At 50.7% G+C, this 40,869-nt stretch carries 38 protein-coding genes and 5 pseudogenes (1 of these 43 cut by a window edge); 32 read left to right on the top strand and 11 right to left on the bottom strand.

Annotation, left to right across the window (positions count from 1 at the left end; all coding sequences use genetic code 11):
• A protein-coding gene (locus tag ACOTYB_RS13845; RefSeq protein ID WP_126525204.1) for a sugar transporter crosses the window boundary here: on the bottom strand, positions 1–1,041 show its 5' portion. It extends 156 nt beyond the left edge of the window; only the first 1,041 of its 1,197 coding nucleotides appear in the window; it begins with the start codon at positions 1,039–1,041; the stop codon falls past the left edge of the window.
• Positions 1,042–1,217: 176 nt separating this feature from the next.
• Here ACOTYB_RS13845 and ACOTYB_RS13850 point away from each other — a divergent pair, with 176 nt between their 5' ends.
• Together ACOTYB_RS13850 and ACOTYB_RS13855 are read left to right on the top strand one after the other, a co-directional pair.
• Positions 1,218–2,006, top strand: coding sequence for a PhzF family phenazine biosynthesis protein (locus ACOTYB_RS13850; RefSeq protein WP_126525205.1), 789 nt, complete (start codon positions 1,218–1,220; stop codon positions 2,004–2,006).
• A gap of 22 nt (positions 2,007–2,028) precedes the next feature.
• Positions 2,029–2,841: a PhzF family phenazine biosynthesis protein gene (locus tag ACOTYB_RS13855; protein WP_032628241.1), complete on the top strand. Its 813-nt coding sequence runs from the start codon at positions 2,029–2,031 to the stop codon at positions 2,839–2,841.
• Here the strand turns inward: ACOTYB_RS13855 and ptrR are convergent.
• A complete protein-coding gene (gene ptrR, locus ACOTYB_RS13860) occupies positions 2,838–3,716 on the bottom strand; it encodes a putrescine utilization regulator PtrR (RefSeq protein WP_017382364.1) in 879 nt (292 codons plus the stop codon). The two genes, ACOTYB_RS13855 and ptrR, sit on opposite strands and share 4 nt — an antisense overlap.
• A gap of 99 nt (positions 3,717–3,815) precedes the next feature.
• Between ptrR and sad the strand changes: the two genes are divergently transcribed.
• The 8 genes from sad (at position 3,816) to ACOTYB_RS13900 (ending at position 12,584) form a co-directional block, all read left to right on the top strand.
• A complete protein-coding gene (gene sad / locus ACOTYB_RS13865; RefSeq protein ID WP_409248904.1) occupies positions 3,816–5,198 on the top strand; it encodes a succinate-semialdehyde dehydrogenase in 1,383 nt (460 codons plus the stop codon).
• 127 nt (positions 5,199–5,325) lie between these two features.
• A complete protein-coding gene (locus ACOTYB_RS13870; RefSeq protein WP_063979200.1) occupies positions 5,326–6,915 on the top strand; it encodes a methyl-accepting chemotaxis protein in 1,590 nt (529 codons plus the stop codon).
• A gap of 62 nt (positions 6,916–6,977) precedes the next feature.
• Positions 6,978–7,904 (top strand): glutaminase B, encoded by a 927-nt coding sequence (gene glsB / locus ACOTYB_RS13875; protein ID WP_003857165.1) that lies wholly within the window; start codon positions 6,978–6,980, stop codon positions 7,902–7,904.
• Positions 7,904–8,266 carry a DUF4186 domain-containing protein gene (locus tag ACOTYB_RS13880; protein WP_003857163.1) on the top strand — a complete coding sequence of 121 codons (363 nt, stop codon included), beginning with the start codon at positions 7,904–7,906 and terminating at the stop codon, positions 8,264–8,266. Before glsB ends, ACOTYB_RS13880 begins: the two co-directional genes overlap by 1 nt.
• Before the next feature lie 58 nt (positions 8,267–8,324).
• A complete protein-coding gene (locus ACOTYB_RS13885) occupies positions 8,325–9,290 on the top strand; it encodes a sensor domain-containing diguanylate cyclase (protein ID WP_032609205.1) in 966 nt (321 codons plus the stop codon).
• Between the two features lie 82 nt (positions 9,291–9,372).
• Positions 9,373–9,900: a GNAT family N-acetyltransferase gene (locus ACOTYB_RS13890; protein ID WP_220153834.1), complete on the top strand. Its 528-nt coding sequence runs from the start codon at positions 9,373–9,375 to the stop codon at positions 9,898–9,900.
• Between the two features lie 116 nt (positions 9,901–10,016).
• Positions 10,017–11,468, top strand: coding sequence for a tagaturonate reductase (locus ACOTYB_RS13895; RefSeq protein WP_421765826.1), 1,452 nt, complete (start codon positions 10,017–10,019; stop codon positions 11,466–11,468).
• Between the two features lie 201 nt (positions 11,469–11,669).
• Positions 11,670–12,584: a bestrophin family protein gene (locus ACOTYB_RS13900; protein WP_409248902.1), complete on the top strand. Its 915-nt coding sequence runs from the start codon at positions 11,670–11,672 to the stop codon at positions 12,582–12,584.
• Here the strand turns inward: ACOTYB_RS13900 and ACOTYB_RS13905 are convergent.
• Positions 12,572–13,120, bottom strand: coding sequence for a GNAT family N-acetyltransferase (locus ACOTYB_RS13905; protein WP_022651192.1), 549 nt, complete (start codon positions 13,118–13,120; stop codon positions 12,572–12,574). The two genes, ACOTYB_RS13900 and ACOTYB_RS13905, sit on opposite strands and share 13 nt — an antisense overlap.
• A gap of 303 nt (positions 13,121–13,423) precedes the next feature.
• Here ACOTYB_RS13905 and ACOTYB_RS13910 point away from each other — a divergent pair, with 303 nt between their 5' ends.
• The 5 genes from ACOTYB_RS13910 (at position 13,424) to ACOTYB_RS13930 (ending at position 18,408) form a co-directional block, all read left to right on the top strand.
• Positions 13,424–13,864 (top strand): GNAT family N-acetyltransferase, encoded by a 441-nt coding sequence (locus tag ACOTYB_RS13910; protein ID WP_047055527.1) that lies wholly within the window; start codon positions 13,424–13,426, stop codon positions 13,862–13,864.
• Between the two features lie 145 nt (positions 13,865–14,009).
• Positions 14,010–15,005 carry an alpha/beta fold hydrolase gene (locus tag ACOTYB_RS13915; RefSeq protein ID WP_220153836.1) on the top strand — a complete coding sequence of 332 codons (996 nt, stop codon included), beginning with the start codon at positions 14,010–14,012 and terminating at the stop codon, positions 15,003–15,005.
• Between the two features lie 44 nt (positions 15,006–15,049).
• Positions 15,050–15,790: a response regulator gene (locus tag ACOTYB_RS13920; RefSeq protein WP_022651194.1), complete on the top strand. Its 741-nt coding sequence runs from the start codon at positions 15,050–15,052 to the stop codon at positions 15,788–15,790.
• Entirely contained in the window at positions 15,787–17,082 is a 1,296-nt protein-coding gene (locus tag ACOTYB_RS13925; protein WP_045894376.1) for an ATP-binding protein, read from the top strand. The genes ACOTYB_RS13920 and ACOTYB_RS13925 overlap by 4 nt, the downstream gene beginning before the upstream one ends.
• Before the next feature lie 135 nt (positions 17,083–17,217).
• Positions 17,218–18,408 carry a cytochrome c biogenesis protein/redoxin gene (locus ACOTYB_RS13930; protein WP_050870613.1) on the top strand — a complete coding sequence of 397 codons (1,191 nt, stop codon included), beginning with the start codon at positions 17,218–17,220 and terminating at the stop codon, positions 18,406–18,408.
• Between the two features lie 6 nt (positions 18,409–18,414).
• Here the strand turns inward: ACOTYB_RS13930 and tam are convergent, their stop codons facing one another.
• A complete protein-coding gene (gene tam / locus ACOTYB_RS13935) occupies positions 18,415–19,173 on the bottom strand; it encodes a trans-aconitate 2-methyltransferase (RefSeq protein WP_023314159.1) in 759 nt (252 codons plus the stop codon).
• A gap of 84 nt (positions 19,174–19,257) precedes the next feature.
• On the bottom strand, positions 19,258–19,842 hold the full coding sequence (locus ACOTYB_RS13940; RefSeq protein WP_045336272.1) for a GDP-mannose pyrophosphatase: 585 nt from the start codon (positions 19,840–19,842) through the stop codon (positions 19,258–19,260).
• A gap of 86 nt (positions 19,843–19,928) precedes the next feature.
• On the opposite strand from ACOTYB_RS13940, the gene ACOTYB_RS13945 reads away from it, so the two are divergent.
• Both ACOTYB_RS13945 and ACOTYB_RS13950 read left to right on the top strand, forming a co-directional pair.
• Positions 19,929–20,687: a DeoR/GlpR family DNA-binding transcription regulator gene (locus tag ACOTYB_RS13945; protein ID WP_003857136.1), complete on the top strand. Its 759-nt coding sequence runs from the start codon at positions 19,929–19,931 to the stop codon at positions 20,685–20,687.
• 104 nt (positions 20,688–20,791) lie between these two features.
• Positions 20,792–22,084 (top strand): glycoside hydrolase family 28 protein, encoded by a 1,293-nt coding sequence (locus ACOTYB_RS13950; RefSeq protein ID WP_045342950.1) that lies wholly within the window; start codon positions 20,792–20,794, stop codon positions 22,082–22,084.
• A 295-nt stretch (positions 22,085–22,379) separates the two neighbouring features.
• Here the strand turns inward: ACOTYB_RS13950 and ACOTYB_RS13955 are convergent, their stop codons facing one another.
• The 3 genes from ACOTYB_RS13955 to ACOTYB_RS13965 all read right to left on the bottom strand — a co-directional run bounded on the left by ACOTYB_RS13955 (position 22,380) and on the right by ACOTYB_RS13965 (position 25,458).
• Positions 22,380–22,832 carry a hypothetical protein gene (locus tag ACOTYB_RS13955; protein WP_250018378.1) on the bottom strand — a complete coding sequence of 151 codons (453 nt, stop codon included), beginning with the start codon at positions 22,830–22,832 and terminating at the stop codon, positions 22,380–22,382.
• A gap of 78 nt (positions 22,833–22,910) precedes the next feature.
• Entirely contained in the window at positions 22,911–23,327 is a 417-nt protein-coding gene (locus ACOTYB_RS13960; RefSeq protein ID WP_250018380.1) for a hypothetical protein, read from the bottom strand.
• Between the two features lie 1,192 nt (positions 23,328–24,519).
• Positions 24,520–25,458, bottom strand: coding sequence for a hypothetical protein (locus ACOTYB_RS13965; RefSeq protein ID WP_220153838.1), 939 nt, complete (start codon positions 25,456–25,458; stop codon positions 24,520–24,522).
• Positions 25,459–25,779: 321 nt separating this feature from the next.
• On the opposite strand from ACOTYB_RS13965, the gene ACOTYB_RS13970 reads away from it, so the two are divergent.
• Genes ACOTYB_RS13970 through ACOTYB_RS13985 form a run of 4 tightly spaced genes read left to right on the top strand, consistent with a single transcriptional unit; the run spans position 25,780 to position 31,951 of the window.
• A complete protein-coding gene (locus ACOTYB_RS13970) occupies positions 25,780–27,303 on the top strand; it encodes a site-specific integrase (RefSeq protein ID WP_073544243.1) in 1,524 nt (507 codons plus the stop codon).
• Positions 27,266–28,936 (top strand): site-specific integrase, encoded by a 1,671-nt coding sequence (locus ACOTYB_RS13975; RefSeq protein ID WP_421765827.1) that lies wholly within the window; start codon positions 27,266–27,268, stop codon positions 28,934–28,936. Before ACOTYB_RS13970 ends, ACOTYB_RS13975 begins: the two co-directional genes overlap by 38 nt.
• Positions 28,933–31,470 carry a hypothetical protein gene (locus ACOTYB_RS13980; RefSeq protein WP_421765828.1) on the top strand — a complete coding sequence of 846 codons (2,538 nt, stop codon included), beginning with the start codon at positions 28,933–28,935 and terminating at the stop codon, positions 31,468–31,470. Before ACOTYB_RS13975 ends, ACOTYB_RS13980 begins: the two co-directional genes overlap by 4 nt.
• Positions 31,463–31,951: a hypothetical protein gene (locus ACOTYB_RS13985; RefSeq protein ID WP_073544246.1), complete on the top strand. Its 489-nt coding sequence runs from the start codon at positions 31,463–31,465 to the stop codon at positions 31,949–31,951. Before ACOTYB_RS13980 ends, ACOTYB_RS13985 begins: the two co-directional genes overlap by 8 nt.
• A 205-nt stretch (positions 31,952–32,156) precedes the next feature.
• Here the strand turns inward: ACOTYB_RS13985 and ACOTYB_RS13990 are convergent, their stop codons facing one another.
• Complete coding sequence (locus ACOTYB_RS13990; RefSeq protein WP_073544247.1) at positions 32,157–32,489, bottom strand: helix-turn-helix domain-containing protein; 333 nt, start codon at positions 32,487–32,489, stop codon at positions 32,157–32,159.
• A gap of 97 nt (positions 32,490–32,586) precedes the next feature.
• Between ACOTYB_RS13990 and ACOTYB_RS13995 the strand changes: the two genes are divergently transcribed.
• The 6 genes and pseudogenes from ACOTYB_RS13995 (at position 32,587) to ACOTYB_RS14020 (ending at position 36,374) form a co-directional block, all read left to right on the top strand.
• Positions 32,587–33,216 (top strand): hypothetical protein, encoded by a 630-nt coding sequence (locus tag ACOTYB_RS13995; protein ID WP_232930064.1) that lies wholly within the window; start codon positions 32,587–32,589, stop codon positions 33,214–33,216.
• Between the two features lie 226 nt (positions 33,217–33,442).
• Positions 33,443–33,739, top strand: a complete 297-nt coding sequence (locus ACOTYB_RS14000; RefSeq protein WP_073544248.1) for a helix-turn-helix domain-containing protein — start codon at positions 33,443–33,445, stop codon at positions 33,737–33,739.
• A 516-nt stretch (positions 33,740–34,255) separates the two neighbouring features.
• Positions 34,256–34,564, top strand: a pseudogene (locus ACOTYB_RS14005) (helix-turn-helix domain-containing protein); the annotation flags it as partial.
• A gap of 186 nt (positions 34,565–34,750) precedes the next feature.
• Complete coding sequence (locus ACOTYB_RS14010) at positions 34,751–35,308, top strand: OsmC family protein (protein ID WP_000108589.1); 558 nt, start codon at positions 34,751–34,753, stop codon at positions 35,306–35,308.
• Between the two features lie 141 nt (positions 35,309–35,449).
• Positions 35,450–36,031 carry a TetR/AcrR family transcriptional regulator gene (locus tag ACOTYB_RS14015; RefSeq protein WP_000210409.1) on the top strand — a complete coding sequence of 194 codons (582 nt, stop codon included), beginning with the start codon at positions 35,450–35,452 and terminating at the stop codon, positions 36,029–36,031.
• Between the two features lie 4 nt (positions 36,032–36,035).
• Positions 36,036–36,374 carry a carboxymuconolactone decarboxylase family protein gene (locus ACOTYB_RS14020; protein ID WP_000888080.1) on the top strand — a complete coding sequence of 113 codons (339 nt, stop codon included), beginning with the start codon at positions 36,036–36,038 and terminating at the stop codon, positions 36,372–36,374.
• A gap of 29 nt (positions 36,375–36,403) precedes the next feature.
• On the opposite strand, the gene ACOTYB_RS14025 is transcribed toward ACOTYB_RS14020, so the two are convergent.
• Positions 36,404–36,733 carry a thioredoxin family protein gene (locus ACOTYB_RS14025; RefSeq protein ID WP_002431133.1) on the bottom strand — a complete coding sequence of 110 codons (330 nt, stop codon included), beginning with the start codon at positions 36,731–36,733 and terminating at the stop codon, positions 36,404–36,406.
• A 213-nt stretch (positions 36,734–36,946) separates the two neighbouring features.
• On the opposite strand from ACOTYB_RS14025, the gene ACOTYB_RS14030 reads away from it, so the two are divergent.
• From ACOTYB_RS14030 to ACOTYB_RS14040, 3 genes and pseudogenes are all read left to right on the top strand, one after another.
• Positions 36,947–38,053 carry an alkene reductase gene (locus ACOTYB_RS14030; RefSeq protein ID WP_409248899.1) on the top strand — a complete coding sequence of 369 codons (1,107 nt, stop codon included), beginning with the start codon at positions 36,947–36,949 and terminating at the stop codon, positions 38,051–38,053.
• 65 nt (positions 38,054–38,118) lie between these two features.
• On the top strand, positions 38,119–38,820 hold the full coding sequence (locus tag ACOTYB_RS14035; RefSeq protein ID WP_073544249.1) for a DsbA family oxidoreductase: 702 nt from the start codon (positions 38,119–38,121) through the stop codon (positions 38,818–38,820).
• Between the two features lie 65 nt (positions 38,821–38,885).
• Positions 38,886–39,254: pseudogene (locus ACOTYB_RS14040) on the top strand (SDR family NAD(P)-dependent oxidoreductase); the annotation flags it as partial.
• Between the two features lie 391 nt (positions 39,255–39,645).
• Here the strand turns inward: ACOTYB_RS14040 and ACOTYB_RS14045 are convergent.
• Positions 39,646–40,150, bottom strand: a pseudogene (locus tag ACOTYB_RS14045) (EamA family transporter); the annotation flags it as partial.
• Between ACOTYB_RS14045 and ACOTYB_RS14050 the strand changes: the two are divergent.
• Both ACOTYB_RS14050 and ACOTYB_RS14055 read left to right on the top strand, forming a co-directional pair.
• Positions 40,146–40,415: pseudogene (locus tag ACOTYB_RS14050) on the top strand (alpha/beta hydrolase); the annotation flags it as partial. The pseudogenes ACOTYB_RS14045 and ACOTYB_RS14050 overlap by 5 nt on opposite strands.
• Positions 40,416–40,441: 26 nt before the next feature.
• A pseudogene (locus tag ACOTYB_RS14055) lies at positions 40,442–40,755 on the top strand (Tn3 family transposase); the annotation flags it as partial.
• Between the last annotated feature and the right edge of the window lie 114 nt (positions 40,756–40,869).

A 40,869-nucleotide genomic window follows, 5' to 3' on the forward strand; every position in this document is an offset into this window, starting at 1 on the left:
GCCAATCCCCAGATTAAAAATCCCGGAGAAGAGCGACATCGCTACGTCCGTGGCGTCCGGGGCCAGCGCCAGCACTTTGACCTGCATTCCCAGACCAATAATCATGATCGCCACGCCCCAGAACAGACTGAGGATCGCCAGATGACTCTCGCTGCCTGCCGCAGGCATCAGTAACAGCAGACATGCCAGCAGCATGCCAATCGCACTGCTTACAAGCGCAGACGCATGCTGATTGCCCAGCTTCCCGAACAGGATGCTGCCGATAATCCCCGCGCCGCCCAGGATCAGCAGCAGAACGGTGGCAAAGTTAGCGCTAAAGCCCGCCACAACCTGAACAAACGGCTCAATATAGCTGTAGGCCGTGTAATGGGCGGTCACCACAATCACGGTCAGCAAATAGATGCTCATCAGCGCCGGTCGACGCATCAGCAGCGGAAGACTTTTCAGCGAGCCGGAGTGTTCGCTGGGCAGTTTTGGCAGCAGTTTGATCAGACACACCAGGGTGATCAGCGCCCCCATGCCGATGGCAAAGAAGGTGGTGCGCCAGCCGAAGTATTGACCCACAATGCGCCCGATCGGCAGGCCTAACACCATCGCCAGCGCCGTTCCGGTGGCAATCAGGCTCAGGGCCTGGGCGCGTTTCCCCGCCGGGGCCAGACGAATGGCGAGCGATGCGGTGATCGACCAGAAAACGGCATGGGCAAACGCGATGCCGACGCGGCTGATGACCAGCACGGTGAAGTTCCATGCCATAAATGACAGCACATGGCTGGCAATGAACACCACAAACAGCCCAATCAGCAGCTTACGACGTTCCATCTGGCTGGTCAGCAGCATAAACGGCAGCGACATCAGCGCTACCACCCATGCATAGATGGTCAGCATAATGCCAACCTGTGCCGTTTCCATATGGAAGCTGGCCGCAATGTCGGACAGCAGCCCAACCGGAACAAATTCCGTGGTGTTGAAAATAAACGCTGCGATGGCGAGCGTGACCACGCGTAGCCACGCGACCCTGCGGGAAACCGTGTGTGTTGTCATAGGGATATCTGGGATTCGTTGCCTGAAAGATGAGGAGACGATCTTAAAGCCTTAAACGGCGAAAACTCAACCGTTATGTGATATGAATCACAAAATTTACCTTCATGCAGCGGTAGCGAACGCGGTTGTTTTCATTGAAGATAAAGAACAACACAACAAAAACAGGCGGTAACACAATGCAGGAGATTGATTTTTATCTGGTAGATGCGTTCAGCGCGTCCTCTTTTGGCGGCAACCCGGCGGCGGTGTGCCCCCTCGACGCGTGGCTACCGGATGAGACGTTACTGCGGATGGCACAACAGCATAACCAGTCGGAAACCGCCTTTTTTGTGTGTACCAAAGGGGGGATCGAGTTGCGCTGGTTCACCACGCTAACCGAGGTTAATCTGTGTGGTCACGCGACGCTTGCCGCGGCGTATGTTCTGTTTAACGAACTGGATTATCCGGACTCACGCCTTCATTTTGACACTGCCTCTGGTCGCCTGACCGTCAGCCGTGAAAGTGACTGGATGACCCTGGACTTCCCGGCCTGCCCGACGCAGGCACAGACGCCGCCACCGGAGTTGCTCACCGCACTCGGTATCAGCCACTACGTCGAGGCGCGAAAAGGCCGCGCCTGGGTGCTGGTACTGGAGAGCCGCGAGCAGGTGGAAGCCATTAATCCGGATTTCTCCGCCATGACGCCGGGGGAGCATAAAGTGGCCGTCACCGCCCGGGACGAAGGAGAATACGACTTTATCAGTCGTTTCTTCTCGCCGGGCGTGGCCGTGCCGGAAGATCCTGTCACCGGCTCCGCGCACATCATGCTGATCCCTTACTGGAGTGAACGGCTTGGCAAAACACAGATGTTTGCCCGCCAGGTTTCCGCCCGTGGAGGAGACGTACGCTGCGAACTCAAGGGCGACCGCGTGCGGATGGGCGGGCAGGCGGCGCTGTATCTGAAGGGCACAGTATTTCTGCGCTGAATAAATCTAAGAGGAACAAATGATGCAGGAAATTGATTTTTATCTGGTAGATGCCTTCAGCGACAGGGCGTTCGGCGGCAATGCGGCGGCGGTGTGTCCGCTGGAAGCGTGGCTATCGGATGAGACGCTGCTGAAGATGGCGAAGCAGCATAATCAGTCAGAGACGGCGTTTTTTGTCCGAACGGATAACGGGTTTGAGCTGCGCTGGTTTACCACGCAGGATGAAATTAACCTCTGCGGCCACGCAACCCTCGCGGCTTCTCACGTTATTTTTGAATACCTGGATTATCCGCATACGGAAATCACCTTCACCACGCGCTTTGTCGGCGAACTGACGGTACAACGCAGCGGCGACTGGCTGACGCTTAATTTCCCGGCGTGGTCAACCGAGGTTGTCGATACTCCACCCCCAGTGCTGTTCAGCGCGCTGGGCATTAACGCGGCAAACGAGGTGCGTGTGGGGCGTGACTACATGGTGGTGCTCGACAGCCAGCGGCAGGTGGAGGCGCTGACGCCGGATATCACTGCCATGCTCCCGCTGGGGAAAATGGTCTGCGTTACAGCGCCGGGAGATGAGTATGATTTCGTCAGCCGCTTCTTCTGTCCGGGGGAAGGGGTGCCGGAGGATCCGGTGACGGGATCAGCGCACAGTATGCTGATCCCGTACTGGAGTGAAAAGCTCGGAAAAACGCAGATGTCGGCCCGCCAGGTCTCCTTGCGCGGCGGGGATCTGCGCTGCGAGCTGAAAGGCGACCGCGTGCTGATTGGAGGGCAGGCCACGCTGTATATGAAGGGAAAAATTTTCCTTCGACTCCAGGACTACGTTCAACTTTAACAACTGGGCGCAGGTGGCTGACGCTCGTTCAGCAGCGCGATAAATGCCTCCAGCTGGCGGGTCATCGCCCCGCGTCGCCACACCAGCCAGGTGGTGAGCCAGCGCCAGTTTTCCGCCAGCGGCCACGCCGCCACCTGATGATGCCCCGGCATGCTCTCCAGCATGGAGCGGGGCATCAGCGCAATGCCTGCCCCGGCAATCACACAGGCGAGCATCCCGTGGTAGGACTCCATCTCATGGATCCTTCCCGGCGTTACGCGGTCGGCATGGAACCAGCTCTCCAGATGACGCCGGTAAGAACAGTTGGCGCGAAAGGCATACACGTCGCTGCCGCTCACCTGCGTGGCTTTTGACACTTCCGCGTGGCCCGCAGGGGTGACCAGCATCATCTCTTCCCGGTAAACCGGCATTCCTTCAAGTTCCGGGTGCGAGAGCGGCCCGTCGACAAAGGCGGCGCTAAGCGTCCCTTCAAGCACGCCGTCAATCATCGTACCGGAAGGCCCGGTGGATAACGCAAACTGAATGCGCGGATAGCGCTGGTTAAACCGCGCCAGACTTTCCGGAATGCGTACGGCGGCGGTACTTTCCAGCGCGCCGAGCGAGAATAATCCCTGCGGTTCATCCCCGGCGACGACCATTCGCGCTTCGTCGACCAGCGCCAGGATCTGTTTGCTGTAGCGCAAAAAATTGTGCCCGGCGGGGGAAAGCCGCAGGCGCTGATTCTCGCGAATAAACAGCTCCACGCCGAGATCCGCTTCTAGCTGTCGGATGCGGGTGGTGAGGTTTGAGGGCACCCGGTGTACCTTCTGCGCCGCCTGGGTAATGCTGCCGGTCAGTGCGACGGCGTTAAACATCTCAAGCTGTGTTAAGTCCATGCTGTTCTCGATTCGTGAATAAGGTGGTGAGTATTATTCATTTTTAAGAAATAGCAGAGTAGGCCACAATCAATCAACTGTTATTACGTGGAGGACATCATGACGTATTCATCTGCTACCCATGCCCACTCTGTCAACCCGGCTACCAGCGAAACGCTGGCTGCTTACCCGTGGGCAACGTCCCGTGACGTTGAGCGTGCCATTGCACAGGCGGATACCGGTTTTCGTCAATGGCGACGCGAAAGCGTGGCGCACCGGGCGCAAAAACTTCGCGATCTGGGTGCGGCGCTGCGTAGTCGTGCGGAAGAGATGGCGCAGACTATCTCCCGGGAGATGGGCAAGCCCATTGTGCAGGCGCGTGCGGAGGTGGCTAAGTCCGCCAGCCTTTGCGACTGGTACGCTGAACACGGCCCGTCGATGCTGCACCCGGAATCAACCCAGGTCGAAAATGCGGTGATTGAGTACCGTCCGCTGGGACCTATTCTTGCGGTGATGCCGTGGAACTTCCCGCTCTGGCAGGTGCTGCGCGGTGCGGTGCCGATCCTGCTGGCAGGGAACAGCTATCTGCTTAAACATGCGCCTAATGTGCTCGGTTCGGCGGAGCTGATCGGGAAGGTATTCGCGGATGCCGGTTTCCCGGAGGGGGTCTTTGGCTGGGTGAACGCGACGAATGACGGCGTCAGCCAGGCGATTAACGATCGGCGTATCGCGGCGGTGACCGTAACCGGCAACGTTCGGGCTGGTGCGGCAATTGGCGCGCAGGCGGGCGCGGCGCTGAAGAAATGCGTGCTGGAGCTGGGCGGTTCCGATCCGTTTATCGTTCTGAACGATGCGGATCTTGATCTGGCCGTCAACGCGGCGGTGGCCGGACGTTATCAGAATACCGGACAGGTTTGTGCGGCGGCAAAACGCTTTATTGTGGAAGCGGGCGTAGCGGACGCCTTTACCCAACGCTTTGTTGACGCGGTCAAGGCGCTGAAGATGGGCGCACCGGAGGAGGAAGATAACTATATTGGCCCGATGGCGCGATTTGATCTTCGCGATGAACTGCATCAGCAGGTGCAGGCTACGCTGGCGGAAGGGGCGACCCTGCTGCTCGGCGGAGAGAAGCTTGCCGGGAGCGGTAACTATTATGCGCCAACCGTACTCGGCGGCGTCACCCCACAGATGACGGCCTTCCGTCAGGAGCTGTTTGGCCCGGTGGCCGCGATTACCGTCGCCAATGATGCGGCGCACGCGTTGCAGCTGGCTAACGACAGCGATTTTGGCTTATCGGCGACGGTCTTTACCGCGAACGATGAGCTGGCTGAAACCTTCTCTCGCGAGCTGGAGTGCGGCGGAGTCTTTATCAACGGCTATAGCGCAAGCGATGCGCGCGTTGCCTTTGGCGGAGTGAAGCAGAGCGGCTTCGGGCGAGAGCTGTCTCATTTCGGTCTGCATGAGTTCTGTAATGTGCAGACGGTGTGGAAGGACCGCATCTAATATTGTTGCCGGGTAAGGCCAGGCCGCTACCCGGCAATTCACGTTTCCTGTCATTTTTGCGTAATGGTTCTGTCATTTTCGTTTCGTAGACTCGCTCGCGCCTAACTTATTGTTACAGAAGAAAATTATGAACCTAACGCAAATTTTTCGCCGTCTTGCGCCGCGCTTTATTCCTCGTCAGTTTGGCCTGCTGACCGGCATCTTTTGTATTATTGGCCTTTTCTCCGCCCTGCAACTCTCTTCCTCCTTCCTGCTCACCGCCTCCCTGAATCAAGCCCAGCGTAACGAACAGCGCAATCAGCTGGCCTGGCAGCAACAGAGCAGGCTGGATCAGGCCCGTATTTCGCTGCTTGCGGCGAGCGATCTGCTCAACCGCTCCGGCGTGTACTTTATGCAGGATAAAGAGACCGGTTCGGAAGGGAGCTGGCATAGCCTGATGGACGAGGCGCAAAAATCCCTGGCGACGTCTCAACAGGCATGGCAAGCATGGCTCGCGCTTAATCCTCCGCAGGACGAGGGGCTTGTTAACAGCTATCAGCTATTCTTCGGTGCCATTAGCGAGCAGGCGGAAGGGCTGGTGAAAACCAACAGCATCGACCTCTTTTTTGCCGTACCCGCCCAGGCCTTTCAGACCGATTTTAATGACAACTTTGCACGCTATCAGCAACGGAGTGAGAAGCAGGCGATACAGGGGCGTCAGTCGCTCATGGAACAACTCTCAGGCCTGCAACGGCTGTTCCTGTTTGCGCCGCTGGTGCTGCTGGCCATTGCCATAGCCGTCTGGTTTGGAATGGCGAAGTGGGTGATATCCCCGCTACGCCGTCTGATTATCCATATTAACCAGCTTGCGGCAGGGGATTTGTCAGGCACGCCGCCTGACGTTGTGCGCTTTAACCGTGAAATCAGCCAGCTCTGCGGCAGTATTACCGCCATGCAGCTTGGGCTACAGCAGCTGGTGACTCAGGTCAGCGAGGCCACTACCGCCATGGTTGAAAATATTGGGTCACTTGCGCAGGGGAATCAGAAGCTTTATCAGCAGTCTACGCGACAAGCCAAAGAGCTGGAGGAGGTGACCGCGCATATCGCCGATCTCGAAACCCACGTTGAGGGGAACACAGGTTATGCAAAACTCGCCCGCTCGCGCGCGGATGAAGCCCGACAGGCTGCCGTAGGCGGGGAGCAAATGATGACGGCGGTGAATGGCTCGATGCAGACGATCGTCGACCGATCCTCAGAGATGCGCGGGATCGTCGCGATGATCGACAGCGTGGCGTTTCAGACCAACATTCTCGCCCTCAATGCTGCCATTGAAGCCGCCCATGCAGGAGAGCAGGGGCGCGGATTTGCGGTGGTCGCCCGGGAAGTGGGGTTGCTGGCCAGAAAAAGCAGTCACTCTACGCAAACCATCCAGGCGCTGATTAACCACTCGCTTCAGGGCATTGAGGAAGGATCTCAGGTGGTAAACCGTCTGGAAGAGAATTTGCAACAGGTCACCGGGCTGGTGGCGAATCTGAGCAGCTTGCTAAATGATATTTCCTTGGCCACCCTGAATCAGGGGGATAGCATTCATCAGATGACGCGCCAACTTCAGGCGCTGAATCAGGTATCGCGTCAGACTGATGTGCTGGTTAGCGAAGCGTCAAATGCCTCTGAGCGCCTGCATCAACAGTCCGATCTTTTGTTGCAGGCCGTCTCGCGTTTTCGTCTCCCTGCCTGACGTGACGTATAAGCCTCTGTTATACTCGCAGCCCGTTTTAGCCTGAGGGCAAGGAGCAAAGTGTGGCTGCGGTCATCCATAATGAGATGCTGGACGAGATTCTGGCGCAGGTTCGTCCGTTACTGGGGCAGGGTAAGGTTGCCGATTACATTCCCGCGCTGGCCTCGATCAGCGGTAATAAGCTCGGCATCGCCATTTGTACTGTCGACGGGCAGCGTTTTCAGGCGGGAGACGCGCTGGAGCGATTTTCCATTCAGTCGATCTCAAAAGTGCTTAGCCTCGTTGCCGCCATGCGCCAGTATGACGAGCAGGAGATCTGGCAGCGGGTGGGCAAAGATCCGTCCGGTCAGCCGTTTAACTCCCTTCTTCAGCTGGAAATCGAACAGGGTAAGCCGCGTAACCCATTTATTAACGCCGGGGCGCTGGTGGTGTGCGATATGCTGCAAAGCCGGCTGAGCGCGCCGCGCCAGCGGATGCTCCAGATTGTGCGGCAGCTTTCCGGCGTGCAGGACATCGCCTACGATCCGGTGGTAGCGCGCTCTGAGTTTGAACACTCTGCACGTAACGCCGCCATCGCCTGGCTGATGAAGTCCTTCGGCAACTTTCATAATGACGTTGCCACGGTGCTGCAAAACTATTTTCATTACTGCGCGCTGAAGATGAACTGCGTTGAACTGGCGCAGACTTTTCTGTTTCTGGCGCATCAGGGCCATGCCCCTCATCTGGGCGAGGACGTTGTCTCCCCGATGCAGGCCCGGCAGATCAACGCCTTAATGGCAACCAGCGGAATGTATCAGAATGCCGGGGAGTTTGCCTGGCGCGTGGGGCTGCCGGCTAAATCCGGCGTTGGCGGTGGGGTCGTGGCGATTGTCCCCCACGAGATGGCGATTGCCGTCTGGAGCCCGGAACTGGACGAGACCGGAAATTCACTGGCGGGCGTAGCGGCGCTGGAACAGCTGACCAAACGTCTTGGACGGTCCGTATACTGATGTCCACGTTAGATCCTCTGTTCGCGCGCCTGGCTCGCTCCACGTTTCGTTCACGATTTCATTTAGGGACGAAAGAGCGGCAATACTGCTGGGATAAGGGCGCAGAGACTATCGATAAGCATGCCGCCGATTTTGTCGCCGCGCGGCTGGCGCCTGCACACCCGGTGAATGACGGTAAGCAGACGCCGATGCGCGGCCATCCGGTTTTTATCGCCCAGCATGCCACGGCAACCTGCTGTCGGGGCTGTCTGGCTAAGTGGCACGCTATTCCGCAGGGCGTGCCGCTGAGTGCGCAGCAACAACAGTATATCGTCAACGTAATCCATCATTGGCTGGTCATAGAGGTAAATCGTGCCTCCTGAACTGACAATGTCTCTGTTTAAGCTACGCTTTTACTAATGCTCAGCGTCAGGAGACGTTATGAAGGCACCTCAAATTCCCGTTAATGAAGCGGAGCGCATGAATGCGCTGCGCGAATCCGGTCTGCTTGAGATCGACAATTATCCCGCGTTTGATCGTCTTACGCGGCTGGCAACACGCTTTTTCAGGGTGCCGCTGGCGATGATTACGCTGGTGGATGACCACGCCGCGATCGTGAAATCTGCTGACGGCCGGGCACTCGCCAGCCAGCCTCGCGACCTCTCGTTTTGCGGTCATACGATCCTGGGTGACGCGCCGCTGGTGGTGAGTGACACGCTCCTGGACGAACGCTTCGCGGATAATCCGCAGGTGGCGGGAGATCCGGGCGTGCGCTTTTATGCCGGTTTCCCGCTGCGTTTACGCGACGGGGCGTGCGTAGGATCGTTGTGTCTCATTGATTACGCGCCGCGGGAGTTTACCGCGGCGGATGCCGCCGTACTGGCCGATCTCAGCGCGCTGGCGGAGGATGAATTTGCAGCCGTTAGCGCCGCCACGACCGATGAACTCACGGGATTGTTTAACCGTCGCGGGTTTAACCAGTTTGCGCAGTTTGCACTGTCGGTTTCGCAGCGTCGGGCAGAACCGTTAACCCTTGGCTGGCTGGATCTGGACCATTTCAAAACCATTAACGATCGCTTCGGACATCAGGAGGGTGACAAAGCTCTGAAAGCGATGGCCGCCCTGATGCGTTCCTCGTTCCGCGAGGCCGATCTACTGGTACGTTTCGGGGGAGATGAGTTCGCGGTGCTGTTTGCGGATACCGATGAGCCTGGCGCCTGGATCGCCATGCAGTATCTCGTCGAACAAACGGAAAAGTATAACGCGCGTCAGCTACATCCCTGGTCGTTACAGTTCTCCTGGGGGCTGAGCGAGTTCGATCATCACCGCAACGATATTCAGGCATGGTTAAAACACGCGGATGCGCAAATGTACGCCATGAAGCGGCAACACCACGGCGAAAAATGACATAAAGAAATCCTATGTCATCGCTTATTGCGTTACAAAAATGTTAATAGCAAAGTGGAGAGATTCAACCTAAGGACGCGCAATGAACTCTCCCATGCTGATTAAACCTCTCTCCCGACAGGACATCCTCACCCACATTGATGCCCTGAACGATATTCTCGTCAACTGTGTCAACGGCGGCGCCTCCGTCAGCTTTATGCTGCCTTTTTCTGCCGGGAAAGCCCAAACCTTCTGGCTCGGCGTCGCAGACAGCATCGGGCGCGACGAGCGTACCGTCCTGGGCTGTTTTGATGCGGAGCAGGGGCTGGTTGGCACGGTCCAGCTGATCACCGATCAGCCTGAAAACCAGCCGCACCGTGCAGATGTCGCGAAACTGCTGGTTCATGGGAAGGCGCGCCGTAAAGGGGCGGCAATGGCGCTGATGGAATCCCTGGAGGCGGTTGCGCGTGAAAAAGCGCTTACGGTGCTGGTGCTTGATACCTCAACCGGCAGCGGCGCGGAGACGTCATATCAGAGAGCGGGCTGGCAAAAGGCGGGGGAGATCCCACGCTACGCCCTGATGCCGAACGGGGACATGACGGCGACCTCGATGTTCTATAAATTTCTTTGATATTTTTCACCATCGCGTCCTGAGTTGATCCAGACAGGGGTTCTGGTCCTGAAGTTTTGATAAGTTATCACACCAATCTTATCAGGCTGTATGACTAATCATAAAGGATCTCCATTGTGAACACTCTCAACCGTCGTGATTTCCCCGGTGCGTGCTACCCTGAACGTATCATCCAGTTTGGCGAAGGTAACTTCCTGCGCGCGTTCGTTGACTGGCAAATCGACCTCTTAAACGAGCATACCGATCTCAATGCCGGTGTGGTGATTGTGCGGCCGATCCAGAGCGATTTTCCGCCGTCGCTGAGCACCCAGGATGGTCTGTATACCACAATTATTCGTGGTCTGAATGAGCAGGGAGAAGCGGTAAGCGATGCGCGTCTTATTCGTTCCGTAAATCGTGAAATCAGCGTCTACAGCCAGTACGATGAATTTCTGGCGCTCGCCCATAACCCGGACATACGGTTTGTCTTCTCCAATACCACGGAGGCGGGCATCAGCTATCACGCGGGGGATAAGTTTGACGATGCGCCAGCTGTCAGCTATCCGGCCAAACTGACGCGTCTGCTGTTCGAGCGCTTTACCCACTTTAACGGGGCAGCGGATAAAGGCTGGATTATCATTCCTTGCGAACTCATCGACTACAACGGCGATGCCCTGCGTGAACTGGTGCTGCGCTATGCACAGGAGTGGGCGCTGCCGGCGGCATTCATTGCGTGGCTGAATGATGCTAACACTTTCTGTTCGACGCTGGTTGACCGCATTGTTACCGGCTATCCGCGTGATGAGGTGGCAGAGCTGGAAGCCGGGCTGGGCTATCACGACAGCTTCCTCGACACGGCGGAACATTTCTATCTGTTTGTTATTCAGGGGCCGAAATCACTTGCAGCTGAACTGCGCCTGGATAAATACCCACTCAACGTCCTGATTGTTGACGATATCAAACCGTATAAAGAGCGTAAGGTGGCGATCCTCAACGGCGCGCACACGGCGCTGGTTCCGGTCGCTTTTCAGGCCGGCCTGGATACGGTTGGGGAAGCCATGAACGACGCGGAAATTTGCGCGTTCGTAGAGAAAGCTATTTATGAGGAGATTATTCCGGTCCTGGATCTGCCGCGCGACGAGCTGCACTCCTTCGCCAGTGCCGTAACGGGGCGTTTCCGTAATCCGTACATTAAGCATCAGCTGCTGTCGATTGCACTGAACGGGATGACCAAGTACCGCACCCGCATTCTGCCGCAACTGCTGGCAGGGCAGAAGGCGACCGGCAAACTGCCAGCACGTCTGACCTTTGCTCTGGCGGCGCTGATTGCATGTTACCGTGCCGAGCGCAACGGTGAGCGCTATCCGGTGCAGGACGATGCGCACTGGCTTGAACGTTACCAGCAGCTGTGGACGCAACATCACGACAAACAGGTCACTACCCGTGAACTGGTATCGTCGGTGTTAAGCGTGAGCGAGCTCTGGGAACAGGATCTCACTCTGGTGAACGGACTGGTAGAACAGGTTGCGCTGGATCTGGATGCAATTTTAAGCAAAGGCATGCGCGATGCGGTGAAACCGCTCTGCTAATCATAATGCCCGGCGTTGGCCGGGTTTTTTAAAGACCCTATTTAGTTACAACATACTATCCGTTCTTTTTTTAGAACGCACTTGCGGCACCGTGCGGTTCAGGCTTAACAGGTCAGAAAATGCAATGAACTATTAACATGCTTGCAACCGTGAGGGGGATCACGTTTAATAGCCGCGCTCTTTACTTTTCTGAAGCTGATTATGATTGTTCGTCCTCAACAGCACTGGCTGCAACTGATTTTTGTCTGGCATGGTTCGGTACTTCCCAAAATTTATACCCGACTGCTGCTTAACTTCCTGCTTTCCATCGCCGTGATTGTCATGCTGCCGTGGTACACCTCGCTGGGTATCCGGTTTACCGTCGCGCCGTTCAGCATTCTGGGTGTGGCTATCGCCATCTTCCTGGGGTTTCGCAATAACGCCTGTTATTCGCGCTACGTTGAGGCGCGTCTGCTTTGGGGGCAGTTGATGATAGCGGCGCGCTCGCTGTTTCGCGAGGTAAAAAACACCTTGCCGGATGATAAACATCTTGGAGAGTTTGTCCGCCTGCAAATCGCGTTTGCTAACTGTCTGCGAATGACTCTACGCAGAGAAACCAATGCCGATCAGCTGTCCCGCTATCTGGCTCCAGACGATTTACGCAAAGTGATGGACGCCAACTCGCCGGCGAACCGTATCCTGCTGATCATGGGGGAGTGGCTGGCCGTGCGGCGGCGTAGCGGGCACCTTTCAGACATTCTGTTTCACAGCCTCAACAACCGCCTGAATGATATGTCCATCGTGCTGGCTGGCTGTGAGCGTATCGCCAATACGCCGGTCCCGTTTGCCTATACGCTGATCCTGCACCGGACGGTGTATCTGTTCTGCATCATGCTGCCGTTTGCGCTGGTCGTTGACCTGCATTACATGATGCCCTTTGTCTCTGCACTGATTTCCTACACCTTTATCTCGCTGGACACGCTGGCGGAAGAGCTGGAAGATCCGTTTGGAACGGAAGATAACGATCTGCCGCTGGACGCCATCTGCAACATGATGGAGCGCGATCTGTTGCAGATGAACGATGAAGAGAACATCCCTGAAAGACTGATGCCGGATAAGCATTATCAGCTGACCTGACGGGCATTCCACTCGTCGCGGGTGATTTCCCACAGCTCCGAATCCAGCAGACCGCTGACATAGGCTTTCTTCTCCGTCCTGATGAGCCGCATGCCGCTGCTGTCTGAAATACGTCGGGAGCGGCTGTTTGCAGCCGCTTTCGGCGCGCGCAACACCGGTTTGTTAAGCGTATTGAACCAGTAATCCGTGGCCGCAATGCTCGCCTCGCGCATATATCCCTGGCCCTGAAATTCCGGCGCGAGCCAGAAGCCCCGGTTGTTGTCCTCCACGTCATACAGGCAAATCAACCCCATCAGTTCGTCAGGCGCTTCGCGACGGCGAATCGTCCAGAACCACGCAATCCCTTTGGCCATATCGGGCAGTGCAACGTTGTTGACATAATTTTCTGCACCGTTTTCCGGGTAGGGCCAGGGGACTGAAGCCACCATATAGCGGACAATCTCCCAGCGCGGATAGCGTTGCTGGATCTGGACGGCATCTTCTGCAATCAGGGGGCGTAATATCAGGCGCTCGGTGGTAAGCGTGGGTATGGTCATCCGCTGATCTCCATAATTAAGCGTTATGCTTTTGTTTGGGTTCTGGTATTTTCATCAATATCACATTCTATTTGGTCGTGCTTTTGTTATTCAGGTTTATCCATAAAAGGGGTTATATGATGCTGAGAAAAGCCAGGCCCGAAGAAGCCGAAACACTCTGGCACGTCCGTAACGAAGCGATTCGCCATGGCTGCAAAATCTAGTGGGTTTTGCCATGCTGGGTGAAAATACGCATTACTCGCGTATGGCCGACGCGCATTTACGCTGTATTGAAATGGCAATTGATTTGTAAGGTCAGAACAGATGACGCTAACCGTACGTCCTTTATGCACAGATGATTACCCACAGTGGCGACCGCTGTGGGATGGCTATACCCATTTTTATGAGTGCTACCTTGACGAGTCCGTTACCGCGGCCACCTGGGACAGGGCGCTCGCAGATTCATCATTTCTGTTTTGCCGTGTCGTGGAGAAGGACGGCCGCGTCATCGGCTTCGCCATGTGCGTCCTGCATGAAGGGACCTGGTCAACCGCGCCCGTTTGCTATCTGGAAGATCTGTTTGTTGACGCTGCCGAACGTGGCGCAGGGGCGGGTAAAGCGCTTATCGACGCCCTGATCGATGAAGGCAAGCGGGAAGGGTGGTCAAAACTCTACTGGGTAACCCGCATGAACAATCCGGCGCGTAAGCTGTATGATCACTATGGTGAAGCCGACGATTACGTCCGGTACCGAATCTCGCTTTAGTCGTTTAATACCTGGGTTTGTATCACACTGTATCTGCCTCTGTGATACATACGCAGGTATGCAATAAAACCGCATCCGCACACATCTCCTATACAAACGCATGGTGTTATATCTCCGTCAACTGAACTTACCCGGAGATAACATCATGTTTAATAAACTCGCATACTCAGCCGTCGCCCTGACCGTATCACTTGGCACCGTGATGTCCTGCCAGGCAGAAGCGACGGGTAAGAATTACGCGTCGGCCTTTAACCAGGTTAAACAGATTAACGCTGGCGATTTGAACGTCGGTTACGTCGATATCGGGCCAAAAGAGGGGCAACCGGTGATCCTGCTGCATGGCTGGCCGTACGACATTCACAGTTATGCAGAAGTGGCCCCCGCGCTGGCCGCGAAGGGGTATCGTGTCATTGTGCCGTCCCTGCGCGGGTACGGCACCACACGCTTTATTTCTGATAAAACGCCGCGAAACGGCCAGCCTTCGGCAATGGCAAAAGACATCGTCAACCTGATGGACGCCCTGAATATCAAACAGGCGGTGTTTGCCGGTTATGACTGGGGGGCGCGTACGGCAGATATCGTTGCAGCGCTCTGGCCGGAACGGGTGAAATCGCTGGTCTCGGTAAGTGGCTACCTGATCAGCAGCCAGGCGATTGGCAAACAGCCTTTACCGCCGAAGGCAGAGGTTCAGTGGTGGTATCAGTTCTATTTCGCCACACCGCGTGGGGCGGAGGGCTATGCTAAAAATACGCACGATTTTGCCCGGTTGATTTGGTCCCAGGCTTCGCCTGACTGGAAATTCAGCGATGCCACCTTCAATGCCAGCGCCAAATCCCTCGATAACCCGGACCACGTTGCCGTCACGCTCAGTAATTACCGCTGGCGTCTGGGGCTGGAGAAGGGTGAGCAGAAATATGACGCCTACGAACAAAAGCTGGCTATGCTGCCGAATATTACGGTGCCGACCATCACCATCGAGGGTGGTAACAACGGAGCACCACATCCTGCACCCGCAGCCTATGCGGGGAAATTCACCGGAAAATATGAGCACCGTACTTTCGGCGCAACGGTTGGCCACAACCCGCCGCAGGAAGATCCGCAGGACTTTGTTAAAGCCGTTGTCGACGCGGATAAGCTCTGATATGTGCTATTTTCAATCCGTTACCTCTTAATCAGGAGCCTGCGGTGGAGCATATTGATCACATCCTTGTCGTCGATGACGACAGGGATATTCGTGAACTGATTGTCGATTACCTCGTGAAATCCGGCTACCACGCCTCTGGCGCGGCGAACGGGAAAGAGATGCGCGTAGTGCTCGACAAACAGCATATCGACCTGGTGGTGCTGGACGTGATGATGCCCGGCGATGATGGCCTGACGCTGTGTCGACAGCTGCGCAGCAGCAGGCATAAGGATCTGCCGATCCTGATGCTCACCGCGCGCAACGAGGACACGGACCGGATCCTGGGACTGGAGATGGGCGCCGACGATTATGTGGTGAAACCGTTTGTGGCCCGCGAACTGCTGGCGCGTATCAAAGCTATCCTGCGTCGTTTTCGTACTATGCCGCCTAATCTTCAGGTGACCGAGGCAGGGCGCCTGGTGGTGTTCGGTGAATGGCAACTGGATACCGTGGCGCGTCATCTGATTGATAACGAGGGGATGGTTGTGGCGCTCAGCGGGGCGGAATATCGCCTTTTGCGCGTATTCCTCGATCATCCTCAACGGGTGCTGACCCGCGATCAGCTGCTGAACCTGACGCAGGGACGTGATGCCGAGCTGTTTGAGCGTTCGATTGATCTCCTGGTGAGCCGCGTGCGACAGCGCCTGAATGAAGATGCCCGCACGCCGGCCTACATTAAAACCGTTCGCAGCGAAGGCTACGTTTTTACCATGCCGGTGACCATCGTCGAGGCCAATGAATGACGCTGTGGCCCCGCACCTTACTGGCCCGGCTGCTGATCATTGTGCTGCTTGGACTCTTACTGGCTAACGCGCTCAGCCTGACGCTGGTCATGGTTGAGCGAATGCACAGCGCGCGCACGGTTATGCTGGGCAATCTTGAGAATGACGTGGCGACCAGCGTGGCCATTCTCGACCGGCTTCCGGCCAAAGAGAGGCCAGAGTGGCTGGAACGGCTCAGTCGCGGTAATTATCGTTATATCCTTGGCCCCGGCGAGGCAGGCGCCGCACCAACGGACAAGCGCTCGCGGGATGCAATTCGCACCCTGAAAGAGACGCTTTCAGCCCAATATCCGCTCCAGTTTACGGCGGTGCCAGGGCCAATCTCCCATATTCAGGCCCATCTGACGCTCCGCGACGGCGCACCGCTCACTATCGATCTGATCCCGCGCATGCCGCCTGTCGCCAGCTGGTTACCCGTGGTGCTAGTTCTTCAGCTGTTACTTGTCGCGCTCTGCTCCTGGATTGCCGTACGCCAGGTTGTCCGGCCTTTCCTGCAATTCACGCGTGCGGTTGATTCCCTCGATCCTGCGGCCCATTCACCGATGACTGAAAAAGGACCGGTTGAAGTGCGCCAGGCTGCACACGCTTTTAATGAGATGCAGTCGCGGATACAAACGTATCTGCGTGAACGCGCGCAGATTCTGGCGTCCATTTCTCACGATCTCCAGACGCCCATCACGCGCATGAAGCTGCGGATCGAAATGGCAGATCAGCCCGAAATCCGCGATAAGCTGCTGAGCGACCTGGATAATATGTCGCGCCTGGTACGGGAGGGGATTGCCTATGCCCGGTCATCAGAATCACTGGAAGAGACCACGCTGAAGCTGGAGCTGAACGCGTGGGTTAACAGCATCGCCAGTGATTATCAGGACATTGGTAAAAACGTGCAGTTTCATGCACGCAATGCGCGTCTGCCGATCGTTACTCGTCCACAGGCATTGCGCAGGGTAATGACCAATCTGCTGGATAATGCGCTCAAGTTTGGCGATAGCGCGGTTATAGAGATTGATGAAGATGAAAGGCAGGTAGCGATCCGCATTATGGATAACGGCCCCGGCATCCCGGAGGCAGAACTGGAGGCGGTGTTACAGCCGTTCTACCGGGTTGAAACGTCGCGCAACCGCGAAACGGGCGGCACCGGGTTAGGCCTCGCCATTGCCGCGCAGCTCACCGCCCAGCTTGACGGGAAATTGCATATTGCAAACCGGGCAGAGGGCGGGTTGGCCGTAAGCGTGACTCTTCCGCGCGGTTAATTGTACGCCTGTGTATCTGCACCCCGTGCCGATACGCAGGCAGACAAAATTCAGCTTTTCGCACACGGCCTGAACACATTCGTACGGTCAAATAACCTCACTGCACCTTCGCAGCAACCGTATCGTGAGGTCGTTATGTTTCTGATAATCGCTTTTTTGGGCGGCATGATTAGCCTGCTCAGTCCGTGCACGCTTCCCGTCATTCCTCTGCTGTTCGCTGGCTTTCAGGGGCAGCGCAAACACATTCTGGCGCTTCTGGCGGGAATGATTGTGATGTTCACGTTGGTGGCGATGGTAGTAACGGTTGCCAGCGAGTGGATCGCTGACGCCACCGTTATCGGTCGCTGGATTGCGCTGCTGATACTGAGCATTGCTGCCCTGGCTCTGATCTTCCCGCAGTTTGCTCAGCGCATTGCCCGTCCGGCGGTCAGTGCGGGAAACGTTCTCAACACCCACAGCGTTCAGCGACACGGCCTGGTTTCGGCTTTTCTGGCAGGGCTGGCCGTTGGACTTCTGTGGTCCCCCTGTGCCGGACCGATTCTCGGGGCGATCTTCAGCATTAATATTGCGGGCCACTCGGCCATCGCAACCGGAGCGCTGTTAGCCGCTTACGGCAGTGGGTGCGCGTTGATGCTGGGGCTGCTTGTCGCGGGGGGCCGTAAGCTGATAACCCCTCTGAGAGCCAAATCCGCATTGATGGCGCGTTTGCGTCAGGGAGCGGGAGTGATGATGTTAGCTGCCGTTGCGTTCAACGCCAGCGGGATGACCTCAGCCCTGAAAGGTGCCAACGGTATTGCCGACCAGCTGGAAAACGCTCTGTTGAGCCTTGCGCAACCATCCTCCACGCAGGTGAAACTGCAACCAGTCGCTGACGCAACGCCGAGCAGCCAGCTACCATCATTAAGCGGCGGTACGGGCTGGGTAAACGGTGACCCTGTCACGTCTGAGGCCTTGCGGGGGAAAGTTGTGCTTATCGATTTCTGGACCTGGGACTGTATCAACTGCCAGCATACCCTTCCGCATGTTCGAGACTGGGCGAAGAAATATGAGTCACAAGGTCTGGTGGTGATTGGCGTCCACACCCCGGAATACCCCTGGGAAAAGCCGTTATCATCGGTGAAAAACGCGGTCAATAAATGGCAGCTGCCGTACCGCGTAGTGACGGATAATAACTACAAAATCTGGAGCGTGTTCGGAAATCAGTACTGGCCAGCGCATTACTATTTCGATGCGAAAGGGCAACTGCGTTACACCGCGTTTGGCGAAGGTAACTACGACAAGCAGGAGGCCGTGATTCAGCAGTTGCTCAAGGAAGCGCGTTCCTGATCCGGCTTACGGAACCCGCTGAGCCACCATAAACAGGCGCGGAAAAGCCAGCAGTATCTGCCCGTTCTCCTGGAGCGGATACTGCTCTTCCAGCAGCTCAAGGTAGCGTTTCAGATAGTTTTTCTGCTCGCTTTCGTTGAGTTCCTGTAACCACGGCCGTAACCCCGTCGCGCTGACCCAGTCAATAATCGCCTGATGAGAGCTCATCTGATGGAAGTAGGTGGTGCGCCAGATATCCACGTCACATCCCGCTTCCGTCAGAATATCGTAGTAGGCATGGATACCCGGCAATGGCTCGCGGCCACGATCGGGGTAGCCCTGTTCCCAGGCAACTTCACGCATCAGGGCGTGCGTCGGCTCAAGCCAGTTGTCAGGCATTTGCACCGCCAGCACGCCGTTTAACTGGAGCAGTGAAACCAGGTGTGGCAGAAGGTGGTAATGGTCCGGGATCCATTGCAATGAGGCGTTGGCGTAGATCAGGCTGAGCGGCTGGTCAGGTTTGTAGTGCCGGATATCCGCCTCAACAAAGTGGCAGTCTGGCAGGGCCTGTCGGGCTTCCTCCAGCATGGCCGGGGAGTTATCCACGCCGGCGATCTGCGCAGAAGGCCAGCGCTGTTTCAGCAGCGCGGTGCTGTTGCCTGGCCCGCAGCCCAAATCCACGGCTGAGGTTATGTCAGCAAGCGGCACCCGGGCCAGTAACTCAGCGGCGGGACGTGTGCGTTCTGCGCTGTACTGTAGATAAAGAGAGGGATCCCAGTCGGCCATTTTCGCATCTCCATGTTGAGGTGTTCAGCAAGAATAGCACAGGCAAATACCTGCGCCGGGGCAGGTATCTGGCTAATGGTGAGATTATAAAATGCCTTTGAGGGCCAGGTGATAGAGCAGCATGATGGTTTTTCCGTCGACGATCTGCCCATTTTCAATGCCCTGAAGCGCGTCGTCCAGCGTCATTTCCAGCACGTCGATATCTTCCCCCTCAGCTTTAACGCCGCCGCCCGCGCTGGTCCGATCCTGCGGATGATATTCCGCCAGATAGAAGTAGAGTTTCTCGGTAACCGAGCCCGGGCTCATATAGGCCTCAAAAATTTTCTCTACGCGCGTCACCTTAAACCCGGTTTCTTCTTCCGCTTCGGCCTTAATCCGGCTTTCCGGGTCAAGGTTATCGAGCAACCCGGCGGCCGCCTCAATGAGATCCTCTTCGTGACCATTGATAAACACCGGGAAACGGAACTGACGCGTCAGAATGACGGTTTTGCTGTCGCGATTATAGAGCAGGATCGTCGCGCCATTCCCCCGGTCATACACTTCACGCTCTTGCCGCTGCCAGTCGCCATCGCTGCGCTGGAAGTCAAAAGTGTATTTTTTCAGGTTATACCAGTTGTCGGACAACGTTTCGCTGTTGATGATGCGTATATCTGCACGTTTTGATTGCACGTTTGGCTCTCCTCTCGTAGAGTAAGCATCATAAACAGCACTATCGTGCAAATACAAGACATATCGTGCAACAGCAGGAATAAATCATGCTTACAAGCCAGCGTAAACAGCTGATTCTGGAAAAACTGGAGGCGGAAGGCCAGGTCCAGTCAACTGCGCTCAGCCTCTTTTTCTCGGTGTCTGAGGACACTATCCGCCGGGATTTACGTGAACTGGCGGCAGAAGGGCGTTTGCAGCGTGTTCACGGCGGTGCACTGCCAGCATCTTCAGCGATTGCGCCTTTTGCCGAGCGTCAGTCCGTCAAAATGGATGCAAAAAAACGCGTGGCACGGCGAGGCGCGCAGCTCATTTCACCGGGGCAGGTGGTGATCATTGATGGCGGGACGACCACCTCCGAACTTATTACATTCTTGCCACCCGATTTACCGATAACCGTGGTGACGCACAGCCCGGGTATCGCATTGGGTCTGGTCGGCCATCCGAGCATAGAGGTGATCCTGATCGGTGGTCGTTTGTATAAACACTCCATCGTCACGGTCGGCGCGGCCGCAATTGAAGGCATCAATAATATTCATGCGGATCTGTTTTTCATGGGTGTCACCGGCGTGCATCCTGAGGCCGGGCTGACCACCGGAGATTATGAAGAAGCGTGCATCAAACGTGCATTTTCCGGCAGAGCGGCGGAAACGGTGGTACTGGCCTCGCCGGAAAAGATCAACACGGCCTCGGCGTTCGTGATTGGCGACCTGTCGCTGGTGAATACGCTGGTTGTTGAAAACACAACGGATGAACGCTGGGTGAGCGCCATGAAAGAAAAGGGCGTTACGGTGATCGCAAGCCAGTAAATATCCGCTTTTTTGCCAGCCTGACCGCCAGGCTGTCAAAAAGACAAAGGTTATCCTTCACGCGGATTTCTAGACTAAGGCTTTCATCTGTTTAAGGACAAGCCATGAAAGCGATCTCCATTCTGGCGTGCGGCGCGGACCCAACCGCGCAACGCCTGTCAACGTCTGCCATTCAGCAGGCCATAAACAGTGCTCAAGAGAACGATGTCATTGTTATTCCGCAAGGCCGTTTTCTGTCCGGCGCACTGTTTCTGAAAAGCGGTGTTTCGCTTCGCCTGGATGCTGGCGCACAGCTCGCTGGAAGCCAGGATCTGGCTGATTATCCCCTGATAAACACCCGGGTGGCCGGCATTGATATGCGCTGGCCGGCAGGCATTATTAATATCATTGATTGTGAAAACGTCAGCATTACCGGTACAGGCACGATAGACGGGCAGGGTGTCATCTGGTGGCAACGCTTCTGGGGCGACGACGAACGCAGCGGCATGGTTGGCGATTACAGCGCCAGAGGATTACGCTGGGTGGTTGATTACGACTGTCAGCGCCCGCGCAATATCCTGGTCTTTGAAAGCCAGAACATTCTGCTGCGTGATTTTACCAGTCGGGAGTCCGGATTCTGGAACATACACCTCTGTTATTCGCGTCGTATCGCGGTTGAGGGTGTGCAAATCAGCAATTCTGCGGGGCCGAGCACCGACGGGATTGACGTCGACTCCTGCGAACAGGTGCGGATTGAACGCTGCATTGTGTCCTGCAATGACGACAATATTTGCATCAAATCTGGACGAGGACGCGAAGCGGCGCAAAAAGCACGTACCGCGCGGGATATAGTGATTCGAGGATGTACGCTGAATAAGGGATCCGGGATCACGCTGGGGAGTGAAACTTCAGGTGGCATTGAACGCGTCCTGATAGAAGATAACGCGTTTAACGGAACGGGCGTCGGGTTCCGCATTAAGTCGGCCCGCAACCGTGGCGGGTTTATCCGTGATATCACCGTCCAAAATTTACGTCTTACGGACGTACGTTTTCCGGTGCTGATCCAGCTGAACTGGTTTCCGCAGTACAGCTATGGCGACCAGAGCAATTTATCTGATAAACCAGAACACTGGCGCAAGCTGGCTGAAGGTGTTGAGGGCGAAGCCGGTCTTACTGAGGTCAGCGGACTGACGATTAAAAATATGACGGCGCGTCGCTCAGACAACAAATATTTCTCGCGGGCATTTTTCATTGCGGGGTATCCGGAGCGTCCTGTGGCCGGGTTAACGCTGGAGGGGATTTTTATTGACGCGACAGAGTTTGGGAAAATTTCCGGTGTGGATGGGTTGCGCTTTCAGGATGTGCAGGTGACTGCCGTAGAGAACACGCAAGACTGTAACGACAGTTATGAACGTTGATGGCATAGAATCTATGGGCATAATTCGCTGAATGAGCAGAACAAGGTGGGCCCGAAACGGCTGGATTTGTTCTTAATTAATCTTAGTGCGCATAATGTGTTGAACATGTTAAATGACTGCACGAAGTGCTGGCATTTAGCCTTCTGCAATGAACTGCCAGACGTTGTTACTTGTTTTCTGGCATAGAAAATCGCTGCAACAGCGGAATTACAGATACATCCTGAATGTTCGTTTTTTCTTATTAATAGATAGCATTGTGAAATGCCGGTTATTTTATGACTATTTTATAGCATCATCAACAGGTTGTGGCAACACAGTTTATGTCGGGATTTCTGTTTTCCCACTGAAGTATGAGCCAGCGCAGGTAATGAACATAAACCTGTACATCACCATCAATCATGTAGCAATTACGCTGAATCTTTTTCGTGAGAGGCCAGAACAACACTGTGCCATAAGGGGTTTCAGACAGGATTACTTTCATATTCCCGTTAAGAACAACTTCATAATTAATTTGATTGTTTTTTAATTCATCTTCAGCCTCCGTTAATATCTCATCTCGAATTTTATTTATTTCATGATAATGCCCGGAAGGAATCTTCATGGCAACGCGTCGTAATCCAGCTTCCCTGGCATTTTCTTCTGTGCTGATAAATGCCACCGTGTCAGCAGAATAAATTCGGCGATGTGAGTAATCCTTATCGAGCTCATACTCTCCCGGATTATCCTTCCATTTGTTGTAGCCATGCAATTTTGGAAGGTCATTGCAGAAGTTCTGAAAGTTATGCCATCGCTCGCATACAGTGACACCTTTGTAGCCTTTAAAATACTACTTTCCTTTGGTTGTCATGTAGCACCTTGCCAGCATGTTATGCCAGAGTATGAATGCTCTCGTTCTTTGGTGTGTTCGGGTGTTTTCAATAGTTGAATGACATCCATTACCAATATATCCGACGCCGTAATATTTTGGTGTCATCAGTAACTTTCGTCGTTCTTCCTCCGATGATGGAAAAGCTTCGTCTGATACAGAACCAGTTTTAATATGCGAGCCATAGGCTTCCTTGATGATGCCACTGTCTTTGAATTCCACGACATAATAGCCTCGCCTTGATTTATCATCAGAGCGACCAAGAATGGCGCATTCTCCATTATGTCGGGTTCTGAATGTTGCACCGGGAAACAATACGTCATGAGTATAATTTTGATGAAAGCAATTATTACGGATACCTTTTTTGTAGCGGGGCATGATATTTCTCCTGCGTGATTTAACTGAAAGGGAAGGGAGCAAAAAGAATCGGGGCGGGTCCTTCTTTTTCGATTTACCTTCAGTCAGGCACTCATGCCGGAGAGATGGATTATATTTATGTAATCACTTCAAAAAAATAAAATATAAAATTTTTCAAACAATGAATTGTGACAGATGATGGTACAAACCGTCAGGCGCGCTGTGTGGCATCATTAATACGGCACATACAAATGCGTCAGGTTGCAGCCGGATGCGCTCAGATGGCTGTACAGATGCAATAAACAGGGCGGAACAGGGGGTTGCCAGTGTGAGAGGGCGCATATGCCTGACAATTGCAGGGCTGTTTATTTATACAGCATCTGGTATTTTGCTTACATCGTGACCGGTGACTGCCTGTATGCGGTTTTGGGGTGATTTTGCCCTTAGTCATGGTTTTGCATTGCCACTGACTCTAGCGTTGCGCATGGTGCATTACAGGGAGCGCACTCAGGGTCAGGACTGCGCCGGAATCACCCGACAGGGTGGGGAAATAAAAAAATAAATATAACCGTTTTACAGATTTAAATATCCGTGCTACCATCGCCAAATCGCCAGCCGGGGTTAATTCTTTTATATATCTGTTCTGTTGTTCTCTTATATAGACTTACTGTTTAATTGTTATTATCGGTTTTCTGTACTTATCTGCATCTGTCTTTGATGTTTCAATATTATCCCAATATTAAGCCCTCCGCAGGAGAGCCATGCGGCTTGAGCTGGCAATAATAAGAACAGAAAAATAAGAATCCCCACAGAAGTGAGGACTCATCAGATAGCTATCAGCAATCTACTTTGTCAAAGTCTATCCTGAAGTTATCTCCCGCTGTATCCGCATTATGCATTTCCTTGCTGTTTCTTAATGCCTGCAACTCTTTAAGAATTTCCTTTTGAATATCAGTCTGAGTAAATAACACCGTTTTCAGTTCATAGTCCGTAATGCTTCTGACTATCCAGATAATACAGATAACAGTGATGATGATTTTCGCTGTATCGAAACTGATGAAAACATAACCCTGAATTATCGAATACCATATCGGGTTGTCAGTTCCGATTAGATAGAACCATGTCATCACGGTCAGAATTATGTTAATGGTGAGCGTCAACTTTGACAGGTATTTTGTTAAAAATGAAGAATTCATTTCCTTTCTTGCTTTCCTTATTGGTTTTTCACGTTAAGATTAATTATTGTTGATGCATTTTTCGAAGGTGAGGGGAGCCGAATGCCACTCAACCTATTAATGATGGATTCGCAGAATGCAATGTCATTATCTTTCTGACTTGCATCAAATGCAGATATGCCACCATAACCGTCTGCGAATATCCTGGCATGACACACCGCATCATTAGCACCATCGATTCCGGAAATGGCTTTTGATAATGCATCCGTAATTATTTTAGTGTCATGCACTAATTCCTTCTTGCTTCGTCCATCCTGAGTGGCGAATGAGTATTCTTTCTTTACAGTTTCATCACAATATAATGCTGCACTTTCAGGTGAGTACATTCTCAGTTCCAGCCAGCTTGAGCTTGCACTCGAACCGGCGCTATTCACCCATGTCATTAACATGCTTTCTTTTTTGACTACCCTGACGACGTACACATCCGTAGTATTCGGGCCACCCGCTATGGTTGAGCAGATTTTATGAAACTCAATGCCTCTCTTCGTGAGTGATGAGGCAGGATTGAATGTACAATTCTCATTCAGATATCCACCACATTTTGATGGTGCCATTGATATATATTCAGGGCCGAACTTGGCTGGCATTGACGTTCCAAGGGAAACCTCCCAGCCTAATTCTTTTTTCCTTTTCTCCAGCACTGTTGATTTAACGCCCATAACATTGATGCGAGCAAATCCAGTGCGGAGTGACATTCCGGAAGCTGTTTGCGTAACACCGTCAGCCCAAACAATATCTGAGTTTGACTGCCAGTCCCACGACAAGCCGTGACCAGCATCCGGCATTGCAGAATAAACAAAATCACCCAACTCAGAACTGGGCTTTCCCGAAAGAGATTCGGGGGAAACATCTTCAGCGGATATAGCGTAAGGCGGGAGCGTCGCAACCATAACAGATAACAGTATTAATCGTTTCATTTGAATCAGTTCCTGAAGCGAACATTCAGAACACTCAACAAGCCCAGTGAAGGCCGCAAGACATTTCAACCGTTAGGCGAACCAACCAGACTCAGCACATCCATATTCTGCGAGAACAAGGATGCCCACAAATCACTGGATTCTGCCTGAATCCATATTGGTGCGCATAATGTATATTATGTTAAATGTGGTGGGTTTGCTCTTAAGTTCATGAGTCCCTCTCTTTCAGGAACTTACCGATGAATCAGACAGTTGCCAAAGTTTAGTTGTGGACTTACGATGACTTCATAACGCAAAAATTACGGGGCATCCGCTAAGTTCATGGCATATACCATCTTACATTTATCGAGGAACAACCAGAGAACTCATCTCATAGTTGATGATGTGACTACCCTACCGGTCATGTTCGCCACAATTTATGGAATGAATGAACTGAGCAAGAAAAGCCTAGGGACTCAAGAAAACATTTTGTGTTCGCTGCGTTTCTTTTACGTCTATTACTATAAGAAGCATAAACAAACATTTGACTACGATTTCTATCGGTCTGGCTACAATATCTCCTGTTTTATCAGGGAGCTTGATGGCTTCTTTACTTATCTGCTCGGGAAGCAGCACCTGAGTGACGAGACCGACATAATCTCTAACGGGTTTTTACATTCGGCACTCTCCAGAACCAACAAGTCCACCTATGGTAACCACGTCAGAAACGTTGGCCGATTCCTTAAGTATCTCAACTATAGATATATGAATCTGGCATACCAAGATATGTCACCTACTGAAGCTCACCAGATTAACCAGGCGAACCACAGAGATCTCGCTGACAGAATTAAGGTCTTCAATAGAGTTGAAGTATCCAGGAACGAACCAGCTCACCGATACAAAAGTATCACCAGCCAGCAAAGTGTCGAACTAACGAACATGTTAATCCCCTCCACTCCTGAATTTTTAGATATCGAGACCGACGAATTATTCACGGCCGTGGTTAATCCCCAAAACCCATTCGATTCAGGATTTCAACAATACCGTAACTACCTTATCCACCGGTTAATGTTTAACTATGGCTTACGTGTTGGTGAAGTTCAATTGTTGATGAAGGATTGCGTGGGGCCAACCCTTCCAGACTCACGAGGTAACATTCGTTTCATCCTGATTGTACAAAATCTACCAGATGATGTAGTTGACCCAAGGAAACAACAACCTTCACTTAAGACTGAGCATTCACAGCGACAAATCGAACTGACCGAAGATGACTTCATTATGTTTACCATTTATATGGAGCAATATCGGTCCCCATTATTTGAAGAGAAAAAAATTGTTGACCATGAATTTGTTTTTATTAAAGGCTCAGGTAAGTTAACTCCATTAACTTACGATGCAATTCGAACATTTTATAAGGAAAAAATTGATCCGGCATTCATTGCCCTATTCCCTCATTATCGTGCGAAAAGTAATAAAAGTATTAATAATATGGTTAATATAACACCACACGTTGGGCGGCATACTTGGGCTAATATCACTCTTGAGTTTATTTACAATAGTCTCCTGAGTGAATCACTGATACTGGCGCAAGACTATGGTATTCGAGCAAGGATGAATGGAGTACTTGAACCAGCTATTGAACAACTTCGTGCTTTAGGCGGCTGGTCACTGACTAGTAAAGTTCCGTTAAGATATGCCAAGCGGTTTATTGAAGTGGTGAGTAACCAGAGCAACTATAAGCGTACGAAACATTCAAATATGCATTTAGCTTCCCCAGTAACAAACATTTCGCAAAGAAAAACCTACAACTTGCCAGAAGATAATGTTTATGACGAAGAGTTCACATTCAAAGATTTATTCAACTGAGAACGGTATCACCGCGGGTGATTTATCTAAAATTCCTCCCCTTCACTTCACAAAAGAACAGCTTGAATGGATTGAAAATATTCAACTCCCTACACGATTGTTTTTACTAAGTGCAACAGAATTTGATGACCGATATTTATATCTACATGATGATTGGCGATACAGATTCTCAGGTAATAATGTGGCCATATTATTCTCTACTGGTAAATACTTTTGTGATTTATCACCAGTTTCACTCAAGCTCTTAAAATACTTAACGATCGCGTACATTAATGAGAATTCAGCAAGTGTTGCTGATAAATTTTCTCAGTTTATCGCCACAACTTTCAAACAAATTGAGGTTATCACTCGCGAAAGCCTTATCGCGAATATGCAAATGCTGGTTGCGAAGACTGAGCAAAATCACTCAGACTGCAGTCAGTTCTATTACACCCTTTATGCGTTACGAAAACTTGATCGTAGTGGATTCTTCGAAAGTAAGTATGACTGTGACGATCTGGAAGATTTATTGCTGGAAGTGCCACGCCCTAGGAACTATAACTGGGCTCGCTACCAAAACCTAGAACTCGTTATACCAGAAGAAGTATGCCTGATGATAGAAAATGGCATTCAACGTTGGGCATCTAAACTATGTCCAAAAATTGATGCTAATGAAAATAAAAATATTCATCTAGAAACTGTAAAGAAAACTATAAAAATTGATACATTACGGGACTGCATTATTATTGGCATAGTTTATTACATTGGGGCCAGACCTGTACAGATCGGTAAACTTTCCGGAGGCGATTTTATTGTTGATACCGAGAATAAGTACGGGATGCGTTATTCAGTACTTGTGCCTTATGCCAAAAAGACAAAACTAACTATCGATCGAGTTCGGGTTGCAATTCCGGAAGAACTTGGAAAGTTAATCTTACTGTATAAGTACCTAGTTGGAATTGGTGATACCGACCCAATGTTTTCCATCATAGTATCTTCAACGAAGATGGTGGAAGAATCATTAAAGAAAATGCTATTCAGATTTTCACCACAGGAGATTCAGGAGGCAGTAAAAAACGATGATTATCAACTACCTGTATATACCGCAAGCCTCTTTCGTCACAACGTTGGTCACTCAATGGCAATGAGTGGTGCCAGTGCTCCTGAGATAGCTTATATATTAGGTCAATCCTCTTATGTTGTTGCAGATCGATACATTGCAGCCACCCCTGAATTGGCTGATATTCGTGAGGCAGCTTTGGGTCGCAACCCTGTGTTTAAGAACATGATGGCACTCATGTTGACTGGGAATTTGGTTCACAGCAGCGAATGGGAAGGCCGCAGTGTTGCAGGGTCAATTGGTGGGCGACTTCATTACCATATCGGTGGATGTAATTATGAAGAAGACATGTGCCCCTTTGCACAGGGTCGTGGATGTTACGGTTGCCTGTATTTCAAGCCATTTATAGATGGAAACCACAAAGAAGTATTTCTTTCGCTGAATGATGAAATCCAAAATGTTCGCGATGTTGCCGATGATGCTGGCGTTTTAAATCATCCACTTCTCAAGGAATTAGTGCGGCGGAAAGAGCATGTAAATCAGGTTATGGCTCGCATTGAAATGGCAAAGGCCGGAGGACTATTTAATCGATGACTACACAAATAACAATACGTAATAAACAGGCGGATAATCTTCTTATTTATATAGAGAAATATAAAGCAAAATTTGAAGAGCGTCTTGTTGCCTACAATGCTGTTGGACAACTGGAGTGGAATGCCGGTTCCTGGCGTTTTGGTGAGAAAGGTGTTGCATGGCTTAAAGAAACAAAAGATCGCGGCTTTAAGTGGGACGAAGTTTCTAGTCGTGTTAAGGGGCTCTCACAAATGAATATTTCTTCGGAATTTCAGGATTTTATGCGAGCTTATCACATGCATCTGGTGTGTATCACTGGCGGATTACCATCAGGTTCTACACTAGACAAACCATTACAGGTGATGAAGCGCTGGTATTGGGAAATGGTAAATAAAACAAGTCAAACGCACCCAATGTATCTGACTTCCGATATTATTCATGCAGCGATGGAGCGGCATCATGAGAATTCTGACACTCCTGATAATGTCAGCGACTATTGCGATATTGCAGTAAAGGCCATAGATTTACTACGGCAATATGATCTTTTCTTAGTTAATATTGAAGTCAAAAATAAGTATCCTTGTCGAAATGGTTCTAACAGCACTAAAGAAAGAAAGAAAGCGCAAGAAGCCACCCCTGAGCAAACTGATGATGAAAGACTCATATCAATCCGTGCATTTATGTGTGTTATTGAGTTGATCGCTTTAGCTGAGAATAGTTATCAGCGTATATTTTACAATATGTTGTTACTCACAATTATTTGCGGTTTCCGTTTCCAGGAAATAATGTTGCTGAAAATGACTTCTTTGGTTAAGCGAGAAATCACGGATAAAGAAAAACGTCAGCACGCAATAGATCAAGACTGGCCTACTTACAGGTTGGGTATTGAGTATCTTGGTGCGAAAAAGGCTGGATGGCGGATCCATTGGCTGGCGCCAAGCACTTATTCTGTCGTTGAGATGATTTATAAATCTGTTCAAGAATTGACCTTGGGGTTCCGTAAAACGATTCAGGGCTTCAGAGATTCTAATTTCACTAACATGCTCCCAGGTAAGATCGCTGATTTTCCTGATGAATGGATTGAGCAAAATTATCTTGAAGACATTATGTTTAGTGGTTCTGGTGGCTCCAGGAATGATCTTGGAAAGAGTATTCGGAATTCCATTGCGAACTTTAGCGGACATAAACCTAAGGTAATACCCGTTCATAAACAGAAGAACTGCTGGTACTTCACTAAAGAACAGTTGAATGATTATGTATATCAGCGTTACGCTCATGCAAAAAACTTTGAGCCTGGGCACCAGTGCATAATTTCAGCCAAAAACAATGGTGACTGGGAACACTTCAATTATGAAGACCTGATGTTCATCATGCCGGAAGGTGCATTTGGAATTGGTAAAGATTTTGTTTCTTTGCAACATATATTTCCACTTGATGAAAACTCAATAGAAGCGTGGTTAGGCGGAACACAAAACCGAAAATCTATCTTTGATCACTTTAATCTTTTTGAAGATGATGGGTCCCGTGTCATTATCAAAAAGCATGTACCGCGACATAACATAAATACATTCTTGGCAATCGCTGGAGTGACGGATCATATTCAGGCCATCCTAATGGGGCGTGTTGATATTACCCAGAATAAACACTATCAGCATCAGGCCGAATCACAGTCCTATCAGACCGCTTCTCTAGCAATCAATATGCTGGAAAAGGCTTATGATGAGAACAATCAAGCTCTCACGAAGAGTTTCCAGCTATCACTCTTTACTACGCAGCAGAATCCCTGCATTCCGCTCAACCTACCCTCCCCCAGAACTGAGCTTAGCCGAAGAATGGCAGCTCTATCACGGTCTTCTAAGACGGTAAAAAATACAGGTGTTGCAAACGTTAAATTAACAACCTCACTAATGATAAATCCTGAGCTCAATACCGAGCATAATCTGAAGCAGAACATGCAGACTTTTGGTGAAACAACTGATGAGGTTGTTGACTATATAACTGGCACAATGTCCGATAAGTTTCTGCCTGAACTAAAACGTGCACATGACAAGTTAGTACAACAAAATTTGGCTGATAAGGCGAAATCACTGCTTCAACGCCATGCAAAACTGCATCCTCTTGGATTTGGAGCCTGTACGAGAGATGTAGCTCGCTGGGGTTGTCCTCATGCGCTTAAGTGTCAGTCTGGTCTACCTTGTGGCTACTTCACTCTTACAGGTCGTTTTGGCGAAGCGGAAGAAGCATCACGACGTTTATCAAACAAGCGAAAAGAAATCAGTCAACTACGTAAGTTGACTATAGTGAATCCAGGCTTCATGCTGGCATTAAAAGAACAGGAAGAAGCTCTCATCTTGCTCGAGGCTCTTGAAGCTGATGCTATAAAGGTTCAAGGCGAAAAAAAACTGGTTTCCCTGTTTTCTGATGATCTGAACAACCCATTATATAAAGTTATTGAGCGAATTAATAAACAAATGCTAATTGGCAAAACTCCAAAAACCCTGGCTGATCTTTTCTTTATTGAACAGAAACGTATAGAGAGAAATAATCATGACTAAGACCCCACGTAGTCGCAATGCAGACGATAAAGTCATTCAGGGTAAGGAACTTGATGCTTACATTAAAGCTGAGTTACAAGCTATGGTGCAAGAGGGACTGGAAAAATCCCCCATTCAACCATCCACGTTACATGCCCGTCTTAAAGCCAAAGGAATAGTTAAAGGTGGCATTAGTACTCTCACGTCTCGCAAATCTATCATCAATAATTACAGGCTTCGCCAGCATAACAACTACGAAGACGGTAAACGAGAATTGACTACAGATGAAAAGGCTAAATTGGCTATGGGGCGAACCGGCGCTGCTTATATAAGTAAGGCAAATCGCCTTGATGCTGAAATTATAGCATTGAAAGCTAAATATGAACGAAATGTACTGGCGCTCGCCGACATCATTGAGTATATCGACAACGCAACCCCAATCAAAGTTGAGGACATGCTTGCAGTCGATCTCATTCGAGAACTTGCTGAGCGCAAAAAATAATTCAAGTATGAGCTAATATAGCCAAATCAAGAGCATATTCCCTGCTCTCTCTTCGTTAATTAGTGCAGTAATTATCAATACTCCCTCTTCTTAGTCAGTTATGTCGAAGGGAGTCTTCCAATCTAATGCCCGATTTATTCTATTACACCAGTTTAATGCTGCACTTTCTTTACCTTCAAAAAAATCAGTAGCCTTTTGTATAACATCATTTGTTGTCAGCATGTTTTACACCTGAAGACGTTTTGAGTGCTTCGATAAGGCTACTTCGCTCTTCCTGTGTCATCCGGGAGATGAGTAAAGCAAGTTCTGCTGTTGTCTGATCATCACAAAAAAAGTAGTTCAACGGCACGTTTAACTCTGCCGCCATCCGTCGAAGCGTATCAATGTCTGGGACATGGCGTCCTTTCTCATAATGATTCATACGACTGCTAGCCGATGCGGGATCAAAGCCAACAAGGAGCCCCAGAGAGCGCTGTGATAAACCCGCCCTGCATCTCGCTTCTTTAAGTCGTTCTGGTATCGGATTTTTTTCAGACACTGAGTCATCTTCATTGGCCTCGGATGCTTAGATTGTCTAAGTATCTGTCATTGTTGTATACTTAGCAATCCTAAGTTAACAGCCTTGTTTTAGTCTTATGAATAGTCGAGTAACAAACCCTGAGTCGTACATATTTTCTGCAATCATCTACATTGGCAAAGATAACTTCACCAGTAACGAGATAGCAAAACTTCTTATTGAGCGATTTTCACTTCCGAAAACTTATTTAAAGGCAAAAGCTTTTACTTATAACCAAATTCAACACCTGGTTAGAAAAGGATTATTAAACAAAGTAAGAAAAACAGGCGTGTATCAATATTTATACTCAACCACTTCTGAATTCAATGCCGCAATAGAATGTGTGGAATTAATTGAGGTAACCCAAAAGCTTCCCTGTCAACTTTTTTCAAATGCTACCAACCATGAACACAAGAATATACATATCCAAATAACGTCTCTTATTGAAAAATACAGCAGTCAGTTGGCGAAAGTATCAGGAGCAAAGGAGATTTATGAAGAATTGATAGTTGCTGTACCGAGCAGGGAAAATGAATTTAGGAAACTTTCTCTTGAGCAAGAGAAAAAACACATTAAGATAAATGAAAAAATAAACACATTGATTAGAATTGTTAATGAATCTGAACAGATGTTTGAAGCTAAGGTAAGAAAAAGAGAGGGCGAAACCGAGTTCCACCCTCTCAACTTATGCACTGGAGTCCCTCGATAAAATGAAGTTTCCAGCACGCACCACTATATGCTAGTCATTTACAAATATAATCTTAACCAGCTGAGAATGCAACATCCTAAAGCTCATACAAACCATATGCAAATTGGTAACTTAACATCATGAGATCACCTAACACTAAAGGCTTTACAAAGATTAAAACACCCTATAGGCTGTTTTTACAGCGATAGCTTGAAGTTCTTCAAATAATAAACATGGTCACCTTCTTATGAGTACTGTTTTTCCAGTTAAACTTCTTAGCCATCTACGCCCCCTTTTAATTGGTTTTCGTAAATCAAAAGGATTAACTCAAAGGGAAATATCTGCCAGATTAGGTGTGACTCAGCAGACTTATGCGCGACTTGAGGCAAATCCTTCAAGTGCAAGTATTGCGCGTCTATACAAAGTGTTTAATATTTTAGGGGTGGAAGTTTTGCTTAGTTCTGGCCCCCATTCACCTGATATAAATCAATCTAGTGTGGTAAAAAAAGATAATAACTTACCGGCAAGGCGAGAAGAATGGTGATAGATAATATTTGGTCATCCTATATAAGGATGCAAGTAGGTATTATGTCTGAAATTGTATAAAAAGTAGTGCATCTGTAAAAAACATAGGGTGAAATGTTGAATGGCCCTATGTTATTATACTAATTCACTTGAACATCTAATGTAAAAGGTAAACTTCCAACGAAGTTTGAATTCAGTCTTCCGATAGATAAAAACCCACCTTTACTTACTCTAATCATCATATTTCATATATTGATGAGTATGATTCATAGTGCCTATCCCACAGACAGTCATTATCAAGCTTACTAAATCCATTAAGATATGATGATTCCTGCCTCTTTTTAGGGTTAACATGTCCACTATTAATTTCCAAAAGCAAACTCCCACGGCTACAAAACACGGTCTAACATTTTTGCTCATTCTCAGCGCCCTGATGGCTGTAACCTCTTTATCAACCGACATCTATCTTCCGGCTATGCCCATGATGGCCAAAGATTTGCAGGGTGACGCAGAACTGACAATCACAGGGTTCCTTATTCGCGTTCATTGTCTCGCACTCGGAGGCGTTGACTTGACCAGTCCGGCCGGAAAAATGACTATGCAGGTAATTTCTGCTGTAGCGGAGTTTGAGCGGGATTTGCTGCTTGAGCGAACGTATTCAGGTATTGCGAGGGCAAAAGCGGCTGGAAAACGCTTCGGTCGCCCCCCCATCCTGAGCGAGGAACAAAAGCAAACAGTGACAGAGCGCCTAAATGCTGGCATCAGTATCAGTGCTATTGCCCGGGAATTTAATACCACCCGCCAGACTATCCTTCGGGTAAAGGCTGGATTGCTGCAAGAGTGAGCGGCTGGGAAGATTATAAAAAAAAATCAAATGGTTATTATGAAATAAAACAGCCTGCTGGGTTCTTTTCCCCCTATTTTTTATAAAAGAGTAGACAGAAGAGGTTCGCGATATTAATCTACCAACTAGATGGTTGATACTGATTACACCAGCTATACCTTTTATCAAGAAATTACAGGAGCCATTATGTCTACTACCGTTAAACCTTCTGCAGACGCAGCTGCGATCCACAATACCCGTGAAGCAGTTCGCAGCCAGCCTGGCCTGGGTAACCTGACTTTCCAGATGAAAGCCCGTTCCAGCGGCGGATTAACCGTTCGCACAGAGACCGGCGCCACAATCCAGAACGGCGTTATCGATACCAGCCGTGTGGGGAAATTTTCTAATATCGGTGATGAACCCGCAGGTTTACTCGGCACCGATACCGGCATGAGCCCGACTGAATACATCATGCAGGCGCTGGCTGGCTGTTATACCGCCACCCTTACCATGATGGCTGCTGAAAAAGGGATCGACCTGGACGGTATCGAGCTGGATCTTAATTTCGATATCAACCTCAACGGCTTCCTTGGGCTGGACAGCAACGTGCGTAAAGGTGCGAAATCTATTCGCGTCGATGTTCACCTTACGAGCAAGACCGCCAGTCGCGAGGAGTTAGAAGCGCTGGTCAGCGAAATGCAAAAGAATTCGCCAATCCACGATACTCTGGCTAATCCGGTTGAAATGATTACACGCCTGGCGTGATGTCAGAGATGTAATGCTGCCATTCAGAATGCAGGATGGCAGTGACGTTCAGTTCTGCACGATACTGAGTCAGTGATACAACTTGCTACGGAAAAATAGCAACAATATAATCTATCAACTAGTAGATTATATGGAGTAATTATGACAACCATGACACGGGAACGGCTGCTCAGCGAAGCAGAACACCTGATGCGCGAAAAAGGGTATTCAGCATTCAGCTATGCTGATTTATCAAAAATAGTGGGTATCACCAAGGCCAGTATTCATCACCATTTCCCGACCAAAGATATTCTGGGTGAGCAGGTGGTAATACAGGCGTTCTCTGATACACAACGCGTATTTGAGCAGATAGAGGCGACTGAGAAAAGCGCGGAGAGAAGAATTGCGGCTTACATCGATATCTTCGCGCAAAGCCATAAAGCTTCGCTACTGCCACTGTGTTGTGCGTTGTCAGCAGAGACCGCCAATCTGCCTCAGGCAATTACTGTACAGACATCACTTTATTTCGATATGCAAATCGAGTGGCTCACAAAAGTCGTCAGGGCGGGCATGGAGTCAGGTGAGTTTTCATCCCATGCCGAACCATCAGATATTGCTTTGATGATCATTAATGTCTGTGAAGGCTCAAGCGTAGTGGCGCATGCAACGGCCAGACCCGAAGTCTTCGCCAACAGCCTTAAGTATATAAAACTGCTTCTTAATACCCCTCATTCAGGAGAATGACACTATGCTGGACTGGAACAACTATCGCTCAGAGTTAATGCAACGTTTAGGCGAGTTGGGCAAACTGACCCCCGAGACCATGAAAGGCGTGGTTGCCCTGGGCAACGCAGGTAACAAAACTGACCTTTTGGGCGCAAAAGTGCGTGAACTCATTGCCCTGGCGTGCGCAGTCACAACCCGCTGCGACGGCTGTATTGCTTTTCACGCCGACGCAGCTGTGAAAGCCGGTGCAACCGACGCTGAAATTGCTGAAGCGCTGGGCGTGGCGATTAACCTCAACGCTGGCGCGGCGGTCATTTATTCAGCCCGCACTCTGGATGCCGTCGGTCAGGCACGCGGTTAAGCATTAATAAATTCCACGTTAAAAGGGCATTACTGCCCTTTTTTTATGTCCGCAATAGCCTGAGCATATACCGATGCAGGTTTCACACCCGGTATGCGTTTAACTAATTGCCCTTCATGAAATATCAGCACAGACGGCAGCCCCCAGATCTCGTATTTGGTTGTCAGCACCGGCGCCTGATCTACATTGACTTTCCCCACCTGAATATCTCTATCGAGCCGGTCTGCAAACTGACTGAACATTTCTTCGCTGGCCTGACAGGGCGGACACCAGGGTGCAGAGAAACGTACCACCGATATTCCTTTGTACTGCTCTATCTGGCGGAAATTATCTTCGTTATAAGCTGTTAATGTACGCATGGTGATGACCTCGCAAAATGAGTGACAATTCAGAAATGGCTGCGTTATGACAAAAAAATACGACACACCCATTGACCTACCTACTAGATGGTTGGTATATTGCCACCCATCAGATGTTTATGCAACTCCAGTGCGCGACGTCCAGTCGATGATACTGCCGGGCTGTGCAAATCCCTGCCGGGATACTCCTTTTTGTTTTTTGTGAGGTATACGATGAGTAAGCTTTTCACCCCCTACAATCTGTCTGGCCTGGCGTTAAAAAACCGTGTAGTCATGGCACCGATGACCCGCACCCGCACCATGAATGACGTGCCGGATGAGGTCGTGGCTTTGTACTATGCACAGCGTGCTTCTGCTGGCCTGCTCATCACCGAAGGGATGCCGGTTTCAGAAGAAGGCCGGGGTTACCTTTATACCCCTGGTATCTACAACGACGAACACGTCCAGGGCTGGCGTAAGGTGACACAAGCGGTTCACGCCAAAGGTGGCCGTATTTTCGCGCAGCTCTGGCACGTCGGCCGTATGTCTCACGTCTCTCTTCAGCCAGGCCACATAGCGCCGGTTTCAGCGGGCACCGTTCAGGCGGTCAATACCACCGTTTTTGCGCTGACCGAATCCGGAGAACCTGGCCCGGTTGTACCAAGCCAGCCACGCGCGCTGGAAACGCATGAAGTTAAACGCATCACTGCAGACTTCGTGCACTCCGCACGCCTGGCGATGGAAGCCGGCTTTGACGGCGTGGAAATCATGGCGGCAAACGGATTCATCTTTGACCAGTTCCTCAGTAGCGAACTGAACACCCGCACCGACGAATACGGCGGCTCGGTGGAAAATCGTCAGCGTTTCCTGCTGGAGACCATTGACGCCGTGGCGGAAGCCGTGGGTAACAGCCACGTTGCCGTGCGCCTGTCACCGTTCGGCCGCATTTATGACCTCGCGCCGTATGAAGGTGAAGAGCAAACCTGGTCAGCCATCACCGACGCGCTCGGTCAGCGGGAACTGGCCTACGTACACCTTTACTATCAGCCGGTGTACACCAAAGCGCCACTTCCGGAAGGCTTCCGCCGCCGTTTTCGCAACACGTTTAAAGGCACCATCATCGCTGCCGGCGGTTTTACCCGTGATATCGCAGAGCAGGCTCTGGAAGATGATGAGCTGGATCTGGTGGCATTTGGTGTGCCCTACATCGCTAACCCGGATCTGGTTGAAAGAATGCAAAACGGCTGGCCACTGGCAGAAAGTGACCGCGCCACCTACTACGGCGTCAGTGGTTCCCCGGAAAAAGGCTATACCGATTACCCGGTCTGGCAGGCGAAATAAATCCCATACGGTCGCGGTTCTCTGATAAGTGAGATCCGACCGCCCAACGTCTTTGAGGAATCATTATGCAAACGCTGAAACCCACCCTTACCATCGATATCTGGTCAGATTTGGTCTGCCCGTGGTGCTGGATTGCTAAAAAAAGATTTGAACAGGGTCTGAATCGCTTTGAATTTCGCGACCAGGTGGTGATCCGCCATCACAGCTACCGTCTGGCCGGTGGTACTCCCGCGATGCCTTTTAAGGATGCCATCGTTAAAAAGCTGGGCAGTCAGCATTCAGCGGAGCTGATGATGAATCAGGTGGGCACCGCCGGTAAATCTGAAGGTCTGATCTACAACTTCGACGGCATGATGTTTGGTGATACAGAAGATGCACACACCCTGCTGGTTGCCGCGCGTAAGGCCGGAATTGCGGACGCGGTGGAAGAACGTTTTTATCATGGCAGTATCACCGAAGGTCGCTCTCTCTTTGACCGTCAGCAGCTCGTTGCCATGGCCGTAGAAGCCGGTATGCCGAAAGCTGACGCTGAAGCCGCCCTGGAAAATGACGATTTTCGCGCCACCGTTTCCGACGATGAAGCCCACGCACAGTCTATTGGCCTCAGCGGCGTTCCGGTTTTTGTGATGAACGAAAAATATGCCATCAGCGGGGCTCAGGCAGCAGATAACTTTTTGAATGCCCTGCATCAGGTCTGGGATGAACAGCAAACCGAATTTTCAGCCACTGCGGGTCAGACCTGCGGAACGGATGGCTGCAGTATTTAATCCGTCAACCGCCGGCAGTTTCACGCTGCCGGCAACGTCTTACCCACCAGTAATGGAGTCAGAAAATGAACACTTTTTTCAAAGGTAAAAAACTGCTCGTCGTCGGCGGTACCAGCGGCATGGGCCTGGCCGTGGCACGCATGGTACTGGAAGCGGGCGGCAGTGTCGTGCTGACCGGGAATAAAAAAGACAAAGCCGAAGCGGTGCAAAAAGAACTGAGCCCTCTGGGACCGGTTGCGGTCATCGCGGCGAACCTGATGACCGAAGAAGGTATGGAAACTATCCGTCAGGAAATTAATGCTCACCATCGCGATATCAGCCTGATGGTGAATGCCGCCGGTATCTTCATGCCCAAAGGATTTACCGAGCACAGCTTTGCCGATTATGACATGTATCTTTCGCTGAACCGAGCCACGTTCTTTATTACACAGGATGCCAAAGATCTCATAGTATTCTTCGTCGTAGATTTTAGTGTAGCCGAGTATTTTTCTATCCAGACGGTCTCTGATGGCCTGAAGAATCGGCTCTGGTGTGGCAAAAGCCATGTCAGCAACCCAGAGGTTGATTAGCCCTTCTGCCGGATACCGCATTGCAAATTCGGACTGTCCCGAAAACAGGTATTCCCGCCAGCCGTCCACGGTGAGACTGTCTGTTTTCTCTCTGCTTACGTACTCATCAAAATCATATTTCATTTCATAAACCTGCCTTACGTGTAGTCAGAAACGTCGACCTCAGTATTACTGTCAGTCTGATGCCGGAGCGGGAAAACTGGCTCGTGTGATTAACATAAGAGAATCATCACAACTGCATGAATTAATTGCGTTATTAAGGTTCTCTCGCCTTTGTCATCGACTGACGGGGGGATTTCTCGCGTGTCACCATCACAATGCCAGTCAGCACCTATCGTTCTGACCGTCAGTGATTCATCCAGGAATACCACACCCCCTAGCATTGCCAGACAGGGAACGCTGAGCTGAAGGGTACTGGCGGTGATAGAGCCGAGAGAGGGTAAAAGGGTATACCACAATACATATGCACCGGCTGAAGCGGCGGCACCGGACAGCAATGACAAAGCAATGCCCGCAGCATCATAGTGACCCTGCTTCATAAACAGCAACGAAAGAGCGAGAGCCATCGGCGTGGCGAGTACAAAATTTGCCGCCGTTGAAGCCCCGGCCTCCTGGCCCGCCCTCCCCCTGACGGAATAGGCGGCCCAGGCTAATCCGGCAGCGATCATCATAAGTGCACTGTAAAGCGGCGGTGCCTTCGCCCCGGGTAACAGCAGGGCAGCAATTCCTGCCAGAGCAATAACTAAACCGCAAGCCCGCATATTTACCTTAAAGAAACAGATGCTGGACAATATTCAGGAACACAAAATCGCTCATAAGGTGTTCGCCATGAACAAGCCTCTGCTTATTTTTCATGCGACTGAAGATGATACTGTGTTAATTGAGCAGGCCGAAAAAATATTCAAAGCAGCAAAGCATCCCAAGAGTTTCATTTCGTTGGGTAAGGCGGATCACCTTCTGACTCATGCTCAGGATGCTGAATACGTTGCCGATATCATTATATCGTGGAGCGAATGTTACCTATAAACAGAGTAAATGCGTTCAAACTCGTAGCGCAGAGGGCGATTTTCTGCAGAGATCGGACGCTGTTTATGCTGGACTGATTTTGCGATAAAGGCTTAGGCCGATGCATACAGGCGGGGCTGAATAAGGGTGAGGCCCTTGGGCGAGCATCCTTCATGCACCGGCTGAATGAAATCAGGGATCTGGGGGTGGGAGGATCAGCGTTACCACGCCACCGGCGCTGACACTACATACGGCGGCGATAACACTCTGGAATACGGTTTATATAGAAAGAACCATTGAGCCGCTTAAGCAAAAAGGAGTCCCTGTTAATGAACTGCTGGTCTCTCATCCCTCTCCACTGCTGTACAAAATATAGTCTTAGCGTGGGATAATTAATGAGATGGTCACTCCCTCCTTCCCGGTACTATGCTGAGGACAGGCTTTCATTCGGAGAACTATCATGGAAAACATTGCG

The sequence above is a fragment of the Enterobacter cloacae complex sp. IR5450 genome (assembly GCF_049238665.1).
Taxonomy (GTDB): Bacteria; Pseudomonadota; Gammaproteobacteria; order Enterobacterales; family Enterobacteriaceae; genus Enterobacter; species Enterobacter hormaechei_C.

What these genes read in the sequence shown, in the direction of transcription:
- ACOTYB_RS14010 (WP_000108589.1), top strand. Translation starts at nt 34,751, where the DNA reads ATGTCTACTACCGTTAAACCTTCTGCAGACGCAGCTGCGATCCACAAT.
- ACOTYB_RS13880 (WP_003857163.1), top strand. Translation starts at nt 7,904, where the DNA reads ATGTCCACGTTAGATCCTCTGTTCGCGCGCCTGGCTCGCTCCACGTTT.
- ACOTYB_RS13980 (WP_421765828.1), top strand. Translation starts at nt 28,933, where the DNA reads ATGACTACACAAATAACAATACGTAATAAACAGGCGGATAATCTTCTT.
- ACOTYB_RS13910 (WP_047055527.1), top strand. Translation starts at nt 13,424, where the DNA reads ATGACGCTAACCGTACGTCCTTTATGCACAGATGATTACCCACAGTGG.
- ACOTYB_RS13900 (WP_409248902.1), top strand. Translation starts at nt 11,670, where the DNA reads ATGATTGTTCGTCCTCAACAGCACTGGCTGCAACTGATTTTTGTCTGG.
- ACOTYB_RS13950 (WP_045342950.1), top strand. Translation starts at nt 20,792, where the DNA reads ATGAAAGCGATCTCCATTCTGGCGTGCGGCGCGGACCCAACCGCGCAA.
- ACOTYB_RS13890 (WP_220153834.1), top strand. Translation starts at nt 9,373, where the DNA reads ATGAACTCTCCCATGCTGATTAAACCTCTCTCCCGACAGGACATCCTC.
- ACOTYB_RS13915 (WP_220153836.1), top strand. Translation starts at nt 14,010, where the DNA reads ATGTTTAATAAACTCGCATACTCAGCCGTCGCCCTGACCGTATCACTT.
- ACOTYB_RS13855 (WP_032628241.1), top strand. Translation starts at nt 2,029, where the DNA reads ATGCAGGAAATTGATTTTTATCTGGTAGATGCCTTCAGCGACAGGGCG.
- ACOTYB_RS14000 (WP_073544248.1), top strand. Translation starts at nt 33,443, where the DNA reads ATGAGTACTGTTTTTCCAGTTAAACTTCTTAGCCATCTACGCCCCCTT.
- ACOTYB_RS13960 (WP_250018380.1), bottom strand. Translation starts at nt 23,327, where the DNA reads ATGCCCCGCTACAAAAAAGGTATCCGTAATAATTGCTTTCATCAAAAT.
- ACOTYB_RS14020 (WP_000888080.1), top strand. Translation starts at nt 36,036, where the DNA reads ATGCTGGACTGGAACAACTATCGCTCAGAGTTAATGCAACGTTTAGGC.
- ACOTYB_RS13965 (WP_220153838.1), bottom strand. Translation starts at nt 25,458, where the DNA reads ATGAAACGATTAATACTGTTATCTGTTATGGTTGCGACGCTCCCGCCT.
- ACOTYB_RS13930 (WP_050870613.1), top strand. Translation starts at nt 17,218, where the DNA reads ATGTTTCTGATAATCGCTTTTTTGGGCGGCATGATTAGCCTGCTCAGT.
- ACOTYB_RS14030 (WP_409248899.1), top strand. Translation starts at nt 36,947, where the DNA reads ATGAGTAAGCTTTTCACCCCCTACAATCTGTCTGGCCTGGCGTTAAAA.
- ACOTYB_RS13975 (WP_421765827.1), top strand. Translation starts at nt 27,266, where the DNA reads ATGACGAAGAGTTCACATTCAAAGATTTATTCAACTGAGAACGGTATC.
- ACOTYB_RS13870 (WP_063979200.1), top strand. Translation starts at nt 5,326, where the DNA reads ATGAACCTAACGCAAATTTTTCGCCGTCTTGCGCCGCGCTTTATTCCT.
- ACOTYB_RS13885 (WP_032609205.1), top strand. Translation starts at nt 8,325, where the DNA reads ATGAAGGCACCTCAAATTCCCGTTAATGAAGCGGAGCGCATGAATGCG.
- ACOTYB_RS13945 (WP_003857136.1), top strand. Translation starts at nt 19,929, where the DNA reads ATGCTTACAAGCCAGCGTAAACAGCTGATTCTGGAAAAACTGGAGGCG.
- ACOTYB_RS13925 (WP_045894376.1), top strand. Translation starts at nt 15,787, where the DNA reads ATGACGCTGTGGCCCCGCACCTTACTGGCCCGGCTGCTGATCATTGTG.
- ACOTYB_RS13850 (WP_126525205.1), top strand. Translation starts at nt 1,218, where the DNA reads ATGCAGGAGATTGATTTTTATCTGGTAGATGCGTTCAGCGCGTCCTCT.
- tam (WP_023314159.1), bottom strand. Translation starts at nt 19,173, where the DNA reads ATGGCCGACTGGGATCCCTCTCTTTATCTACAGTACAGCGCAGAACGC.
- ACOTYB_RS13970 (WP_073544243.1), top strand. Translation starts at nt 25,780, where the DNA reads ATGGCATATACCATCTTACATTTATCGAGGAACAACCAGAGAACTCAT.
- ACOTYB_RS13995 (WP_232930064.1), top strand. Translation starts at nt 32,587, where the DNA reads ATGAATAGTCGAGTAACAAACCCTGAGTCGTACATATTTTCTGCAATC.
- ACOTYB_RS13905 (WP_022651192.1), bottom strand. Translation starts at nt 13,120, where the DNA reads ATGACCATACCCACGCTTACCACCGAGCGCCTGATATTACGCCCCCTG.
- sad (WP_409248904.1), top strand. Translation starts at nt 3,816, where the DNA reads ATGACGTATTCATCTGCTACCCATGCCCACTCTGTCAACCCGGCTACC.
- ACOTYB_RS14015 (WP_000210409.1), top strand. Translation starts at nt 35,450, where the DNA reads ATGACAACCATGACACGGGAACGGCTGCTCAGCGAAGCAGAACACCTG.
- ACOTYB_RS14025 (WP_002431133.1), bottom strand. Translation starts at nt 36,733, where the DNA reads ATGCGTACATTAACAGCTTATAACGAAGATAATTTCCGCCAGATAGAG.
- ptrR (WP_017382364.1), bottom strand. Translation starts at nt 3,716, where the DNA reads ATGGACTTAACACAGCTTGAGATGTTTAACGCCGTCGCACTGACCGGC.
- ACOTYB_RS14035 (WP_073544249.1), top strand. Translation starts at nt 38,119, where the DNA reads ATGCAAACGCTGAAACCCACCCTTACCATCGATATCTGGTCAGATTTG.
- ACOTYB_RS13985 (WP_073544246.1), top strand. Translation starts at nt 31,463, where the DNA reads ATGACTAAGACCCCACGTAGTCGCAATGCAGACGATAAAGTCATTCAG.